The 55,734-nt window shown below is 62.4% G+C and carries 59 protein-coding genes and 3 tRNA genes (1 of these 62 only partly in view); 36 read left to right on the forward strand and 26 right to left on the reverse strand.

Features of this window, described 5'->3' with window-relative positions; genetic code table 11:
- Window positions 1–87: 87 nt before the first annotated feature.
- The 4 genes from BSP239C_RS11240 to BSP239C_RS11260 form a co-directional block, all read right to left on the reverse strand.
- Complete coding sequence (locus tag BSP239C_RS11240) at window positions 88–537, reverse strand: hypothetical protein (protein ID WP_101572890.1); 450 nt, start codon at window positions 535–537, stop codon at window positions 88–90.
- 148 nt (window positions 538–685) lie between these two features.
- Window positions 686–1,396 (reverse strand): hypothetical protein, encoded by a 711-nt coding sequence (locus tag BSP239C_RS11245; protein ID WP_101572891.1) that lies wholly within the window; start codon window positions 1,394–1,396, stop codon window positions 686–688.
- A gap of 207 nt (window positions 1,397–1,603) precedes the next feature.
- Entirely contained in the window at window positions 1,604–2,020 is a 417-nt protein-coding gene (locus BSP239C_RS20475; protein WP_145997439.1) for a DUF6653 family protein, read from the reverse strand.
- A 370-nt stretch (window positions 2,021–2,390) separates the two neighbouring features.
- Window positions 2,391–2,660: a hypothetical protein gene (locus BSP239C_RS11260; RefSeq protein ID WP_101572896.1), complete on the reverse strand. Its 270-nt coding sequence runs from the start codon at window positions 2,658–2,660 to the stop codon at window positions 2,391–2,393.
- Between the two features lie 62 nt (window positions 2,661–2,722).
- On the opposite strand from BSP239C_RS11260, the gene BSP239C_RS11265 reads away from it, so the two are divergent.
- Window positions 2,723–3,325 (forward strand): HIRAN domain-containing protein, encoded by a 603-nt coding sequence (locus BSP239C_RS11265; protein WP_101572898.1) that lies wholly within the window; start codon window positions 2,723–2,725, stop codon window positions 3,323–3,325.
- A 310-nt stretch (window positions 3,326–3,635) separates the two neighbouring features.
- Here the strand turns inward: BSP239C_RS11265 and BSP239C_RS11275 are convergent, their stop codons facing one another.
- The 3 genes from BSP239C_RS11275 to BSP239C_RS20730 all read right to left on the reverse strand — a co-directional run bounded on the left by BSP239C_RS11275 (window position 3,636) and on the right by BSP239C_RS20730 (window position 4,507).
- Window positions 3,636–4,013: a hypothetical protein gene (locus tag BSP239C_RS11275; RefSeq protein WP_101572902.1), complete on the reverse strand. Its 378-nt coding sequence runs from the start codon at window positions 4,011–4,013 to the stop codon at window positions 3,636–3,638.
- Window positions 4,010–4,186, reverse strand: coding sequence for a hypothetical protein (locus tag BSP239C_RS20725; protein ID WP_180958988.1), 177 nt, complete (start codon window positions 4,184–4,186; stop codon window positions 4,010–4,012). The genes BSP239C_RS11275 and BSP239C_RS20725 overlap by 4 nt, the downstream gene beginning before the upstream one ends.
- Window positions 4,187–4,318: 132 nt before the next feature.
- Complete coding sequence (locus BSP239C_RS20730; RefSeq protein ID WP_180958989.1) at window positions 4,319–4,507, reverse strand: hypothetical protein; 189 nt, start codon at window positions 4,505–4,507, stop codon at window positions 4,319–4,321.
- Between the two features lie 48 nt (window positions 4,508–4,555).
- Here BSP239C_RS20730 and BSP239C_RS11285 point away from each other — a divergent pair, with 48 nt between their 5' ends.
- Entirely contained in the window at window positions 4,556–5,728 is a 1,173-nt protein-coding gene (locus BSP239C_RS11285) for a site-specific integrase (RefSeq protein WP_101572906.1), read from the forward strand.
- Here BSP239C_RS11285 and BSP239C_RS11290 read toward each other — a convergent pair.
- Window positions 5,710–5,782, reverse strand: a tRNA-His gene (locus BSP239C_RS11290). The two genes, BSP239C_RS11285 and BSP239C_RS11290, sit on opposite strands and share 19 nt — an antisense overlap.
- A gap of 224 nt (window positions 5,783–6,006) precedes the next feature.
- On the opposite strand from BSP239C_RS11290, the gene BSP239C_RS11295 reads away from it, so the two are divergent.
- The 6 genes from BSP239C_RS11295 (at window position 6,007) to BSP239C_RS11320 (ending at window position 11,130) form a co-directional block, all read left to right on the forward strand.
- A complete protein-coding gene (locus tag BSP239C_RS11295) occupies window positions 6,007–7,686 on the forward strand; it encodes a hypothetical protein (RefSeq protein ID WP_101572908.1) in 1,680 nt (559 codons plus the stop codon).
- A gap of 109 nt (window positions 7,687–7,795) precedes the next feature.
- Entirely contained in the window at window positions 7,796–9,451 is a 1,656-nt protein-coding gene (locus BSP239C_RS11300; RefSeq protein WP_101572910.1) for a hypothetical protein, read from the forward strand.
- A 70-nt stretch (window positions 9,452–9,521) separates the two neighbouring features.
- Complete coding sequence (locus tag BSP239C_RS11305) at window positions 9,522–10,247, forward strand: ASCH domain-containing protein (protein ID WP_101572912.1); 726 nt, start codon at window positions 9,522–9,524, stop codon at window positions 10,245–10,247.
- A gap of 93 nt (window positions 10,248–10,340) precedes the next feature.
- Entirely contained in the window at window positions 10,341–10,631 is a 291-nt protein-coding gene (locus tag BSP239C_RS11310) for a DUF3618 domain-containing protein (RefSeq protein ID WP_101572914.1), read from the forward strand.
- Complete coding sequence (locus BSP239C_RS11315) at window positions 10,624–10,944, forward strand: co-chaperone GroES (protein WP_101572915.1); 321 nt, start codon at window positions 10,624–10,626, stop codon at window positions 10,942–10,944. Before BSP239C_RS11310 ends, BSP239C_RS11315 begins: the two co-directional genes overlap by 8 nt.
- Before the next feature lie 110 nt (window positions 10,945–11,054).
- A tRNA-Lys gene (locus BSP239C_RS11320) sits at window positions 11,055–11,130 on the forward strand.
- A 467-nt stretch (window positions 11,131–11,597) separates the two neighbouring features.
- Here BSP239C_RS11320 and BSP239C_RS11325 read toward each other — a convergent pair.
- The gene (locus BSP239C_RS11325; RefSeq protein ID WP_101572916.1) at window positions 11,598–12,236 is read right to left on the reverse strand and encodes a GntR family transcriptional regulator; all 639 of its coding nucleotides are present in this window, start codon (window positions 12,234–12,236) and stop codon (window positions 11,598–11,600) included.
- A gap of 202 nt (window positions 12,237–12,438) precedes the next feature.
- Between BSP239C_RS11325 and BSP239C_RS11330 the strand changes: the two genes are divergently transcribed.
- The 8 genes from BSP239C_RS11330 to BSP239C_RS11365 all read left to right on the forward strand — a co-directional run bounded on the left by BSP239C_RS11330 (window position 12,439) and on the right by BSP239C_RS11365 (window position 20,080).
- A complete protein-coding gene (locus BSP239C_RS11330) occupies window positions 12,439–13,719 on the forward strand; it encodes an NRAMP family divalent metal transporter (protein ID WP_101572917.1) in 1,281 nt (426 codons plus the stop codon).
- Between the two features lie 2 nt (window positions 13,720–13,721).
- Window positions 13,722–14,519 carry a LamB/YcsF family protein gene (locus tag BSP239C_RS11335; RefSeq protein WP_101572919.1) on the forward strand — a complete coding sequence of 266 codons (798 nt, stop codon included), beginning with the start codon at window positions 13,722–13,724 and terminating at the stop codon, window positions 14,517–14,519.
- Complete coding sequence (locus BSP239C_RS11340; protein WP_374701027.1) at window positions 14,516–15,337, forward strand: putative hydro-lyase; 822 nt, start codon at window positions 14,516–14,518, stop codon at window positions 15,335–15,337. Before BSP239C_RS11335 ends, BSP239C_RS11340 begins: the two co-directional genes overlap by 4 nt.
- A complete protein-coding gene (locus tag BSP239C_RS11345; RefSeq protein WP_101572922.1) occupies window positions 15,334–17,013 on the forward strand; it encodes a carboxyltransferase domain-containing protein in 1,680 nt (559 codons plus the stop codon). The genes BSP239C_RS11340 and BSP239C_RS11345 overlap by 4 nt, the downstream gene beginning before the upstream one ends.
- Before the next feature lie 3 nt (window positions 17,014–17,016).
- Window positions 17,017–18,777 (forward strand): biotin carboxylase N-terminal domain-containing protein, encoded by a 1,761-nt coding sequence (locus tag BSP239C_RS11350; protein WP_101572923.1) that lies wholly within the window; start codon window positions 17,017–17,019, stop codon window positions 18,775–18,777.
- Window positions 18,778–18,861: 84 nt separating this feature from the next.
- A complete protein-coding gene (bcp, locus tag BSP239C_RS11355) occupies window positions 18,862–19,335 on the forward strand; it encodes a thioredoxin-dependent thiol peroxidase (protein WP_101572925.1) in 474 nt (157 codons plus the stop codon).
- A gap of 64 nt (window positions 19,336–19,399) precedes the next feature.
- A tRNA-Leu gene (locus BSP239C_RS11360) sits at window positions 19,400–19,481 on the forward strand.
- A 134-nt stretch (window positions 19,482–19,615) separates the two neighbouring features.
- Complete coding sequence (locus tag BSP239C_RS11365; protein ID WP_101572926.1) at window positions 19,616–20,080, forward strand: GNAT family N-acetyltransferase; 465 nt, start codon at window positions 19,616–19,618, stop codon at window positions 20,078–20,080.
- Here BSP239C_RS11365 and BSP239C_RS11370 read toward each other — a convergent pair.
- Complete coding sequence (locus BSP239C_RS11370; protein ID WP_219618887.1) at window positions 20,049–20,726, reverse strand: MerR family transcriptional regulator; 678 nt, start codon at window positions 20,724–20,726, stop codon at window positions 20,049–20,051. The two genes, BSP239C_RS11365 and BSP239C_RS11370, sit on opposite strands and share 32 nt — an antisense overlap.
- 86 nt (window positions 20,727–20,812) lie before the next feature.
- On the opposite strand from BSP239C_RS11370, the gene BSP239C_RS11375 reads away from it, so the two are divergent.
- The gene (locus BSP239C_RS11375) at window positions 20,813–21,253 is read left to right on the forward strand and encodes an anthrone oxygenase family protein (RefSeq protein ID WP_101572927.1); all 441 of its coding nucleotides are present in this window, start codon (window positions 20,813–20,815) and stop codon (window positions 21,251–21,253) included.
- Between the two features lie 19 nt (window positions 21,254–21,272).
- Here BSP239C_RS11375 and BSP239C_RS11380 read toward each other — a convergent pair whose 3' ends face one another.
- Complete coding sequence (locus BSP239C_RS11380) at window positions 21,273–21,668, reverse strand: hypothetical protein (protein ID WP_101572929.1); 396 nt, start codon at window positions 21,666–21,668, stop codon at window positions 21,273–21,275.
- A gap of 148 nt (window positions 21,669–21,816) precedes the next feature.
- Window positions 21,817–22,572: a FadR/GntR family transcriptional regulator gene (locus tag BSP239C_RS11385; RefSeq protein ID WP_101572931.1), complete on the reverse strand. Its 756-nt coding sequence runs from the start codon at window positions 22,570–22,572 to the stop codon at window positions 21,817–21,819.
- 71 nt (window positions 22,573–22,643) lie between these two features.
- Between BSP239C_RS11385 and BSP239C_RS11390 the strand changes: the two genes are divergently transcribed.
- Complete coding sequence (locus tag BSP239C_RS11390; protein WP_219618888.1) at window positions 22,644–23,528, forward strand: carbon-nitrogen hydrolase family protein; 885 nt, start codon at window positions 22,644–22,646, stop codon at window positions 23,526–23,528.
- Between the two features lie 88 nt (window positions 23,529–23,616).
- Complete coding sequence (locus tag BSP239C_RS11395; protein WP_101572933.1) at window positions 23,617–24,972, forward strand: APC family permease; 1,356 nt, start codon at window positions 23,617–23,619, stop codon at window positions 24,970–24,972.
- A 419-nt stretch (window positions 24,973–25,391) separates the two neighbouring features.
- Here BSP239C_RS11395 and BSP239C_RS11405 read toward each other — a convergent pair whose 3' ends face one another.
- The gene (locus BSP239C_RS11405) at window positions 25,392–25,862 is read right to left on the reverse strand and encodes an ASCH domain-containing protein (RefSeq protein ID WP_101572937.1); all 471 of its coding nucleotides are present in this window, start codon (window positions 25,860–25,862) and stop codon (window positions 25,392–25,394) included.
- Window positions 25,859–26,485 (reverse strand): HAD-IA family hydrolase, encoded by a 627-nt coding sequence (locus BSP239C_RS11410; RefSeq protein WP_226830895.1) that lies wholly within the window; start codon window positions 26,483–26,485, stop codon window positions 25,859–25,861. The genes BSP239C_RS11405 and BSP239C_RS11410 overlap by 4 nt, the downstream gene beginning before the upstream one ends.
- Window positions 26,486–26,606: 121 nt before the next feature.
- Between BSP239C_RS11410 and BSP239C_RS11415 the strand changes: the two genes are divergently transcribed.
- The 4 genes from BSP239C_RS11415 to BSP239C_RS11430 all read left to right on the forward strand — a co-directional run bounded on the left by BSP239C_RS11415 (window position 26,607) and on the right by BSP239C_RS11430 (window position 30,899).
- Window positions 26,607–26,954 (forward strand): PadR family transcriptional regulator, encoded by a 348-nt coding sequence (locus BSP239C_RS11415; protein WP_101572939.1) that lies wholly within the window; start codon window positions 26,607–26,609, stop codon window positions 26,952–26,954.
- Entirely contained in the window at window positions 26,951–27,919 is a 969-nt protein-coding gene (locus tag BSP239C_RS11420) for an HAAS signaling domain-containing protein (RefSeq protein WP_101572941.1), read from the forward strand. Before BSP239C_RS11415 ends, BSP239C_RS11420 begins: the two co-directional genes overlap by 4 nt.
- A gap of 63 nt (window positions 27,920–27,982) precedes the next feature.
- The gene (locus tag BSP239C_RS11425) at window positions 27,983–30,487 is read left to right on the forward strand and encodes an ATP-binding cassette domain-containing protein (RefSeq protein WP_101572942.1); all 2,505 of its coding nucleotides are present in this window, start codon (window positions 27,983–27,985) and stop codon (window positions 30,485–30,487) included.
- A 70-nt stretch (window positions 30,488–30,557) separates the two neighbouring features.
- Complete coding sequence (locus BSP239C_RS11430) at window positions 30,558–30,899, forward strand: hypothetical protein (protein WP_101572944.1); 342 nt, start codon at window positions 30,558–30,560, stop codon at window positions 30,897–30,899.
- Here the strand turns inward: BSP239C_RS11430 and BSP239C_RS11435 are convergent.
- Together BSP239C_RS11435 and BSP239C_RS11440 are read right to left on the reverse strand one after the other, a co-directional pair.
- Window positions 30,877–32,100 carry a class I SAM-dependent methyltransferase gene (locus BSP239C_RS11435; protein WP_101572946.1) on the reverse strand — a complete coding sequence of 408 codons (1,224 nt, stop codon included), beginning with the start codon at window positions 32,098–32,100 and terminating at the stop codon, window positions 30,877–30,879. The two genes, BSP239C_RS11430 and BSP239C_RS11435, sit on opposite strands and share 23 nt — an antisense overlap.
- A 31-nt stretch (window positions 32,101–32,131) precedes the next feature.
- Window positions 32,132–33,505 carry an MFS transporter gene (locus BSP239C_RS11440; RefSeq protein WP_101572948.1) on the reverse strand — a complete coding sequence of 458 codons (1,374 nt, stop codon included), beginning with the start codon at window positions 33,503–33,505 and terminating at the stop codon, window positions 32,132–32,134.
- 293 nt (window positions 33,506–33,798) lie between these two features.
- Here BSP239C_RS11440 and BSP239C_RS11445 point away from each other — a divergent pair, with 293 nt between their 5' ends.
- Both BSP239C_RS11445 and BSP239C_RS11450 read left to right on the forward strand, forming a co-directional pair.
- Complete coding sequence (locus BSP239C_RS11445; protein ID WP_101572950.1) at window positions 33,799–34,203, forward strand: universal stress protein; 405 nt, start codon at window positions 33,799–33,801, stop codon at window positions 34,201–34,203.
- Window positions 34,204–34,992: 789 nt separating this feature from the next.
- A complete protein-coding gene (locus tag BSP239C_RS11450; protein ID WP_101572952.1) occupies window positions 34,993–36,162 on the forward strand; it encodes an RtcB family protein in 1,170 nt (389 codons plus the stop codon).
- A 73-nt stretch (window positions 36,163–36,235) separates the two neighbouring features.
- Here the strand turns inward: BSP239C_RS11450 and BSP239C_RS11455 are convergent, their stop codons facing one another.
- The 3 genes from BSP239C_RS11455 to sucC all read right to left on the reverse strand — a co-directional run bounded on the left by BSP239C_RS11455 (window position 36,236) and on the right by sucC (window position 39,743).
- Window positions 36,236–37,363 carry a low specificity L-threonine aldolase gene (locus BSP239C_RS11455; protein ID WP_101572954.1) on the reverse strand — a complete coding sequence of 376 codons (1,128 nt, stop codon included), beginning with the start codon at window positions 37,361–37,363 and terminating at the stop codon, window positions 36,236–36,238.
- A gap of 295 nt (window positions 37,364–37,658) precedes the next feature.
- Window positions 37,659–38,555 (reverse strand): succinate--CoA ligase subunit alpha, encoded by an 897-nt coding sequence (gene sucD, locus BSP239C_RS11460; protein WP_101572956.1) that lies wholly within the window; start codon window positions 38,553–38,555, stop codon window positions 37,659–37,661.
- A gap of 18 nt (window positions 38,556–38,573) precedes the next feature.
- Window positions 38,574–39,743, reverse strand: a complete 1,170-nt coding sequence (sucC, locus tag BSP239C_RS11465; RefSeq protein ID WP_101572958.1) for an ADP-forming succinate--CoA ligase subunit beta — start codon at window positions 39,741–39,743, stop codon at window positions 38,574–38,576.
- 195 nt (window positions 39,744–39,938) lie between these two features.
- Between sucC and BSP239C_RS11470 the strand changes: the two genes are divergently transcribed.
- The 4 genes from BSP239C_RS11470 (at window position 39,939) to BSP239C_RS11485 (ending at window position 43,335) form a co-directional block, all read left to right on the forward strand.
- Window positions 39,939–40,433: a MarR family winged helix-turn-helix transcriptional regulator gene (locus BSP239C_RS11470; protein WP_101572960.1), complete on the forward strand. Its 495-nt coding sequence runs from the start codon at window positions 39,939–39,941 to the stop codon at window positions 40,431–40,433.
- Window positions 40,434–40,528: 95 nt separating this feature from the next.
- Window positions 40,529–41,215 (forward strand): GNAT family N-acetyltransferase, encoded by a 687-nt coding sequence (locus BSP239C_RS11475; protein WP_101573113.1) that lies wholly within the window; start codon window positions 40,529–40,531, stop codon window positions 41,213–41,215.
- Window positions 41,216–41,349: 134 nt separating this feature from the next.
- Window positions 41,350–42,063 carry a hypothetical protein gene (locus BSP239C_RS11480; protein ID WP_101572962.1) on the forward strand — a complete coding sequence of 238 codons (714 nt, stop codon included), beginning with the start codon at window positions 41,350–41,352 and terminating at the stop codon, window positions 42,061–42,063.
- Between the two features lie 39 nt (window positions 42,064–42,102).
- Window positions 42,103–43,335, forward strand: a complete 1,233-nt coding sequence (locus BSP239C_RS11485) for an FAD-dependent monooxygenase (RefSeq protein ID WP_101572964.1) — start codon at window positions 42,103–42,105, stop codon at window positions 43,333–43,335.
- Between the two features lie 50 nt (window positions 43,336–43,385).
- Here BSP239C_RS11485 and BSP239C_RS11490 read toward each other — a convergent pair whose 3' ends face one another.
- Both BSP239C_RS11490 and BSP239C_RS11495 read right to left on the reverse strand, forming a co-directional pair.
- Window positions 43,386–44,003, reverse strand: coding sequence for a histidine phosphatase family protein (locus tag BSP239C_RS11490; protein WP_101573115.1), 618 nt, complete (start codon window positions 44,001–44,003; stop codon window positions 43,386–43,388).
- 89 nt (window positions 44,004–44,092) lie between these two features.
- Window positions 44,093–45,289, reverse strand: coding sequence for a PEP/pyruvate-binding domain-containing protein (locus tag BSP239C_RS11495; RefSeq protein WP_101572966.1), 1,197 nt, complete (start codon window positions 45,287–45,289; stop codon window positions 44,093–44,095).
- Window positions 45,290–45,347: 58 nt separating this feature from the next.
- On the opposite strand from BSP239C_RS11495, the gene BSP239C_RS11500 reads away from it, so the two are divergent.
- Entirely contained in the window at window positions 45,348–45,758 is a 411-nt protein-coding gene (locus BSP239C_RS11500; RefSeq protein ID WP_101572968.1) for a DNA-binding protein, read from the forward strand.
- Entirely contained in the window at window positions 45,755–46,390 is a 636-nt protein-coding gene (locus BSP239C_RS11505) for a transcriptional regulator (RefSeq protein WP_101572970.1), read from the forward strand. The genes BSP239C_RS11500 and BSP239C_RS11505 overlap by 4 nt, the downstream gene beginning before the upstream one ends.
- Before the next feature lie 4 nt (window positions 46,391–46,394).
- Here BSP239C_RS11505 and BSP239C_RS11510 read toward each other — a convergent pair whose 3' ends face one another.
- The 5 genes from BSP239C_RS11510 to BSP239C_RS11530 all read right to left on the reverse strand — a co-directional run bounded on the left by BSP239C_RS11510 (window position 46,395) and on the right by BSP239C_RS11530 (window position 51,648).
- Entirely contained in the window at window positions 46,395–46,853 is a 459-nt protein-coding gene (locus BSP239C_RS11510; RefSeq protein ID WP_226841804.1) for a hypothetical protein, read from the reverse strand.
- The gene (locus BSP239C_RS11515) at window positions 46,850–47,956 is read right to left on the reverse strand and encodes an adenosine deaminase (protein ID WP_101573117.1); all 1,107 of its coding nucleotides are present in this window, start codon (window positions 47,954–47,956) and stop codon (window positions 46,850–46,852) included. Before BSP239C_RS11515 ends, BSP239C_RS11510 begins: the two co-directional genes overlap by 4 nt.
- Window positions 47,957–47,985: 29 nt before the next feature.
- Complete coding sequence (locus BSP239C_RS11520; RefSeq protein ID WP_226841802.1) at window positions 47,986–49,131, reverse strand: BMP family protein; 1,146 nt, start codon at window positions 49,129–49,131, stop codon at window positions 47,986–47,988.
- A 73-nt stretch (window positions 49,132–49,204) separates the two neighbouring features.
- Window positions 49,205–50,431: an amidohydrolase gene (locus BSP239C_RS11525; RefSeq protein ID WP_257930179.1), complete on the reverse strand. Its 1,227-nt coding sequence runs from the start codon at window positions 50,429–50,431 to the stop codon at window positions 49,205–49,207.
- A 101-nt stretch (window positions 50,432–50,532) separates the two neighbouring features.
- Window positions 50,533–51,648 (reverse strand): mannose-1-phosphate guanylyltransferase, encoded by a 1,116-nt coding sequence (locus BSP239C_RS11530; RefSeq protein ID WP_101572974.1) that lies wholly within the window; start codon window positions 51,646–51,648, stop codon window positions 50,533–50,535.
- A gap of 316 nt (window positions 51,649–51,964) precedes the next feature.
- Between BSP239C_RS11530 and sdhC the strand changes: the two genes are divergently transcribed.
- The 5 genes from sdhC to BSP239C_RS11555 all read left to right on the forward strand — a co-directional run.
- On the forward strand, window positions 51,965–52,342 hold the full coding sequence (gene sdhC, locus BSP239C_RS11535; RefSeq protein ID WP_101572978.1) for a succinate dehydrogenase, cytochrome b556 subunit: 378 nt from the start codon (window positions 51,965–51,967) through the stop codon (window positions 52,340–52,342).
- A gap of 1 nt (window position 52,343) precedes the next feature.
- On the forward strand, window positions 52,344–52,796 hold the full coding sequence (locus tag BSP239C_RS11540; RefSeq protein WP_101572980.1) for a succinate dehydrogenase hydrophobic membrane anchor subunit: 453 nt from the start codon (window positions 52,344–52,346) through the stop codon (window positions 52,794–52,796).
- A 10-nt stretch (window positions 52,797–52,806) separates the two neighbouring features.
- Entirely contained in the window at window positions 52,807–54,567 is a 1,761-nt protein-coding gene (gene sdhA, locus BSP239C_RS11545; RefSeq protein WP_101572982.1) for a succinate dehydrogenase flavoprotein subunit, read from the forward strand.
- Window positions 54,567–55,364, forward strand: a complete 798-nt coding sequence (locus BSP239C_RS11550; protein WP_101572984.1) for a succinate dehydrogenase iron-sulfur subunit — start codon at window positions 54,567–54,569, stop codon at window positions 55,362–55,364. Before sdhA ends, BSP239C_RS11550 begins: the two co-directional genes overlap by 1 nt.
- A gap of 274 nt (window positions 55,365–55,638) precedes the next feature.
- Window positions 55,639–55,734 carry the beginning of a D-alanyl-D-alanine carboxypeptidase family protein gene (locus BSP239C_RS11555; protein ID WP_101572986.1) on the forward strand. 1,161 nt of this gene lie beyond the right edge of the window, so the window shows 96 of its 1,257 coding nt (coding positions 1–96); it begins with the start codon at window positions 55,639–55,641; the stop codon falls past the right edge of the window.

Raw genomic sequence — 55,734 nt, forward strand, 5'->3', positions numbered from 1 at the left:
TCTATAATCATGAACGGCCCCACGGATCCCTCGACGGATTAACACCGTCGAGATGCTGGGAACGCTGGAGTGCAGAGAACCAATTAGCTATCGCATAGCCGCTGGACTGCTAACAGGGGCCCAATCAAGCCCGTACGGATGGTTGTTCTTAATCTCTTCATTTCGCCTCTTCGACTCTTCAATGTGATCATCGCTCAAGTACTTCTGCTCAATAATGCGCCCTTGCTCGACGACAGCACACAACCCAGATGTGTATGCAAGGATCGACTGGTCCAATGCAATGATCAGCTGGTCTTGCACCGACAGATCTCCGACATTTCTCGCTAGCTCTGAAGAAGCTTGATCGTCAGATTCACAATGATCTAAAAGTGCTAGGAATTGTATTGCGAATCCATGCCAGGATCTAAGAATCCTTCCATAGCTTGAGACCCGGATCGAAAACTTCTTCCCGGCGCAATTCTTGATGTCTTCGTCGGCATTCTTGAGGTGTTCTCGCCTCTCGTCGTCGGTAGCACCCTCTACTGGATCGCTGCTCATGAGTTCGGCTCCTTGCGACAGTGTCGTGGCACGACTGCCACTTTGGATATCGGATCAGTGCCGCGACCACTGCGCTTCCTACTCTTCCACCTCGCCTGAACTACTACGCTCCCAATAGTCACACGGTGCCTCCTACGGGAGCCGTGCCCTAACTCGAAAGACTGTTGGCGACACTCTTCAAGTGGTTCGCGAACTTCCGGGCGTCTGTTTCCTTCTTCGCTGGCGCTTCGATGAGGCCGGTAGATCCGTCGGTGAAGGAGATTACGATATAGACCTTATTTCGGTTCTTTCGCAACAGTCCACCAGCAACAGCTCCGATAGGGCCGAACAGTACACCGCCTGTCACGACTCGGGCAGCTGTGATCCGACTGCCGGCGTTTGCGCCAGCTTCAAATTCGACCTTTGCTCCTATGAGGTCGAACTCTTGACCCTCTCCGCGGAGTTTCCGTCCGTCGACTTTCCAGCCGTTGAAAGCTACTGGCCCGTCTGGAATCCGGACTGAAGTGAATGAGACTGGAGCCGACGAACCTGAAGCGGCTACTTCGTCATTGCCTGCTGCCCCTCTAGCGGTGATTAGCTTGGACAGGCGCTGGATCTCCTTCTGCTGCCTGCTGGTGTACCAGATCTCATGTGGCCGGCCAGCGCCGGTGGGAGCGTACCCGCGGGTGATGATCTCGTATGTTCCGGGTTTGCCGCCTTTAGGCTTCTCGTCGCTAACTTGAATGATCTGATCGAACGCGATCGTGACACCTGGTGTTGATCCGCCGAGCCTTCGCATCCGCCCGTGCGTGATGACGATAGCTTCGGGGGTGGTTGTTACTGTGGATCCACGGAATTTCGCGTCTTGCAGTTCGTCCATACCCGGGACCTTACTACAGACGTTACGACTACTAACGGCCTGGGTCTTTCGGGTGGACGATACTTAGGTTCACCAGTTCCGGCCCAGCCTCCCAGATGACCTTCCACCCGTATTTGGGTCCTGCGTCGGGCCGCTGGTCTTGGGGACTGATGCAGGGTTTAGTGACGAAAGGTCGATCACCAATCACCTGAGTCCTGAAAGGCAGTCTCAGCTCTGACGGTCGAATATCGCCGCATATCGTTGCCACGAGACAAGTGTCATCACCATCGATGAAGCGATCGCGATCGCAGCGGGTACAGGACGGCGCTTCCACGCCGCGATCATCGCAGTCCCCAAAACGATCGTGCCCACGGCGTTGATACCGATGAGTGTGCGATCGCTGGCAGGCTCAGCTGACCATAGTTCCTCTCCAAGCATCGCTCGTGTTGCAAAGGCACGGTGATGTTTTGGCGCGGGAGTCATAACAGGGTTCACAGCGAACCACGCTGCCACCCCTGCGGTCTGCAAAGGGTCACGTTTCCACGCGGGCACTAGGAGCAATGGGGTCGTAATTAGCCGGCTCCAGGCACTGATCGGATGACAGTGTTTTGAGAAAATATATTGTCGTATATTCGCCAGACGCATACCCGAATTCTATCTCTCGCGGAGGACGATCGGGATGCTGTCGTCCTCCGCCGGGTTGCCAATGTGACCGCCATTGGCGTGCTTCTGCTTGAACAAGCGACGCAGTAGGCGTTTCATTCGCACCCGCGTCCTGGCCAGTGCTGGTCTCCCATGCCGATCGCGGAGCCACGATGGTGGGGTCGAAAGTTGACCAGTTCGGGGCCATGTTCACCGATCATCCTGAATCCTGCCGGCATCCCTGCTCGTGCGCTGCGTTGTTCCCCTGACCGCACGTATCGTCCACTGTTGAGCAGCCAGCGTCGGTGCGCGATGCCCCACCAGTGGCGGTTCGTGCCGGGCCCGTAGCGGCGGGTGTTGTAGTCGTTTATGGTCACCATTTCCCCTGGTTCAGTGCGGCAATTACTGCACGGGCGTCTTCTCGCCATAATTCCCGAATTTCTTCGAGCGTCGTTTCCCAGGTGACGGGCTTCTCTGCGGGCCCGTGGTTGCGTTCCCAGATCGCTTCAGCCGCTCTGTCTACTGATTCTGGCGTTTCCAGGGCGGATCGTTGCCATGCCGCCCCTTCCTCGAACCAACTTCCTTGCTCGTCGCTTACGGCGCGTTCGTAAGCTCTCGCTGCTGCCTTCTCGTCCCAGTTCATTGCTTCTGCTCCCGAGACTCTTCGGTTAAAGTTCTGGAAACGGTAGACACGGAGGTCTCCTCATGTGGGTAGTAGTCGGCATCCTTCTGGGCATTGCCCTCATATGCTGGTTGGCGGCGAAATTCCTCGCGCCATCGAGTCCTCAACAGCCCGTCGACACCGACACCGTTGCACCGGACATCTCCGATCAGACCAATAGCAGCACTTCGATCAGCGAAACGTGGCTCTCGAAAGAAGAAGCTGATTCCGAACTGGTTCGTGACCCCACTGGAACACTCGCCTTCCGAATTGAGCGCCGCGAGGGTGAGTTCCGATTCGTGAGTGAAGAGTCTGGTAAGCAGCCCTCCCCCGGCAACCTGGCGCTGGCAAGACTCGGAATCTTCTACCTGAACGTTCGAGGGTGGAAAAACTACCCCGCCGCACGGCTGAAAGTTGGCGATCATATTGACCTTCGCAGGGAGCCTAAGAACAAGTACGATCCCAACGCGATTGCTGTCGCCCGCCCCAGTTCGAAACACATCTACGGTTACGTCAACCGGGGGTTTGCTCGGCGTCTCGCGAAGCCCATCGACGCCGGCGAAAAGTTCGTCGGGGTCGTCATGGGCATAGCGGGCATTACGATCGTAGTCATGCCCGCCGAGGTCGCCGAGGAACTGAACCTCTAACGACTGTCGACGCCGCAGGGCCATCACGTCTTGGCTGCGGTCACATGTCTTTCTCATGGTCGTAGCTTGTCCTCACCTTCGGGACTTTTCCCAGTCCTGACACGCGGTTGGTGAGGTTCGGTTTCGGCTCCAACGTTTGGTGAGGTTGCGTGAGGTTCGGGTTTGGGATTGTCGGTGTTTGAGGTTCCACCGGAGGCCCTGTGCGCCTCTTCCAGCCATCTTCGTGTCGCCCATGACTCCACGTGTGGTTCGAGGGCTACGGCGGCCCAGACGGCGGCGGGGATGATCGTGGCGGTGATGATGAGCGGGATCATGATTCGACCGCCAATGCTCGGGCAGCGTCCATGGCTTCGGGGAGGGTGCGGTGGAAGTCTCCGGCCCGGCAATATCCGTGGGGCGGGATCGCGAAGAACTCTACGCCGTCACCGAGTCCCCACCCTTCGTTGGCGAGGACACGTGGCACTGGATGGTCGGGGCAACTGACCATCCCCCGGCATTCGCCCCTGTGCATGTCGCGTTCGATCAACAGGCGCATCTCTGCATGATCGATGATTCGGTCATCCCCGCCTGGCAGGCCGGACACCCAATAGCGTGGTTCGCCGGGCGGCTTGTCCCACGGCGTCCACCATTCCCGTCCGCGCCTGCCCGTGTACCGACCCGATGCGAGAATCTCGTCGATGATGCTCATGCCGCGTTCCTCCTGCGTGCGTCGGCCTCTCGGGTTCGTCTGGCGTTCTCCTTGAGGATGTCTTCGTTCGTGGGGTCGATGCCCTGGGCGCGCAGGTCGTGGGCGATCTTCTCGAACGCTTTGACCATCTGGTCGTAGTTCGTGGGCTTCGGAACCTTGTCGTGCCAGTTCATGAGTGCACTCTGCTCGCGTCACAGTACACAGTTCGAACAAAAAAATACGGTCGGCTGGTACCTTGAGAGCTTTTGCGATCTTCCGCGCCGTCTTCGATGAGCACGTGGTGCGCTTCGTAGCCGGGTTGTCGGTCAGGGCACACGAACTGTGACGACCCAAAAGAAGAGGCCGCGGCACGCCGACTGACCGCCAGGAAACTCATCGACTGGGATGCTCTCGTCGACGTCTTCCGGTGGGCACACACAGCCCATGAAACTGCCGACGAGCTCAATGTCATACCCGAGGTGCTCGAAGACCGGCTGCGGTTCTTGCATCCTCACGAGAAGGTGCTGCTCCGACTGATCGGACAAGCGCGGAACGGATAGACCATGGCCAGTATTGAACACTACGAGACCAAAAAAGGTCGCAGGTACCGGGTCAGGTACGTCAAGCCAGACCGGAAGCACACGGACCGACGTGGATTCAAGACAAAGCGGGAGGCTCAGATCTTTCTCAACACGGTCGAGGTCTCCAAACTCGAAGGCACCTACATTGACCCGACCCAGGGGAAGGTAACAGTCGGCGAGCTTGCAGAACCATGGCGGGCACGACAGTCCCACCTCAAGATCACCACAAGCACCGGACTCGAGCAGGCGCTGCGGATTCACGTGCTTCCCGTGTGGCAGAACGTGCGAGTTGCAGATGTGAAACGCACCGCCGTCGCTGACTGGGTGGCAGCCATGTCGAAGACCCGCTCCCCGACAGTCGTGCTTCGTGCCCATGGTGCCCTGCTCGGGATCCTGGGTGACGCAATGCGCGACCGCCTCATACCTGTCAATCCTGCCGCTGACCTCGACAACCTCCCGAAGCGCCGGAGGACCGAGCATATCTATATGACGCATGAGCAGGTGGCGAAGTTCGCCGAGGGGTCGAACGGGCGCGACTGCCTGGTCTACACGGCCTGCTACACGGGCCTGCGCTGGGGCGAGATGGCCGGATCAACGATCGCCCGAACCGACACTGGACGCCGGCGCCTACGCATCGTCGAGAACGCCGTATACGTGAAGGGAAAGCACCACGTGCAAACCCCGAAGACGCACGAGTTGCGAGAGGTCGAATACCCGGCCTTCCTCGATGATCTCATGGCTGATCAGGTCGAGGGCAAGGGGCCGGATGACCTTCTGTTCCCGGCGCCACGGGGAGGGTTCCTGCGACACGCCCGATCGCGCGAACGGTGGTTCAAGCGAGGGAAAGAATCGGCCGGCGTGCCCGCCTCGATCACGCCTCACGACTTCCGGCACACGGCGGCATCCTTAGCCGTGCAGTCCGGGGCGAACGTGAAGGCGATCCAACGGATGCTGGGCCACGCCTCAGCCGCGATGACCTTGGACACGTATGCAGATTTGTGGGACGAGGATCTGACCGTCGTTGCCGAGGCGCTGAACCGTGCCCGCGAAATGAAACTTGGGCAGAAGCAATGTCGGGGAATAAGAAAAGCCCCGCGATCCGCTATTTCTAGAGGATCGCGGGGCAATTTCATCGGGGTGAGTAACGGGACTTGAACCCGCGACATCCGCGACCACAACGCGGCGCTCTACCAGCTGAGCTATACCCACCACACGCGCTGCACCGAGGCGCAGACAGCAAGATACATCCTAACCTCACTGAGGCACCCGGGCAAACTCACAGCGCATATGGTGCACAATGAGACACAGATCTCCTGACGTGCAACGATTCAGTAGCGATGTATAACGGTTTCGGAAAAACGGTAGGAGCACCCGTTCGGATTCATTAGTATTGTCACGGTCCCACCCTCAATATCGTTCAAGGAACCCTGTACATGGCTCGTGCGCTGATCTCCGTCTCTCAAGACGGGTTCACCTATCTCACCCTCAACGGGGCGACGAGTCGCTACTCTGACACAGGACAGGCCATGACCTACCTTGGCGACTACGCCAGGGAAACTGCGACCCAAGTGCCTGTGACCATCGACGATGGCAAGCAGGAAGTCGACGTCCTCTTAGACGAGACCGGCAAGATCACCCCCGCTGCGTCCGCATCACCGACCTCGCCTCCCGAGTCCCCTCCGGAATCTTCTGCCTCCGCGGCACCTGCCGCGATGAACGGGGACACATCAGCAGATGAGGCCACGACCACCTCGGCGATGGACACCACCTCTGCCGACTCGCAGACGTCACTTCAGAACCAGCCCGATGCCGAGGCAGACGACGGGGACGACTATCCCCTGGGCACCCCCTTCTCCGGGCCGGCCGCTCCCAACGCTCCGAGAGTCAAGCGCACACGGGTGCGTAAGCATGCCCCGCACCACAAGCGCTCTCAGCACAGTCGACCGCAGCGGCTGAAGAAGATCACCGTGCCCGGCCTCGTGCTCATCGGCATCGTGATCCTGATGATCGGGGCGTTCGTGATCCCGAACATCGTCCCCGCCGGCTCCCAGGATTCACCGCAGACGATCGAATCGGAAGAGCAGATCAACCCGGCCTCCGAACTCTCGGTCGACAAAACCGAAGACGTCGTCCCCGGCTTCGACAACTCCCCGAAGTGGGAAACGAAGATCCCCAAGGACGCCTCGGTGACCGCCTCCGATCGTGGTGTGCTCGTCGTCGACGGCGGCAAGCTCGAAGTACTCGACTCCGCGACGGGCAAGACCCGCTACTCGGGAAAGACCAGCCAAGCCCCGACCTTCGCCGTCGACACGACCATCGACGGCAAACCCGCACTGCTGTGGCAAGCCGGCAACACGGCTGAGGCACTCATCGACGGCGAGAAGAAGACCAAGACCTACCAGCTGCCGGAGAAAGCTCGAATCACATCGGCGGGCAAGAGTGTCCTCATCAAGTCGGGCAATCGCCTGTCCACGTTCGGCGTCGATGGACTCGTGAATGTTCCGACTCCCGAATCAGGATCAACGCCGATGGCGATCGAGAACGACGAGCTCATCAGTTCCGACTGGAACGGGCCGGTGAAGGCGAAGAACATCAAGTCCGGTGACGAACGGTCCGTCAAGCTCGAAACACCCTCTGATGAACTCCAAATCATCAAATGGGTCTCCGCCGGCCACGGCAAAGCGGTCACACTGTGGGGCGAGCAGGGAGCATCGACAAACTCCGGTCACCGCATTCAGCTCGTCGTCCATTCCCTGGAAGACGGTTCGATCCTGTCGACCGTGACCACGACGACCGACATCGTCGGCGAGATGTCATGGGTGCGCGGCCAGGGCGGGAAACGTGCCTACATCGGCCCGTACCTCTTCGACCTGGAAAGCGGACTGCTGCTCATGGACACCTCCAGCAAAGACATCCACCTGTCGGAACCGCGCGGCACAATCGTCCCCTGCACCGTCGACAACGACGACTCCTGCCTGCTGGCAGGCAAGCACGCCTATCGCACAGATACGAACCTGTTGGCGCTGACCGACAACGGCGGCACGGCCATCGTCGACGGGAAAGATTCGACGATTCGCGCTTATGAGAAGACGTCCGACACGAGCGAAAAATAGGCTATGACTTTCTCACCCTTGGCGTAGCCATTAGGATGGACAGCGACGTGCCTGTCTGCCATGTCCCCTTGTACGTTTGATGCCGGAGTCCCCACCGCGAAGGAACACAGTGCCAGCTACACACGAGTTCAGCCGCACAGCGGCCGCCCTCGGCACTGCGCTTGCCCTGATATTCCTCCCCTTCGCCGGCACAATTGCTCCTGCGCACGCGAGCCTCACGAATTCTGCCGAGGCGGAAACAAGTACTTCCACGCCTGGGAACGACGGCACGGAGGCTGGAGACTCAACCGGCGGTAAGAATGCTGAACCTGCAGCGGATGATGGCAACGTCAACGGCCCCAAGGAGTCCGACGAGCCCGACGACAACGACGACGAGGCCAAAGATGAGGCCTGCGACCCCCCAAAAGAATTCACCGACGGTGACCCTCCATGTAAGACTGCTGAGTCGTTGGTAGCGACCTGGGGTGACGGCAAGCAGGACCCCAAACAAGAAAAGAAGACTCTTAAGCTAAAGACGCCGGATAATAATTCCGGAAGCATGCCGAAGAGCTGGGTGGGCGCGGAATTCGATGGTCCTCCCAAGGATGAAAGCGCCATACGCTGGCCTACCCAAAACGGTAGTGGCTCGAACGGTTCTTCCGATTCGACGGCTACTGGCGCCGAGTCAAACGCCGGTACGGACGACAGCGGAAATCCTCTTCCGGATGCTACTGCCGCTGCCGCACCCGATAAGTACTCGTTTAACGATGAGGGATATGTAATAGACGCCGAGGATCCGAGCAAAGCGCCGATGAAGTTCGAGGAATTCGAAGACGCTCCCGAACCGGCGTGGACCTTCACTTCAGATGGAGAGGACATCACCGTAGAAGACGGCGAGACGTATCCTCCAGATCCCGATGATGATGCTGGAAGCAACGGAACCGATGACAACACTGGCGGCATGGCTAGTGACAATGCCGGGGCCTCTGAAGACACAGACAACACGGCCAGCTCCGATACCGGCGCTGACGGCGCGAACTCCGACGCAGACTCGAAGGACGCCACAGCCTCGAAGAATGGCAATAAGGCGAATTCGTCCAGCTCCGCAGACGGCAACACCCCATCTGACTCGGACAGCAATTCCTCGTCGAAGGCCTCCTCTGACTCCAAATCCTCGGACTCCGCGAAAGCTGATTCGAAAGACGCCGACGCTTCGTCATCGTCAGACGCTGACTCTTCCAAGAAGAACTCTGATTCGAACTCCTCGTCATCCTCGGACGGATCCGACTCCGACTCTGATTCCGGCAAGTCCGACAGCGTAGGAGATGCCGATAACGACGGCAGCTCGAACAAAGACGGCGGCAAGGACGACAAAGACTCAGCCGACAAGAACGGCTCCGGAACAACCTCGGGCGGCAGAGGACCAGACGGTAAGGACACCACCCCTGATCCTGAGACCGGCAACGGTTCCTCCGATACACGCGATGAGATCCCTGGAGACGTCGGCGACGATTGGATGCCAGGGAACGGCGAGTCCCCTCCTCCTGACTATTCGGATCCCGTCCCACAGAACCCCGATACACCGGCGCCCGATGATGACACTGACCTCATCACCGGAGGCGACACACCGGAGCCGCGCAGCGACAAACCGCCATCTACCTCCTTCGGTGAGTCGATTGTGTCAACGATCGCGAGCTCGTGGCCGGTCTTCATCCTGGCAGCCTCCGGCATGGCCGCAGTCGGCTTCATCATCTGGCTCGTCGGACGCCGCAACAAGCAGAACTGAGCCGTCTCAGACCCGAACCGTCTTCACCGAAGACCGGTTCTCAGGCCTGTTGCTGCCCTAAGATCGCAGCATGGACCTCTACGATTCTGAATTCCAGGTCGTCGCCGTCGCCGAATCTCTGGCAGCCAGGCTGGGCACCAATGAGAACCACACGGTGGCCGCGGCCGTCATGGACACCCACGGTCGCATCCATACCGGCGTCAACGTCCACCACTTCACCGGTGGTCCCTGCGCCGAGCTCGTCGCCATCGGCACTGCGGCAGCGGCCGAAGCAGGACCCCTCGTCACAATCGCGGCGGCCGGCGATGGCGGTCGGGGACTCCTGTCACCCTGTGGCCGGTGCCGTCAGGTCATTCTCGACCTGCACCCCGACGCCCTCGTCGCCATCCCCGGATCGGGCTCTACGGCGTCTGCCGATATCGCTCCGATCTCCGCGCTCCTCCCCCATTACTACCGTCAACCGGATTCGGCGCCCCAGCGCCTCCTGAGGTTTCATCCTCGGTATTACGAAGCGACCACCTCGGCGAAGAAGACCCTGACTGTGCGCTGGGGCGAATCCCACACAACAGGTCCCGCCCTGGCCTACTTCGAGCACACCGACCACGGCCCACTGCCCATCGACATCACCGCGGTGCACACTCATCGATTGAGCGAGCTGACACCACAGATCCTCCAGCTGAAGACCGGGTCGAGCGTCGCCGGCTATATCGCCAATCTGCGCGATCACTATCCGACCATGCCCGAGGACGCGAAGGTTGAAGTGGTGACTTTCAGGCTCTCCGCGGTCAATATCTGACACTGGGAGAATCAAGCGGTTAAGCTTGACACGAGGCACGCTGGCACCCCGTCACGTGCATGAATGTATTCTCGACCCGGAGGACCTGCCCCGATGACTGACAATGTCTACACCTCAGATGTGACCGTCGACTCAGCGTCACCCAGCCAGCTGGCGGAATCGATTCGCCTGCGCGAAGAGCGCATCGCGGACAACATCGATGAACTTGTGGGCCGTGTCCACCCGAAGGTGCTGGCCACTCGCGCCACGAACAAGGCAAAGTACACCGTCGTCGACGAGGACTCAGGCTCGGTCAAGCCCGAAGCAGTTGCACTCGGCGTCGGCGTCGTCCTCGGCGTGGCCGCACTGATCGTGGGCGTCTCCGGCCGCAGCAAGCGTGGCTGAAGCCAGCCTGCCCATCCGCATGCTGCACGACCGGCTCCTTCTGGATCCGGGCGAAGAGGCCGGGGAGCGCAAATCCTCGGCCGGGATCGTCATCCCAGCAACCGCCAGCATGGGGAAGCGTCTCGTGTGGGGCAAGGTCGTCGCGGCCGGCCCACACGTTCGGCAGGCCAACCTCGGCGATACCGTCCTCTACGATCCTGAGGAGCTCGCCGAGGTGGAGCTCGAGGGGAACGCGTACGTGCTCCTGCGTGAGCGCGACATTCACGCGATCTCGGAGCCACCGGAACAATCGAGATCCGGGATGTACCTCTGACCTGCAGGTATGCGAGCTACCTCACAAAACCTCAAATGAGTGGTTCTCAGTTTGCAAGAACCCTGGCAACCTGAGTAATATTAATTCTCGTTGCGCGACAAGCGCAGCTCGCACCTCTAGCTCAATTGGTAGAGCAACTGACTCTTAATCAGTGGGTTCCGGGTTCAAGTCCCGGGGGGTGCACCACAGCCAAGAAGCCGCCGTTCGGAACATCCGAACGGCGGTTTCTTGTTTGTCTCCTGTGGCACGCAGCCGCTCGAGTGTAGCCGCTAGCGCTGGCGCCGAGCCGGTATCTTAGCTGCAGGTCGGACCGGTGCCCTGCCTGCTGCTCGGGCCCTGCCATTCATTCGGGTTCTATACGGCTTCAGAGCATTCTCCGAAACGCCGCAGCCGTCTGCGCACTCAAGCATGGGGTTCAAGTTGGCTCCGTCACCGGGTTCCGCAGCAGCGGCTGTGTCGATGAGACGGCCGTAGCAGTCGGGACAGAGATATGGTGCATACTTCATTGCGCACTCCTTGCAGATCGACCACTGTCTGATCTGCCGTTAGACATGCAGGCTCTGGGCCGACATGGGCGTATGCAATTTGCACAAACACGTCGCTCTCAGTCTAGCAGTCGGGCCTCAACGGCCCCTGTGCCGAGATCCGCGCGCTCAGGCCTGGCCTGCGCGCGCATATGCGCCGAGGACCTGACGTTCGGAGTCACCGAGGTAGGCACCGAGCTTCGCCGCCGCCGCCCTCGGGCTCTCATTGAGGTAGGCGTCGAGGACCTCTTGATTGCGTTCGACGAACGGCGCATGAAGAAAGTCGAGGACCTCGACTTTGAGGAAGGCCAGGCGCAGCTCGGCCAGCACATTCCCGAATGAGCGCATCAGGCGCGAGCTGTCCGACAATGAGACCACGGCATTGTGGAAGGACATATTCAGTGTCCCCACCTGCAACCAATCATCGGCGGCCGCAGCCGTGTGCGCAGCCTCGACGGCCCGGCGCATCTCCTCGGCGCCCGGGTGGTTCTTCGGAGCGTTCTCGAGCACAGAGCATTCGATGTGTCGCCGCACCCGGTAGATATCGATGACGTCCGAAGTGTTCGGCGAGGCCACCGAGACTCCGCGATGCGGAATGTGATTGACCAGCCCCTGCTCCCCCAACACACGGAAGGCCTCACGCAATGTGTTCCGGGAGACGTCGAATTCCTTCGCCAAGGCGGCTTCGGACAGGCGGGCGCCGGGACGCAGCTCGCCGGCAATGAGACGGTCGGTGAGCCGATTGACCAGGGACGATTCGTGATTCACAGTTCCATCCTAGTGATCGCGGCAACAAATAGCCCAGATTTGCGAGAACAGCTTCAGTCCTGAAATGTGACCTAGCTCTATTCTTGTTGAACAATCCATGCTAGATTGTCTAACGCTTCTTCGATAGTGATGCGGACCACCACCGTGGCTGGCCCCTATCGCATCGGCAGGCGGACCACATTCCAGGCAACTTGGAGACCCCATGTCACAGCCACAAGAACAGACGCCGCACAACCAGGCGCCCGATGACCAGGCGGCGAAGTCCTCGGTCAAGGTCAGCCGCAGTGCGATCCTGGGCGCGATCTTCCTCATGGCCACTTCGGCCATCGGCCCCGGGTTCATCACCCAGACGGCAACGTTCACCGCCCAGATGGGCGCGGCCTTCGCCTTCGCCATCTTCATCTCGATCCTCATCGACATCGCTATTCAGCTCAACGTCTGGCGCATGATCACCTCCTCGGGCAAGCGTGCGGCTCAACTCGCTTCGAGCGCCATCCCGGGCACGGGCATCCTCCTGTCGATCCTCATCGTCATCGGCGGTCTGGCCTTCAACATCGGCAACATCGCCGGCGGAGGTCTGGGACTCAATGCCCTCCTCGGCATCGACCCGAAGCTCGGCGGTCTGCTCACCGGTGTGCTGGCCATCGGAATCTTCCTGTTCAAACGCGCGGGCAAGGTCGTCGACACCGTCGTTATGATCCTCGGCGTCGGAATGATCATCCTCACCGTCATCGTCGCGATCGCCTCCGACCCGCCGGTCGGCGAGGCGATCAAGCAGAGCTTCCTGCCCGACACCATCAACTTCGCCACCATCACGACCATCGTCGGAGGCAGCGTCGGCGGCTACATCACCTACTCGGGAGCCCACCGTTACCTCGACTCGGGCAAGACCGGACCGGAGCATGCTCCCTCCGTGATGCGCTCGGCGCTCACAGGCATCCTCGTCACCGGCGTCATGCGCTATATCCTGTTTCTGGCCATCCTCGGCGTCGTGGCCTCGGGAGTCGCCCTCGACCTCAGCGGTCAGGCCGCCAACCCTGCAGGTCAGGCGTTCTCCGCCGTCCTCGGCGATGCCGGAATGCGCATCTTTGGTGCCATCTTCTGGGCCGCGGCACTGAGCTCGGTGATCGGGGCCGCCTACACCTCGGCGACATTCCTGTCCGCGTTCTCCACACGCCTCGGGAAGGGATGGCCGCTGCAGCTGGCCACGGTCGCCTTCATCACCGTCTCCCTCATCATCTACCTCATCGTCGGAACAGCACCGGCGACCCTGCTCGTCTTCGTCGGCGGATTCAACGGACTCATCCTGCCGATCGGCCTGACGATCTTCATGTACATCGGCTGGTTCAGGCCACGCCTGCTGCGAGTCGACAAATATCCCACGTGGTTGCTGATCATCGGCACCGCGGCAACACTGGTGATGTGGTACACGGCCGTCGGATCGGTCGGCCCCATCTTCGCAATGATCGGAATCGGAGGGTGACAATGACCGCCACAGATACGAACGCCACCAGCTCGGTGAGCATCGACCTCAACTCGGACCTGGGTGAGAACGTCCCCGACCGCATCGTCAGCGACGACGCGGCGATGCTGGACCTGGTCTCCAGCGCCAACGTCTCATGCGGTTTCCACGCCGGCAGCCCCCAAGGAATCCGAGAGACCCTTGCCGCAGCCACGAAGGGCGGCGTCGTCATCGGCGCCCACCCCGGCTACGACGACTACGAAGGATTCGGCCGCCGGCCCCTCGACGTTCCCGCCGCGACCCTGCAGGCGCAGGTCGAATACCAGATCGGTGCCCTGTTGGGCCTGACCAGCGCAGTCGGCGGCTCGGTCTCCTACGTCAAACCTCACGGCGGTCTCTACAACGCCATCGTCCGCGACGAGGCGCAGGCCAAGGTCGTCGTCGATGCGGTCAAGGCCGTCGATGACTCCCTGGTCTTCCTCGGCCTGGCCGGGAGCGTGGCCAACCGGGTCGCTGCCGAGGCGGGACTGAGTGTCGCGGCCGAGGCCTTCGCCGATCGCTCCTACAACCCCGATGGCTCTCTGGTCGCCCGTACCGAACCCAATGCAGTGCTGCACGACCCGCAAGCCGTGGCCGCACGCGTGCTCAGGCTCGTCCAAACCGGACAGGTCGAAGCCATCGACGGCAGCCTCGTCGACGTCGACGCCCAGTCCATCTGCTTCCACGGAGACTCTCAGGGCTCGATCGACATGGCTCGGGCCGCACGAGAGCTCCTCGAATCCTCGGGTGTGACGATCGCTGCGTTCGCCGGAATGAAATGATGAGCACGCAACCTACCGCAGCAACCACTGCACTGGAGACGATGCGCGCGGCTGGTACCAAATCTCGCACCCGCATCCGAGACGGATTCTCCGGCCCTACCTCGGGGATGGCGCCGGGTCTCGTGCAGGCGAATCTCATCTCCGTGCCCGCCGAGTGGGCCTTCGACGTCCTGCTGTTCACCCAACGCAACTCGAAGCCGTGCCCGGTCATCGACGTCCTCGAACCCGGTCAGGTCGAATCCGTGCTGGCCCCGGGCAGCGACATCCGAAGCGACATCCCCGGGTACCGGATCTGGGAGGACGGTCAGCTCACTGGTGAAGTCGCCGACGCCACACAGGCATGGGCGGACCACCCGGATCTCGTGTCCTTCCTCATCGGCTGCTCGTTCACCTTCGAAAACGGGCTCACCGAGGCGGGAATCCCGATCCGCCACCAGGATGCCGACCGCAATGTGCCGATGTATCGCACCTCCACCGCATGCGCCCCGGCCGGTCGCGTCAAGGGGAACCTGGTCGTGTCCATGCGTCCGATCCCGGCCAGCCAGGTCGCCGAGGCGGTGCGCATCACCGACCGCTTCCCCGCCGTCCACGGTGCCCCCGTCCACATCGGCGAACCCGCACAGCTGGGCATCACCGACTTGAGCGCCCCCGATTTCGGTGACGCCCCGGTCATCGAAGACGGTGACATTCCCGTGTTCTGGGCGTGCGGAGTCACCCCGCAGGCGGCCATCCAGGCCTCGGGCGTGCCGTTCGCGATCACGCACTCACCAGGGAAGATGTTCATCACCGACGAACCGGAAGACACCTTTCGCCAATGACCACCGAGCTGACCTTCCACACCGCCTCCCGACGCCACCTCCTCGTCGAATGCGCGGACCTGGCCGCGACGATGGCCGTGCACCACAGCCTGGAAGCTGCCGATCTTCCCGGAGTCGTCGAGCTCATCCCGGCCGCCCGGACCGTGCTCATCGGCTTCGATCCGCGCCGAACCGGGGCAGGTGCCCTTGAGCAGGCGATCCGCGGTCTCGATCACGCCGAGTCCGCGACTGCCGCGGCGCGGGAGGTCAGCATTCCCGTGACCTACGACGGGGAAGACCTCACCGAGGTGGCCGACCTCCTCTCCGTCTCCCCCGCCGAGGTGATCGCCCGCCACCAGGCCGCGACTTGGGAGGTCGCATTCGCCGGGTTCGCCCCAGGCTTCGGCTACCTCGCCGGTGATGACGAACTCTTCAACGTTCCTCGTCGATCCTCACCGCGCACCCGTGTGCCCGTGGGCGCGGTGGCCCTGGCCGGCGAATTCACCGGCGTCTACCCGCGCGCCTCCCCCGGTGGGTGGCAGCTCATCGGACGCACTGAGGCGACTCTGTGGGATCTCGACCGGCAACCCCCTGCTCTGTTCGTGCCCGGCACGATCGTGAAGTTCACCGACGCCGAGCGGGAGACCGTGAGCGCAGAAGAGGCGACTGTGAGTGCGGACTCTGCTGCGTCCGTCCCGGAGGTGAGTGCCGAATCGGCACGTACCCTCGAGGTGCTCCAGCCCGGCCTGCAGCTGCTTATCCAGGACCTCGGGCGTCCCGGCTTCGCGTCGATGGGCGTCTCCGGTGCCGGTGCCGCAGACCGCACAGCTCTGCGGACCGCCAACCGGCTCGTCGGCAATACCGAGACCGCGGCCGGGCTTGAGAGCTTCGGCGGCGGGGCCCGACTGCGGTTCACCGGCGACGGGGTCGCCACGGTCACTGGAGCCGATGGGACGATCACCGTCACCGCCGGCGATGGGACGGTTCTTAAGCCCCAACTCGGCGAGGCCTTCGCTGTGGCTGACGGGGACGAACTCGAGATCGGCACAGCCACCCGCGGCATCCGGCGCTATCTCGCCATCCGCGGCGGTTTTGATGTCGCAACGGCGCTCGACAGTGCCTCGGCGGACACGCTTGCGGGACTCGGCCCGGCCGTCTTGGAGGCGGGCACCACACTCACTCTGCACCCGCAGCTGGCCGCGCCCCACCTCGTCGAGGTGAACCCAGCACCTGCCCGGGATCTGCCGCAGCCTGGGGAGACGCTCACGCTGAGCGTGACCTTGGGCCCACGCGATGACTGGTTCACCTCAAGCGGCGTCGAGACTCTGCTGTCCCAGGAGTGGACGGTCACCCACGAGTCCGACCGAGTCGGTCTGAGATTGAGCGGCGAGGTCCCACTCGAACGCGCCCGCACCGGGGAACTGCCCAGTGAGGGCGCAGTGACCGGGGCACTCCAGGTCCCACCGAACGGGCAGCCTGTGCTCTTCGGGCCCGACCATCCGCTCACCGGCGGCTACCCGATCATCGCCAGCATCGATGACACCGACCTCGCCGCGCAGCTGGCACCGGGTGTGAAGCTGCGGTTCGTGACCGGTGATGACACCGGTGAGAACAGCACTGACCGCGGCGATACGAACACCGGCCGCGACGTCACCAGCACCGCCCCCTCACCCCATTCCTCTGAGAACGGACACTGAATCATGTCGACCATCCTCATCGCCAACCGCGGCGAGATCGCTGTCCGCGTCATCCGTGCCTGCGCCGAGCACCGGCACACCTCGGTGGCCGTCTACGCCGACCAAGATGCCGATGCTCTGCACACTCAGCTGGCGGATGAAGCCTACGGGCTGCCGGGAACCACAGCGGGCGAAACCTACCTCAACATCGACGCGATCATCGCCGCAGCCAAGGCATCCGGGGCCGAAGCCGTCCACCCCGGCTACGGATTCCTGTCCGAAAACGCGGACTTCGCCGCCGCCGTCGAGGCCGCCGGCCTGATCTGGATCGGGCCCACTGCGGAGACGATCACGGCGCTGGGTGACAAGGTCACCGCACGACAACTGGCACAGAAAGTCGGCGCTCCCCTGGCCCCGGGCATCGACCGTCCCCTCGAGGACGCGAGCGAGGTCGAGGACTTCGCCGCCGAACATGGTCTGCCGATCATCATCAAGGCCGCGCATGGCGGCGGCGGTCGTGGAATGAAGATCGTCCATGACCTGACCGAAGTAGCCGATGCCTTCGAATCGGCCACCCGCGAGGCCGTGGAGGCTTTCGGTCGGCCCGAGTGCTTCGTCGAGAAGTACCTCGAACGTCCCCGCCACCTCGAAGTTCAGATCGTCGGCGACGGAGTAGGCCACGTGGTGGCCGTGGGTGATCGTGACTGCTCGGCCCAGCGCCGCAACCAGAAGCTCATCGAGGAGGCACCCGCCCCGGGGCTGACCGCTGACCAGCGTGAACGTCTGCACCGTTCGGCCGAGGCGATCTGCGCCGAGGTGAGCTACCGCAGTGCCGGCACCGTCGAGTTCCTGCTCGCCGCCGATGGCACGATGACATTCCTCGAGGTCAACACCCGACTGCAGGTCGAACACCCTGTCACCGAGGCGGTGTCCGGGGTCGATCTCGTCGCCGAACAGTTTGGCATCGCCTTCGGCCAGGGACTCTCGCTGGACGTGACCCCGCAGCCGCGCGGGCATGCGATCGAGCTGCGCATCAACGCCGAGGACCCGGGACGTGGATTCCTGCCCACACCGGGACGCATCGATGTCCTCACCGTGCCCGGCGGTCCCGGTGTGCGCTGGGATTCCGGAGTCCGCGCCGGTGACACCGTGCAGCCGGCGTTTGACTCCCTCTTCGCCAAGCTCATCGTCCATGGCCCCGATCGGGCCGGCGCCATCGCCCGCACCATGGTCGCGGCGAAGGAACTCACGGTCCAGGGACCGGCGACGGTTCTGCCGTGTTCGCTGGCGATCCTGACCGATGAGGCGTTCACCGGTCTCGGCGACGACGGTGTGGCCGGCATTCACACACAATGGATCGAATCCGAGCTGCTGCCGCGCTTCGAGACCCAGGATCGTCCCGCACCCGTGGCCGGCGCTGATTTGCAGCGCATGGATATCGAAATCGACGGGAAGCTCACCACCATCGGTCTGCCTGCCGGACTGCTGGTCGCCCTCGGTTCGGCCGGTGGGACCGGTCAGGGCACATCCGCGGCCAACGGTACAGCCACCTCGGCGACGGGAGACGAAGGAAGCGCGGGCGCTGTAACCGCGCCGGTGCCCGGCAGCCTCGTGGACTATCTGGTCGACGACGGCGCCGAGGTGGCCGAGGGTGACGATGTCGCAGTGCTATCGGCGATGAAGATGGAGACCCGAGTCCAGGCTCCCGTGGCAGGATCACTCAAGCAGGTCGCGAAGGTCAGCGACGTGGTTGCTGTCGGCGAGGTCATCGCGCGCATCGAGTGAGCATGATCTGTGTCGGGGTCTCGGACTAGAGTAGTCACTGAACTGAGAACCTCGGAGATGTTCCGAACGAGAAGAGGAGACCCTATGCCACGTCTGTCAGTCGGCGACACCGCCCCGGATTTCACCCTGAGCAACCAGGACGGCAAGTCCGTGACCTTGAGCAAATTCAAGGGACAGCGAGTTGTCGTCTACTTCTACCCCGCCGCCATGACCCCCGGCTGCACCACCGAGGCCTGCGACTTCCGTGATTCGCTCTCGGCACTATCGGCCGCTGGCCTCGTCGTCCTGGGCATTTCCCCGGACAAGCCGGAGAAGCTGAAGAAGTTCGCTGAGAAGGAAAGCCTGAACTTCGATCTCCTCTCCGATCCCGACAAGACCATGATGGAAGAGTGGGGTGCCTTCGGCGAGAAGAAGAACTACGGCAAGGTCGTCCAGGGCGTCATCCGCTCGACGCTCGTCATCGACGCCGAAGGCAATGTGGAACTGGCCCAGTACAACGTCAAGGCCACTGGTCACGTTGCCCGTGTGCGCAAAGCACTGGGAATCGACGCTGCCTGATCTCCAGCGCCGCGTGATCGTTTTCAGCAACTCGCCCTCGCCCTGCTAATCTTGGGAACGACGCGCGCGAGTGGCGGAATTGGTAGACGCGCTGGATTTAGGTTCCAGTGTCTGCGGACGTGGGGGTTCAAGTCCCCCCTCGCGTACACAGCGGAAAACGGCCTCTGGTTCGGGAGACATCCTCCCGGCCAGGGGCTTTTTCACATACTCTTGCAGTACATGTCGCCTTTCAGCGCTCACATGTCACCCCGCAGAACTATGAGGAAAGGTACGGACAGTCATGGCAGATTCGTCGACCACTTCCGTTCGCCCTGTTGAACCGACAGACGAGGCTCACTGGCGTGAGCTCTTCCGCGGCTACCGCGAGTTCTATCACCTGCCGGAATCCGAGGACATCGTCTCCCGGGTGTGGGGCTGGCTCATGGACACAGCACACGAGTGCCAAGGCCTGGTCGCCGAGGCGGATGGCCGTATCGTCGCAATCGCGGACTTCCGGAGATTCTCGCGTCCGTCGACCGGCACGGTCGGTCTCTGGCTCGATGACCTCTTCACCGATCCCGAGGCTCGCGGAACGGGATCCGGACGCGCGCTCATCGCCCGTCTCAAGGAGATCGCCGCGGACGAGGGTCGTTCGGTCGTCCGCTGGATCACTGCCGACGACAATGCTCAAGCTCAGGTCCTCTATGACAAGGTGGCGACGAAGACCAACTGGCTCACCTACGACGCGAAGCCGAAGGGTCTGTGACGTCCTGGGCGAAGTGCTCTTGAGCGAAATGCTGCTGAGCCAGGAGAACCAGCGCCTCGAGAAGCGGACGTCGCAGGACGCTGCCCAGCACAACGCCGCGCACCTTCTCCTCCAGCCCTTCCACCTCATCGATGGTCTCGAGATCGATTCGCCCCACACGTTCCGCTGACTCTGCGTAGTCACCGAGGCGATCGAGGATGACAGCGAGCCCTTCTTGGTCAAGCTCATCGACGGCATTCACCGCCGCACGATAGGCCGGCGAGGTCCGTTCGCAACGCCATCCCCGTTCGGCGATTACGCGATCGAGCACTTCTGAGATCTTAACATCTGCCTGTGTGGCTCCCTCTTGCGCACCATCGCCGAGGAGAACGTCCTGAGCCACGGCCATGGCGTCGATGACCGTCGGCTCTCCGCTCACTGCTGCCACCACCTCACCAACCTTTGACAGCGGCAGTCCGGCCACCGCGGTCAGGGCACGGACCAAGCGAAGTCTTTCCAGATGAGCATCGCTGTAGACCGCCTGATTCACACTGGTGCGTCTGCCCTGCTGCAACAGCCCCTCCCTCAGGTAGTACTTGATCGTGGGCACGCTCAGCTCCGAACGTCGCGCCAGTTCGGCCATGCGCATCTCGCTCGCTTCCGCCATACGAATCTCCTTCGGGGTATTGCACTTCCAGTGCAGATACTACTACTATCCATTATAGATAGTTCCACTACCCATTAGGAGATATCGTGGACATCCTCGAAATCGCGGCCATCCTGGTCATCGGATTCGTCGGTTCGGCAGAATTCGGCTCAGCAACCCTCGTCCACCCGGTCATTCGCAGACTGGAAACCGAAGACCAGCTGACGTTCGAAAAGGGGCTACTCAAGACCTTCGGACGCGTCATGCCCATCGGGATGACAATTGCAACCGCCCTCGGAATCGTCGTCGCGATCAACGACCCCTCGGCATGGCTTGCCTTCGCGGCCATCAGCCTCAGCATCGCGCTCATCGTCACGATCATCGGCAATTTTCCGATCAACCTGCGCACCGGTCGCATCACCGAGAAGACGGCACCGAAGGGTTTCGTCGCCATGCGCCGTCGCTGGGACGCCTTCCAGATCGCGCGAGCATCACTGCAGCTCATCGGGTTCATTCTCGCCACAATCGGCATCGTCGGTGGGCCGTGATTGGAAAGCGGCCTAGTGCTCAGCTCATGCAATGACGCAGCTCCTCGGCGGCCTCGGCCTCGAGCAACAGACCATTGACAAGTGTTCTGCTGTTGACCGCGAAATCTTTTTGCGCGAAGTAGCGAGCGACCTCCAGAAGCGCCGCCCGCTCAGGGACGAGAGCCAACCCTCGCGGCTCAGCGATGTCCTGGCCGTGGACTATCACCTCGCCGAGGCATGCCGGATAGTCCTTTGTCGGAGCAATCGTGATAGTGGTCGAGTCGCGGAAGTTCGCGAGAGTCTCTTCAGGGGTGCGCCCCTGGTATCGCGACAGCAGGCGAGCATTGTGCTCAGCTGGGTTGAATCCGGCGGCGACGATGCTGCGAATCCATGCCCACCTGCCGGTATTCGCAGCGGCACTGAGATGAGCAACCACCTGCTCGACACTCCAATCAGATCACAGCGACTGCACCTGCAACTGGTCTGCGGCGAGGCCGTCAAGGAGACTCACGAGGCGAGCGCGTTCGGCATGGATGAGCGTCCAATAATCTGATTGCCTCACAGCGGGCGCCTCAGTGTCATGATCAGTGGCCGAGGCCGACGAACATCTCTCGACGCAGTGCGTCGACGTGAACGCGTGCGATATCGACGGCCGCCATCGGATCGTGGGCGCGAAAGGCTGCAACGAGCCGGGCATGATGGTCGCGTCCCTCATCGAGCTGTTCCTGCGGATAGGGGACGAAGTACTTGGTCAGCGCCTCATAGCAGGCGAGATAGGTGGGCACTTCCGGAAGGTCGCTGATCTCGGCACACAGGCGGTGGAAGCGAGTATCGGGGATGTGGTGCTCGTGCCAATCGGCGGCGTTCTTCGACTGCAGAATGAGGTCGTCGAGTTCATCGCACTGCGTCGCTGTCGCTCGCTGTGCGGCTGCAACGACGATCGCGCTCTCCATCAGGCTGCGTTGATCGATGAGCCGAAGAATCGCCTGCTCGTCGGCCCGATAGGCCGTGACCGAGGAATCATTGAGCGCCGGCGGATCGTCGGCGACGAAGGTTCCACCCCCGCGTCCGCGGCGGCGCACCAGGACTCCGTCGTCGACCAGGCTCTCCAGGGCACGGCGAGCAGTGATGTGGCTGACTTCGAGGCCCCCTGCGATGTGTTCGGTCCGAGGCAGCTTGCTTCCCGGCGCCAGCAGCGCGTGCTCGATGGACAGGAGAACTCGAGCCCGGACGGTGTCAACGGCTGAGAGCCGTGTGACCGCAGCAGACCCCGGAGCCGTGAACAGAGCCTGGTCGACCTCGTGAGTCTTCCGGTTCGCACGTGAGTTTTTTCCCGCCATGTGTTGAGTCTATCGGCTCACAAGTTTATAGTGTTCAAAATGAACAGTTATGTTGAGCGAAGGAGCTGCCAGTGCCACAGAGAGAACTGAGTGTCGGACTTGCTCAGCGCGCCCCGCTCCACGGCTCGAACGCGCTGGCCGAGCTGCACGCGGACGTCGAACGCACGCTCGCACTCCATCCTGAGCTCGACATGCTCGTCTATCCGGAGCTCCACCTCCAGGGAGTCGATCACCTTCCGAATGATGAACAGCCGGCCGCGCTGTCACTGATGGCAACGCCCCTCGATGACCCCTTTGTGGCGAGGATCGGTGAAGTCGCCGCAGAGTTCGGCATCTGGCTGTGCCCGGGAAGCATCGGCGAGGACGACGGCCCCGATGGGCAGTACAACACTCAGCTGCTCTTCTCCCCCCACGGCAGACTGACCGCCAGCTATCGCAAGATGTTTCCGTGGCGGCCCTTCGAACCACACCGGCCCGGCACGGAATTCGTCGTCGCCCCGATCGATGGTCACGGCGTCCTCGGTCTGTCGAACTGCTATGACGCCTGGTTCCCCGAACACTCTCGCCACCTGGCGTGGATGGGCGCCGACGCGATCATCAACATCGTCAAGACGACCAGCCAAGACCGCAACCAGGAACTCGTCCTCGCCCGCGCCAATGCGATCGTCAATCAGGTCTACATGCTCAGCGTCAACTGTGCCGAACCTGTTGGTCGTGGCCACAGCATCGCCGTCGACCCCGAAGGGCATGTCCTCGCCGAGGCTGGACCGGGTGAAGACACCCTCATCGTTGACATGGATCCAGGCCACATCCAACGGGTACGAGCTCGGGGAACGGCTGGCACCAACCGAATCTGGTCGCAGTTCACCCCAGAAGACGCACCGATCCCACTGCCGCTCTATGCCGGTCACATCGAACCCAAGCGGTGGTCGCCCCACTATCGCGGCCACGACTGACCCAAAGTTCAGCCTCAGCGCAGAATCCCGATCAACCGGCGGACCGCCTCGGCGGCTCTATGTCATCACTGAGAACAATGGAGTAATCATGTCAGACACGCTCACGCTCAAACGGACCCTCAAGCTGCCCTCGCTCGTCATCTTCGGCCTCGCGTATCTCACGCCGCTGATCGTGCTGGGGATCTTCGGCGTCATCGCCTCCGAGACCGGCGGCGCAAGTGCCAGCGCCTACCTGCTCGCCCTTGTCGCCATGCTCTTCACCGCCAACAGCTATGGGCGCATGGCCGCGGCCTTTCCTGTCGCCGGGTCCGCGTACACCTATGTTCGCAAGACCATCGATGGAAGGGTCGGATTCCTCGTCGGGTGGGCCACCATGCTCGACTACCTGTTCCTGCCGATGGTCATCTGGCTCATCGGAGGTTCGTACCTGCAGGCGCAGTTCCCCGGGGTGCCGATGGCCGTGTGGATCATTGGGTTCATCATCCTCACCACTGTGCTGAATATCGTGGGGATCAAGGTCGCCGACCGTGTCAATCTCATCCTCATGTCATTCCAGATCCTCATCATCGCATTCTTCGTGGTTCTGTCGCTGGCCGACGTCTTCGGCACGCACGGTGCGACCGGGCTCTTCAGCGCCACACCATTCACCGGCGTCAATTCGAGCCTCGTTGCGATCGGCGGCGGTGCTGCGATCGCCGCGTATTCATTCCTCGGCTTCGACGCGGTGACCACGTTCACCGAGGAGACAATCGACCCCCGGCGCACCGTTCCCAAGGCGATCATGCTCATCGCGGTCATCGGCGGCGGCATCTTCGTCGTCGTCGCCTACGCTGTGCAGCTGGTCCATCCCGGTGGAGTGTTCGAGAACTCCGACGCCGCGGCATTCGAGATCGCGCGCAGGATCGGCGGTCACCTCTTCGGTGCCATCTTCCTTGCCGCCCTCGTCATCGCTCAGTTCACCTCGGGAATCGCGGCTCAGGCGGCTGGCAGCCGTCTCCTCTATGCGATGGGGCGTGACGGTGTGCTGCCGCGACGCTTCTTCGGCAAGCTCAGCCCGCGCTTCCACACCCCGGTGCTCTCCCTGCTGGCGATTGCCGTCATCGGCCTCATCGCCATCTTCATGAACGTCGCCACCTCGACGTCGTTCATCAACTTCGGCGCATTCCTCGCCTTCATCATGGTCAACGTCTCTGTCATCGTCCACTGGGCCAAAGAGCGTCAGGCTGGTCGCCGCCACGGAATCCTGCTCAATCTGATCTGCCCTATCATCGGCGTCATCGTCATCGCCTTCCTGCTCACCCAGCTCGATGTCCACGCGGTCACCTTGGGTGGCAGCTGGCTTGTCATCGGAGCCGTGATTCTCGCCTTCACCACGAAGGGATTCCGAACTCAGCCCTCCGAGCTCGCCCTCGATGAGGTGGAGTTGGCCGAATCTGAGCAGTGATGCCTTCGCCCCGCCGAGGTCACCTGGACCGGCGCCGAGTCAGCAGCGCACCTGCACCGCAGGCAACGGCAATACCGAAAAACACCCAGCTGGACCAGATATGCCTGGGAGAGGCCATGTCGAACAGGCCAGGTATCAAGAGGATGAAAATCCCGGCGGAGACCGCAAGACCGATGATGAATCCAACCACTGCATACTGCTTAGACATATTGCCCTCTTCTCGAGTTGAAGCAACGGCTGACGATCATTTTACTCACGAACACCCAAAGAGTTCTTTACCCTTCGTGATCGCCGACGCGTTGTCTATGGGCAGAACTCCACGGAATACGACTGCGGATGCGAAGGGGCGCCGAACCGAGCTCTCGGAGCCAGCCATCGACGAGGTGGCGGCAGTCGAATCCTTTCAGTGATCTCTGCGCCTATGTGTGTGGCCACTGTGCGTACATCAGCCGAAACCGTTCGCACACAACGAGCATGTCCTCGCTGAACCCATCGGCACCCCGACCGTGCTCGCGCCAGAATTCCTCGTTGATCTCGTGCCAGGCTGCGAGAGTTCGATCTCCTTCACCTTCGGAGCGCGCATGCTCGGCGCTGACCTCGGTGAACGGCACGATTTCAACCGCCGTGGTGACGATGACGGCTCGTGGCTGATCTCTGCCATCGAGAATCACGCTGGCCTGACCGACCTTCGGAACCGCCTCACCATCAGCCAGCAAATCCTGCATTGCGGCTGCGGTTCCCGTCTTCACCCCTTCTAGGACAAGCGCCAACAGTTCGTCGGCCTGTGATTCAGTCGCACCGATCGCCCACGCTTCCGGTACAGCTTCGGGAAGGGTCGGCACCGCACGTCGCGCATTCGTCCAGAATCGTTCGAGAATTGCGTCAGTCATGGTCGCCCTAGGAAGTCTTCGATCTTCTCGATCGTCGCGGCATTGCCCACATGAAGAGTTCCGCGAATTCCGACGGCGGCCGCACCCGCTACCGCCTCGGAATGGTCATCAATGAAGAACACCTGATCAGGCTCCGCGTCCATCGCCTGCAGCGCAGACCGATATGCCGCAGCTTCTGGTTTCGCCACTCCGATTTCGTGGCTGTAGATGATCGGAGCGAATACGCGAGAGAAGGCGTAGCGTCGTTCTTCTTCCTCACGCGCCCCGTCAACCGAGTTCGAAAGGATCGCGACTCCCGCATTCGGGTGCAAACCACGCGCAAAATCCATGAGTTCGACGTTGAGAATGCCACAGTACTGATCCCACATCTCAGCTCGCATCTCTGCAACTGTCGCCTGATCCATGTCGAGAGCCCGGCCGACTCCTTCCCAATACGCGGATTCTGTTTGAGGCGAGAGATCGATGAAAGGGAGCGCAGCTCGATCGATGCGCTCCTTGTACTCCTCGGGATCGAAGCCCAATCGTGCCTGCCACCTACGTTGAAACTTCTGCGGCCAGGCGTCATCGTCGACGACCTCAAGCACCCCACCGATGTCGAATAGGATCCACTTTTTGCACTCCATAACGGGCAGTCTAGTGAAGCACTGCGGCCATCCGCTCAGTTCCACCCCCAGGGCCTGCGCGTCCGAAAACCCCATACCCTGCCTATTGCAATAGTGTGTGACACACACTATTGTGTGAAGCATGAACGAGGATGAAGAACAGGCACTGGCGACCCACGAACAAGAGCTGAGACGAGGCACCGTCGTCTTCGCCAGCCTCGTCGCCTGTCGTCAGCCGCAGTACGGGTACTCGCTGTTGACCACACTCACCGAGGCCGGCATCGCGACAGAGGCGAACACTCTCTACCCACTGTTGCGAAGACTTGAGAAGCAGGGGCTGCTCAGCGCCGAGTGGAACACCGAGCAGGCTCGTCCGCGCAAGTACTACAACGTCACCACCAGCGGCGCCGATGTCGCCGCAGCACTCCACTCCCAATGGCTGGAACTCAACACCAGCATTACGAAACTCTGGAAGGAAGGCACACCATGAGTGCGCTCACTGACATCTATGTCGACACAGTGATCGGCCATCTGCCCGAGAAGTCGCGCGACGACATCGCCGCAGAGATCAAGGCGACGATCAATGACATGGTTGAGGACCGACTGGGTGACGGCAGCCCGTCGACCGATTCGCAGACCGCTGCTGCCGAACGCGAGGTACTCGAAGAGCTCGGCGACCCGGTTCTGCTCTCGCGGGAGTACACGAACTCACCGCAGCATCTCATCGGACCGAATTCGTATCCGCTCTTCATCTGGTCGCTACGGTGGGTGCTGCCGGCCGTAGCTGCGCTGTCCGTGCTCACCAATGTCATCGTGCATATCGGCTCGACGCCGCAGGTCCAACTCGGTGCACTGCTGGGTCAGACGATCGGCAGCACCATCACGGCCCTGCTGACCGCCTTCGCCGCCATCACCATCCTCATCGGGCTCGGTGATCGCAACAAAGACGGAGGAGCCGCAGAGAAGCTGCCCGGGTCCAAGTCAGAGCCGTGGAGAGTCGATGATCTGCACCGAAAGGACGTCAGAGGTTCGCAGATCCGCGCCGAGGCGATCCTGAACCTGATCTTCCTCGTCCTTCTGGCGCTGATCCCGCTCATCCCGACGTCGCTTGTATACGTCGGGCATCTCAACAACGGCGAGACATTCATCAACCCCGACCTGGGGTCAGGATGGCTGCTCGGCTATTGGGGCTTCCTGGCCCTCATGGCCGTCATCGAAGTCATCAAGCTGGCCCGTTCTTCGACCAGTGCCGTGCTGATCATCACCGGCGTGGTCCTCGACGTGGCGATGGCCGTCTTCCTCACGATCGCCCTGCTGACACAGCAGGTGCTGCACCCGGACCTCACATCCGCTTCGAGCGCCGAGGTGCAGCAGATCATCACTGTCATCGCAATCTGGGCGATCGTCATCTGGGATCAGATCAGCACGTGGCGCGCCCACCGAGCGAACCGCTGACCGCGTAGCCTGGTCCGGGTGCAGCTTCATCGCTGCACCCGGACGAGAGGAAGTGGCCATTTCATGACCGAAGAGATCGGCGTCGTCGGCGCTCGCGAGCACAACCTGTCCGGTTTCTCCGTCTCTCTGCCGCACAGGCAGCTCATCGGCATCTGTGGCGTGTCGGGCTCGGGCAAGTCGTCGTTGGCCTTCGACACCATCTACGCCGAAGCCCAGCGCCGCTACCTCGAATCGGTCTCCCCGTTCACCCGTCACCTCCTCGGCGCGGTCTCTGCGCCCCAGGTCGACCGAATTACGGGCCTCCCTGCCGCAATCGCGGTAAAGCAGCTCGTGTCGACGCCCCCGGAGAATTCGAGCGTGGGCACCCTGTCGCAGGTATCTGATCTGCTGCGGGTGCTCTTCTCCCGCTTCGGTGACTACCCTGCGAACCAGGGGCGTCTCCTCGCTTCGGCCTTCTCCCCCAACACCGTCGAGGGTGCCTGCCCGACGTGTGCGGCGAAGGGAAGCATCCATGATCTCGACCTCAGCACGGCCGTACCCGACGAGTCACTGACAATTCGCGAGGGCGCCATCGCCGCGTGGCCAGGAGGCTGGCTGGGTCGGAACTTCAAGCACCTTGTCGAGGCACTGGGAATCGACGTCGACATACCCTGGAAGCGCCTGCCCGCTGACACCCGCACCTGGCTGCTGACCACGGAGGACACACCATCGGTGACCGTCAAACCGGAGAAGATGCTCGACCACGTGGCCCGCGAATACACAGGAAAGTTCCGCAGCGCCCGCAGGTACCTGCTCGACACCATGGTCACGACCGGCAGCGAGACGGTGAGGGCACGCACGGAAGAGTACCTCAGCCACGAACTCTGCCCCGACTGCCACGGCAGCCGCATCAACCCGGCAGCCCTGTCGGTGACGATCGATGGTGCGAACATCGCCGAGGTGGCCACCCGCAGTCTCACGGAGCTGGCAGTCTCAATCCACGCGGCCATCACGACCGACCTCGACCGGGGCCACACTCAGGCGAAGCGATTCGCCAACGCCACCGATGACGCCGCCCAGGTCCTCCTCGACGAACTCGACAAACGAACGGCAGTCATCGAGCGCCTCGGCGTCGGCTATCTTCCACCTCACCGCTCGGCTGCTACCCTCTCCCCCGGCGAGCTGCAGCGACTGCGCTTGGCAGCCCATCTGCACAGCGGCCTGCACGGCATGGTCTACGTCTTTGACGAACTCTCCACCGGACTGCACCCCAAGGACACCGACCACCTCTTCACCCATATTGAGGCTCTGCGCGATGCCGGCAATACGGTCATCCTCGTCGAACACGATATGGAGCTGGTGCGCCGCTGCAATTGGGTCGTCGAGCTCGGTCCCGGCGGCGGCGACCGGGGAGGTCAGCTGATGTTCTCTGGCCCCGTCACCGAGGCGCTCGATGGGGAGAGCTCAACCGCCGTCCGCCTTCGCAATGAAGCACCCAGCGAACCCTGGCGCGCACCCCAGGAGTTCGGGGACTGGGCCCAGTGCACAGGACTGTCGACGAACAATCTTCGCGGTCTGGCACTGTCCTTTCCCATCGGTGGTCTCACGACTCTGACAGGAGTCTCCGGGGCGGGTAAGAGCTCGGCGCTGCGATCGGTCGCAACACTGGCCAGGAGCGCTGGAGCTTCCCTGTTCGACGGTGAGGAGGAGCCGCCGACGATGCCCCGCAGTGGTGGCGGTCATGGTGAGCGAGGAGATATTACCGGGGCAGACGCCTCCGGGCTCGAAGTCTTCGACCGGGTGGTCAGCTTCGATCAGTCCACCATCGGCCGGTCCCCGCGATCGGTCATCGGCACCTACCTGGGCATCTTCGATAAGATCCGCAGCCTGTTCGCGAAGACCACTTTGGCGCGCAGCCGAGGTTTCACCGCCTCACAGTTCTCCTTCAACACGGCCCGCGGACGATGCCCCCGCTGCGAAGGGCTGGGCATCATCACCATCGATCTCGTCCACCTGCCGGCCTCCAGCGGCACCTGCCCCGAATGCGAGGGCCGCCGATTCATAGAGGAGACACTCGAGGTCACTGTCGAGGAGCTGACCATCGCGGATGTCCTCGATCTGTCGATCGATGCGGCGGCGACGGTGTTCGCCGAACGCCTCGGTCTCGTCGCCCATTTCGAGGTTCTGCAGAGGGTCGGTCTGGGCGGCCTGCTGCTCGGCCAGTCCTCGGCGACACTCTCCGGTGGTGAGGCGCAGCGTCTGCGCCTGGCCGCGGTGATGCGGGCCAGGAAACGACGTGAGCGCACACTGTTCATCCTCGACGAACCCGCCAACGGCCTCCACCCCAGTGATGCACGGACCCTCGGTCAGCTCTTCCGCCAGATCGTCGACGAGGGAGATACGATCCTCATCGCCGATCACAACATGGAACTCGCCGCCGGTTCCGACTGGCTCATCGATATGGGCCCAGGCCCTGGCCCCGACGGTGGTCAGATCGTCGCCGAGGGGCCTCCCCGTCAGGTGGCTGCGGCCCGCGTCGGGGCCACGGCCGAAGTGCTGTCGGCGCGGTTCGGTGCTGTCGGCGGCTAGCACCGGCTACGATCAGAGCGCGTTCCCAGACCTGTGCAGACAATCGCCGCAAAGGAAGAGGCAGCAATAGATGTCACCGTTCTCAAAGGCCGCCAAAGTTACCTTCTTCATTGTTCTCACGCTCACGGGGATTTTCGTGATCCTGAGCGTCGGAGTATCGGTCTGGTCGCAGATCGGGGAAGAAGGCTGGGTGGCCAAGGCGGCGCTGGCCGTCATGTGTTGGATAGTGACCTTGCCGTTCATCCTCACGACGGTAATTTGGGAAGCGATTCTGCTCCTGACCAGAAATAGCCGAGCCCGCAGCCAGCATCATTCGTCGGCGCAGGTGCAAGCGCAAGCCTCACAGCAGAATCAGGGACAGACGCAGGCCTCACCCCAGGAAACGTCCGTCAACGAGAGTGGCAGCGGATGACCGTGAACTTGCTGGTGCGCGCAACCTGCTCGCTGGGTCCGATGACACGTTCTAAGGTGTCGCGGTAGTCCAGGTGCGAGTTGTAGACGGTGAAGACCTGACCACCCGGAGCCAATAATTCTCCCGCTGCGCGCATGAGCCCAGCAGCGGTGTCGGTTTCTATGGTCGTGCCCTGGTGGAAGGGCGGATTGAGCAGAATCAGATCGTGCCCGCCGGCTAGAGCCTGCGCATCTGTGGCATCGGCGAGGATAGTCTCCACCTCAAGTCCGTTCGCCTCCGCCGTCTCCTTCGCCGAGGCGGCCGCCGCCTTCGACACGTCCACGCCGACGCCTGTCGCCGCCGGCATCAGCTTCAAGGCAGCCGAGAGCAGCCATCCGTTGCCGCACCCCAGATCAAGGACGGATTTCGAGGGACCGGCGATCGCCTCGACGGCCTGAGGTTCACCAGAGTTAGTCTCGGCGGCCAGCGCTGTGAGCAAGGCGGTCGAGCCTTCATCACTCTTGATCCCGGAGAAGCACGCCCCGTGCGCTCTGACTTGGAGCACACCTGTGGCCGGATGGTCGATGGTGCTGCGCCTGGGGTAGGTCGGCAGGCTGGGTGAGGACAACGGTCGGCTGCCGATGATCATTCGATGTTTGCCCACACCCGGTGAAACATCGACGCGAGCATAGCCGCGGGCAAGTTCTTTGTTCACGGCTCGGCTCATCGAGTCACTGCGACCGATGACGATGATCGTGGACACGTGCGCCTGGATGGCCGCGATGGTTTCGGCCAAGGCGTGGGTGGCCTTGGGTGCGTTGACGACCGCCCAGACTTCATCCCGTTCGGGGGTGAAGGCAGCAAGATCGTCGATGGGGCTGGTCCGATCTGCCACCTCGGCGACGGTGTGCGCCTCATCGATCCGGTCGTTGTACGTGCGCACGGGTGCGATCTGACTCAGCAGACGCGACTGCAGCCCCTGGGCGTCATCGACGACGAGCATCTCGTGCGGAAGTCCGGCGACCACCTCGGCGGCTACGAACGTTCCGTCCGTGGCTCGCCCCGAGGCATCGAGCTCACCGCTGCGTCGACCCAGCACATACTCGGTGAGGATCCTGGCCTGAGGGAATCCCGGAACTTCAGCGAGTTCGGGAAACTGTTCCAGCAGATCATGACTGCGTTGGCGGGCAGAAGAATCCGGAGACAGCAGGGATGAAGGCATTCGAACAGTCTAGTCGGACTCGACCCCGGCCTCAGTTACCGATGCGCTGGTAGGCCGAGGATCCGGCGTTGTCGATCGTCGAGTGTTTGCGGTTGTCGTGCATGTACAGGACCGCGACGAGCCCGACGATGGCAATGACGACGACGTAGACCCCGAACCAGAAGCCGATGCCCACGTTGGTGAACCACAGGGCGACGTATTCGGCGGATCCGCCGAAGATCGCGTTGCCGATTGCGTAGGTGAAGCCGACGCCGATTCCACGGATGTGGGCGGGGAACATCTCGGCCTTCACGATGCCTGAGATCGAGGTGTACATGGAGATGAATGCCATCGTGACGACGATGAGGATGCCGGCGACAAGGACGGACTTCGCGCTGCCGATGAGGCTGAGCATCGGGATCGGGAGGATGACCATGCCGATGACAAAGATGAGCATGTTGTTCTTGCGCCCGATCTTGTCGGAGATCTTTCCCGCAATGGGCTGCATGAAGATGAAGACCAGCAGGCAGAGAGTCATCATGTCAGCGATCGTGCCCTTGTTGAAGGTCTCCGCGCCGGGGGTGCCTTCATTGGTCAGCAGCAGGTACTTCTGCATGTAGGTGGTGAAGACGTAGAAGACGAGGGAGCCGACGCTGGTGATGCCGAGGACGACGAGGAAGGCACGTGGATGGCGCAGGACTTCGAGGAAGCTGCCGGAGTGCTCGTTCTTGCGAGTCTCCTCGTTGGTGGTCTCCTCGAGTCCGCGGCGCAGCCACAGTGAGACGACGGCGGCCACGGCACCGATGACGAAGGGCAGGCGCCACCAGCCGGCTTCGATCTGCTCCGTCCCCATGGTGTGGGTCATGATGACGGCAAGCAAGCTGGCCAGCAGCTGTCCGCCGATGAGGGTGACGTACTGGAAGGACGAATAGAATCCGCGTTTGCCCTCGGTGGCGACCTCGGACATGTAGGTCGCGGTGGCCCCGTATTCGCCGCCGACAGCCAGTCCTTGGATCATGCGCACGACAAGTAGGAGGAGCGGGGCCAGCACGGGCCCTGCCGTTGCCGCTGTGGGCAGGATCGCCAGGCAGAGGGAGCCGGCGCACATGAGCAGGATCGAGATGAGCATCGAGTTCTTCCGGCCCACCTTGTCAGCTGCGCGGCCGAAGATGTAGCCGCCGATGGGTCGCATGAGGAAGCCGATGAAGAAGACACCGGCCGACTGCATGAGTGAGACGACTTCACTGTCGGAGACGAAGAACTGGCTGGCGAAATAGACGCTGAAGAACGCGTAGATGTAGAAGTCGAACCATTCGACCAGATTTCCCGACGACGCGGCCAGGATAGACTTGATCGTCTTCCATTCCGACTTCTGCTCGCCCTTGGTGCCCGCAGTCGGGGCTTGTGCACTCTTGTTCTCTGCCACTGACGATTCTCTTCTCTCACAACAAGTTCAGTTACTGCTCTGGTACTGCCCGGGGCAACTTTACTATCTGCGCAGAGCGGTAACTAATCAGCTGCAAAGGGGCTGATCAGGAGGGACGAACCCCGGTTTTGGCTGGGCTGGAGGCAGTCGAGGACGGCCGAGGTGCGCGGCCGATTCGCACGGCAGGTCTGCGCCGTTCTCCTGTCCAGGTTGGGGCGGACTGAGGAGCGTCGCGGCACGTAGATGTGCTACTAATTGAGGGAGCTTCGTCCAATGTTGCACCAGGAGAGACCATGACAATTCTCGTTGGCTATTCCCCCTCACCCGAAGGCAAAGCTGCCGTCACGTTCGGCATCGATCAGGCGAAGGCCTTCGATGACACAGTGCTCGTGCTCAATGCCGGCATCGGAGAAACTCCCGACGAACGCGGTGTGGCGACGAATCAGGACATGGAGGAACTCCAAGAGGCGCTGCGTTCGTCCGGGGTCTCCCATGAGATTCTGCAGTTCCTGCGCGGCAATGACCCCGTTGAGGAACTCCTCGCCCTCGCCGAGGCGACCGAGGACACCCGCATGATCGTGATCGGGTCGCGTCGCCGCTCCCCCGTCGGCAAGCTCATCATGGGCTCGACGGCCCAGCGCATCATCCTCGACTCCGATGTCCCCGTCGTCTCCGTGAAGTCTGACAAGAAGAACTGACACCGGTGCCCGTACCGGCAACGGCACTGGCTCCGGGGGCATCTAATCGACGGTGATGCCCCGACGAATAGAGAATCCGTCCACCGCATCAATGGTGTGCGGGTTTTCCGTCATGCATTCGTGTGACTGGCCCTAATCTGGTGAAGGCTGGGCCTGCTCTGGTGACGGCTGGGCTTGCAATGGTGCCTGCCGGCCGTGGTCCAGTGAAGATGCAGCACGCCTTTTGAGCAAAGCGTTGACCCGCAGAAGCACCACGAGCCCTGTGCAGAGTATTGCAAATATAAGCACACCGAAACACACGTAGACCAAAGCGATCAGAATCCCAACAGCTCCCATTGGCATATATCCGATCCTTAAAATCAGAGAAATATTTCATTCGTACCGAATGACACCCTACCTTGTAATTTGAACTCTCATTCAGTAACGCAACATGTCATCTCCTGCCGCGGTCTTCGTCCTCTCCGCGAAGTCTGACAAGTAAACGCACCCCTCCTGCCGGAGTCAGCGAAGAGTCGTGTATAGTCGGTCTTCCGCGCTATTTCGGCGCGGTGAACACCCGAAGGAAACCATTGATGAACGTTTTCGCCCCGTCGCGCGAACTCAGCGGATCGAATCAATTCGAATCCGCTCATCAGTCGACCCTTCGGTGGCGCGACATCTGACTCAGCACAAGTCAGCATGCCCCGCACCGATCACCGGTTCGGGGCTTTTTTCATTTCGCAGCCATGGCTTTCCAGATCTAGGCGATGTGGGTCTCGAACCTCACAGCAAAGAAATCAGGAAAGGACCATGGAAAAACTCAGCAAACGCCTGATCTCCTGGGCATCGCTTCTCGATGAGAAGACCCTTGAGCAGGCGCACACAACTGCACGAATGCCGTTCATCTACCCACACCTGGCGCTCATGCCCGATGCCCACCTGGGCAAGGGCGCGACCGTCGGATCTGTCATCCCCACACTAGGGGCGATCATTCCGGCAGCGGTGGGAGTCGACATCGGCTGCGGCATGATCGCGGTTCGCACGCAATTCACCAAGCGGGATCTCGAAGCCCGCGACCTGACCGGCCTGCGGAGGGCCATCGAGCGGGCCGTGCCGACCTCGGCCGGTGCCGATAACCGAAAGATCGTCGCCACGGCTCAGCCTCGCATCGCCGAGCTTGAGGAACTCGCGTCGGAGGCAGGATTCGACCCCGCTGGCTATGCTGGCCGCTGGCGTCACCAGTTGGGATCGCTGGGTTCAGGCAACCACTTCATCGAGGTCTCCGTCGACGAGGCCGACAGGGTGTGGATGTTCCTGCACTCAGGATCGAGAGGAGTCGGCAACAAGATCGCCACTGCCCACATCAAGGTCGCGGCGCGACTGAACAACCAGTGGTGGATCGATCTTCCCGACCCGGACCTCGCGTACCTCGTCGAGGATACGCCGGAGTTCTCCGCCTACATCAGTCAGCTGCGGTGGGCGCAGCACTTCGCTCTGCTCAACCGTGAGGAGATGATGGATCGCGTGGCCAGGCAGCTGTCGGAGACGATGGATGAAACCGTCCTGGAGGCAGAACGGATCAACTGTCACCACAACTTCACACAGTCGGAGAAGCACTTCAACAAGACGGTGTGGGTGTCGCGAAAGGGTGCGATCGAGGCCGATGCCGGACGCCCGGGACTCATTCCCGGTTCGATGGGCACCGCGTCCTACGTCGTTGAGGGCAAGGGCGACCCGGTGTCGCTGAACTCCTCACCGCACGGCGCGGGACGGCAGTACTCGCGCAACGCTGCTCGCAAGACCTTCAGCCACGAGCAGCTGCGTGATGCGATGGTCGGGATCGAATATCGGGACACGGACGCGTTCATCGACGAGATCCCACAGGCCTATAAGCCGATCGATCAGGTGATGGCCGATGCAGCGCCACTCGTCGAGATCAGGCACACGCTGCGCCAGCTCGTCAACGTCAAGGGTGATTGACCACGGCGTGCCGACGGCCGACCGACCTACGATCTGGGCAGGTCGGCCGGTCGGCTCCGCGGGCGGTGATTGTCTAGGCCTCGACGATGGCCGCGATGAGGGCATCGACATCTTCGGCGGTGGTGTCGAAGGCGCACATCAGGCGCACGACATTCTTGGCCATAGGCCAGTTGGCGAAAGCGAAGCTCTGCCGTGCCCGTGCCGCGACCTCATCGAGCATATGCACGAAGACGACGTTGGATTCGGTCTTGGCCACGATCGAAATATCGGGTGCACGTCCGGTGGCGGTCGCCTCGGCGAGACCATCTGCCAAACGTGTGGCCATGGTGTTGGCGTGATTCGCCGAGGTGCGCCACAGGTCGCCGCCGTAGAGGGCATTGAGCTGAGCTGAGAGGAACCGCATCTTCGAAGACAGCTGCAGGTTCATCTTCCGCAGGAACTTCATCCCCTGCCCGATTTCGGGGTTGAGGACGACGATCGCTTCGGCGCCGAGAAGTCCGTTCTTCGTCCCGCCGAGGCTGATGATGTCGACGCCGACGTCAGTGGTCAGGGCGCCGAGGCTGGTGTCGAGGTAGGCGGCGGCGTTGCCCAGTCGGGAGCCGTCCACGTGGAGGATCATGTCGAGACCGTGCGCGGTGTCGGCGATCGCTCGGATCTCCTCAGCCGTGTACGTGGTGCCCCATTCGGTCGACTGGGAGATGCTCACAGCCAGTGGCTGAGCATTGTGTTCGTTGCCGCGGCCAAGCACCGCGTTGTAGATGATCTCGGGCGTCAGTTTTCCATCCGGAGTTGCGGCGCCGATGATTTTGAGGCCGCCGACCTTTTCCGGGGCACCTGTTTCGTCGTAGTTGATGTGGGCTGAGGCGGCAGTGATGACGGCCGCCCAGCGGGGCAGAGCCGATTGCAGCGCGAGGACGTTGGCGCCGGTGCCGTTGAAAACCGGGAACGCCTGGGCGGACGGGCCGAAGTGGCCCTTCATGACCTCACCGAGGCGCGCCGTCCATGGATCACCACCGTAGCCGGGAGTATGTCCGACATTGGCTTCGATGATGGCAGTGATGACTTCCGGGTGGGCACCAGCCCAATTGTCGGAGCCGAAGTTGCGCGGATGGGCCGACGGGGAGGCGTCAACAGCCGGCGGGCTGAACGTCGTGGTGTGGCCGGCGGGTGGGTTCTGGGACAGCGGTGTCTGGTCATTCACATGTTCAGATTAGCGTCCCGCAACCATCGAGCACAGTCCGTTCCACAACCACTCGTTGCACAGGGGTGGTTTGATGCCGACGGGAGTCCTCGTCGAACGGAGTGGTGGGCAAACGAAGCCGAGTGCGAATTGCTGCTCCCGGTGGGCAGCGCGTGATGCTTTCGCGCGCCCTGCGGACACGCAACAGCGCGGCCACGGTGCAGTTGCCCAGCGTGTGTGCTGAGCGGACGCACTGTGACCGCGCTGTTGTGATTTCAGGCCCTGTCGCCAGGACCCTTCATCGGATGAAGACAACTCAGGCGAGAAGTTCGCGCATGAGGTCAGCGGTTTCGGTCGGAGTCTTGCCGACCTTCACACCTGCAGCCTCAAGAGCTTCCTTCTTCGCCGCAGCGGTTCCTGAGGAGCCGGAGACGATGGCGCCGGCGTGGCCCATGGTCTTGCCCTCGGGAGCGGTGAAGCCAGCGACGTAGCCGACGACCGGCTTCGTCACATGATCCTTGATGTATGCGGCGGCACGCTCTTCAGCGTCGCCACCGATTTCGCCGATCATGACGATGGCTTCGGTCTCGGGATCATTCTCGAAGGCTTCGAGCGCATCGATGTGCGTGGTGCCGATGACTGGGTCACCACCGATTCCGATGGCGGTGGAGAAGCCGAGGTCACGCAGTTCGTACATCATCTGGTAGGTCAGCGTGCCGGACTTGGAGACCAGTCCGAGCTTGCCCTTCTTCGTGATGTTGGCTGGGATGATGCCGGCCAGTGCAGCGTCGGGAGAGATGATGCCCGGGCAGTTGGGTCCGATGATGCGGGTCGCATTGTCTGCGGCCTGCGCGCGAGCCCAAACCTCGGCTGCGTCCTGGACCGGGATGCCCTCGGTGATGATGACGAGCAGACCGATCTTGGCGTCGATGGCTTCAATGGCCGCATCCTTGGAGAATGCAGGCGGCACGAAGGCCACGGACACGTCAGCACCGGTGGCTTCCATCGCCTCGGAGACGGAGCCGAAGACGGGCAGCTCAACTTCGTTGCCGTCCTTGTCATTGTGCTTGACAGCGGTGCCGGCCTTGCGGGCGTTGACACCGCCGACGACGTTGGATCCTGCTGCGAGCATGCGCGCAGTGTGCTTGGTTCCTTCGCCGCCAGTGATGCCCTGGACGATGATCTTCGAATCGGAATTCAGGAAGATAGACATTTATGTAAAGACCTTTCCTTACTTGGCAGCAGCCAGTTCGGCGGCCTTGTCGGCTCCACCGTCCATGGTGTCAGTCAGAGTGACGAGTGGGTTCGCGGCTTCCCTGAGGATCGCACGTCCCTCTTCGACGTTGTTTCCGTCGAGGCGGACGACGAGCGGCTTGGTGGCTTGGTCGCCGAGGATTTCGAGAGCCTTGACGATGCCGTCTGCCACAGCGTCACAGGCGGTGATTCCGCCGAAGACGTTGACGAAGACCGACTTGACCTGCTCGTCACCGAGGATGACGTCGAGTCCGTTGGCCATCACCTCTGCAGAGGCTCCGCCTCCGATGTCGAGGAAGTTGGCTGGCTTGACGTTGTTGTGCTTCTCACCGGCGTAGGCGACGACGTCGAGTGTCGACATGACGAGTCCAGCACCGTTTCCGATGATTCCGACTTCGCCGTCGAGCTTGACGTAGTTGAGGTCGAGCTTCTTGGCCTTGAGCTCGAGGGGGTTCTCTGCACTGTCGTCGCGCAGTTCCTCGTGGTCAGGGTGGCGGAAGTCGGCGTTCTCATCGAGAGACACCTTTCCGTCAAGTGCGACGATGTCACCGGCACCGGTCTTGACCAGTGGGTTGACCTCAACGAGGGAAGCGTCTTCCTTCTCGAAGACGGTCCACAGCGACATCAGCACAGGGGCGATCTTGGCTGCGGTCTCCGCGTCGAAGCCTGCTTCCTTGGCGATCTCTTCGGCCTTGGCGGCATCGATTCCGTCGATGGCGGAGACTGGGATCTTGGCGAGCGCTTCGGGACGTTCCTCGGCGAGCTGCTCGATCTCCATTCCGCCTTCCTTGGAGCACATGGCCAAGTAGGTGCGGTTGGACCGGTCGAGGAGAACCGAGAAGTAGTACTCTTCAGCGATGTCTGCGCCCTCGGCGATCATCACGGTTTCGGTGATGTGGCCCTTGATGTCGAGGCCCAGGATGTCCTTGGCACGAGCTTCGGCTTCTTCAGGGTCCTTCGCAACCTTGACGCCGCCGGCCTTGCCGCGGCCGCCCATCTTGACCTGAGACTTGACGACGACGACTCCGCCACCAAGTTCCTCGGCTGCCTTCTTAGCTGCTTCTGGTGTCGTCGCGACCTGAGCCTTGAGCACGGGCACTCCGTGCTTCTCAAACAGGTCACGTGCTTGATACTCGAAAAGATCCACGTGTATTCCTTCGTTTCTACTGCCGGGTCGTTTGGCCCCGCAGGTCCGTTGACGGATGCAACAACCATGACCACTTTATTCCCAAGTGACCCCGTCCATCCAAACGTGCAGGCCAAATCAACCAATGAGTAAGAAATATCTCGATAAAAAGTATCTTTGGCCCAAAGAATCTTGATCTGGACGTAAAATCGGAACATGGACGAGGTTGATCGGATTGTCGCGGCATGGCGCCACGAGCGCCCGGACCTAGACGTGTCCCCCATGGAGGTACTCTCCCGTGTCTCTCGCCTGGCCCGCCAACTGGATTTGGCCCGAAAGTCGAGCTTCAGCGCCTACGGCATCGAAGGGTGGGCCTTCGACGTGCTTTCGGCCCTGCGTCGATCGGCTGAACCCTACCAACTCTCCCCCTCCACACTGTTGCAGGAGACATTGGTCACAAGCGGCACGATGACCAACCGCATCGACCGCCTGGTCACAGCCGGTTGGGTCGAACGTCTGCCCGATCCTGGAGATCGCCGAGGTGTGCTCGTGCGGTTGACCAAAGACGGCCGCGCCACCGTCGACTCCGCTCTGGCCGACCTGCTGGTGAAGGAGCGTGAGATCCTCAGCGACCTGACTCCGGCAGGGCGGCGTAAGCTCGCGTCGCTGCTGAGACAGCTCTCGACCGGATTCGACAGCGACGAGGCCTGAACCGAGCAGCAAGACATGCCTGGACCGCCGGGCGCACCCGCCCTCACGGGGACTGACCGATGGAGGAGTTCGATGAAGAACGAGAAGGAAAAGTCATGACCGACGCGAACCTCAACGATTGGGTCGGGGCCCAGCCGCCTCGGCAGAAGACGATCCATGGTCGCTATGTCGACCTCGAGCCCCTCGATCTCCAGCAGCACTCGGACTCACTCTTCGCGGCAGCCTCGGCGGAGGGCTCGGATGAGCGTTTCCGATACCTGCCACAGACGCCGCAGACAACGCGGGCAGACTTCGATGAGTGGATGTCCACAGCTTCACAGTCTCCAGATCCTCTGTTCTTCGCCGTGGTCGACCGCAGCACTGGACGAGCTGAAGGTCGGCAGGCACTGATGCGCATCGATGCGAACAACGGAGTCATCGAGATCGGCAACATCCTGTGGGGACCGGCACTCTCACGCACCCGCGGAGCCACCGAGGCGCTCTTCCTCTTCGCCGATCTGGCCTTCGCCAGCGGCTACAGGCGCTTCGAATGGAAGTGCGACAACGACAACGCACCGTCGAAGAAGGCGGCGACACGTTTCGGGTTCACCTTTGAGGGACTGTTCCGACAGCACCTGGTCGTGAAGGGCCGCAACCGCGATACCGCGTGGTTCTCCATCATCGACACCGAATGGCCCAGCCTGCGCGCAGCCTATCTGCAGTGGCTCGATGAGGACAACTTCGACGAAGCCGGAGTGCAGAAGGCCAGCCTGAGTGCACTCATGCCGGCCCGCGCAGAGTAGACGGGCTGCGAACCGAGCAATCGGGATCGGGCCAGCGCGTCCACCGGGGTGACCGCGGCCCCTCGGATTAGGCTGGAAGGCGAGACTGGACCCCAAGCCCGGCACCGCCACGACGACCACCCCTTCGAGGAACCATGCGAATTCGCTCCCTTGCCCTCCTGACCTCCGCCGCAGTGCTGGCCACGATGACGGCCTGCGTTCCCACCTCAGAGGAGACCCGACCGGCCCCGCGCCCCTCCGTCAGCGAAGAGGAGGTCACTCCGGTCGAGACCCCCGATGACGCTCCGAAGGTGTCCATCGTCGATTCCTCCCCCGGCGGGGCGAAGGATGCCGACCCCCTGTGGCAGGGCCTCGCCGAGGCTGCCGCGAACAAATCCGAGGCATACCTCAAGGTCTACGTCCACACCGGCAACCCCGACGTTCCCGATTCGGGCGAGGCCACCGTCACCGCCGATACCCCGGACAGTGTCAGTGTCACCGTCGACGCCGAGAACGTCGATACGAAGAAATCACCCTTCCTGCTCATCCACGGGACCTTCACCGTTGAGGAGATCGGCGGGTCCGCGTACACGCTGAAGGCCAAAGACTCCGATGACATTCCGGAGCTCGCCCCGAAGGGCCCCGACGATGAGGCTCGGTGCACGGCCGATGACGCCCAGGACCGGATCTCGCTGGCCGCTCAAGACCTGGCCGATGATCCCGATAAGCGCGAGGACTTCCGGCAGCAGTGGGGCGCCTCACCCCAGGTCTGGTGGGGCATCCAGAAGACCGCGGACAGCCTCAACCAAGAGGGTGGTGTCGCCGGTGACTTCCTCACCGAGGCCTGCGGGGAGTACCTTCAGCAGTAAGGCAGACACCGCACAGCTCGCATGAGAGGCCCACACCCCATGAGGATAGCGATCGTTGGAGCCGGCATCGGCGGACTCTCGGCCGCCGTGGGCCTGCAGAAGGCGGGCGCGCAGGTGACCGTGTTCGAAAGGGCCGCCGAGGTGCGCGCCGGGGGTTCGGGTCTGTCCGTCTTCGCCAATGGGCTGCGGGCACTCGAAGCACTGGGGCTCGGCCCTCAGTTCGCAACGATCACAGACAAGCAAGCCGGGTCATTCGCTGCGGGCCAACGCCGACCCGACGGACGCTGGATCGCGCGCCTTCCCGCTGAGAGCGTCGGCGAGCTGCGGATCGTCGACCGAGCCGAGCTCCATCGGGTTCTGCTCGATGCCCTCGATGAGGGTACGGTGCGTACTCTCGCTGAGGTCACCTCGGCGAGCATTGAGGGCACGGTGACGATCCGGCCGGAGGCGGACGTGGAGTCTGACGAAACACGAAAGATGCCGGAGGACTCACAGCCGGCCACTCCAGAACGCTTCGATCTGGTCATCGGCGCTGATGGTCTCAACAGTCAGGTGCGGGAAACCGTCGACCCCGGAATCGGACCACGCTATTCCGGCTACTCCTGTTGGCGCGGAATCACCGAACGCCCCGTCGATCTGGATGGAGCCGCCGGTGAGACCGTGGGGCGGGGGCTGCGCTTCGGCATCGCCCCACTCAGGGATGGTCGCGTGTACTGGTTCGCGGTTGCCAACATGGCCCAACACGCGTCCTTCGCCGATGAGAAGGCGACGGTGCGGGATCTGTTCTCCGGCTGGCACTCCCCGATCGCGGAACTCATTGCAACGACACCGAGTGACCGAATCCGGCGGACCGCGATTTCAGACCTCGCTACTGCCCTGTCGACCTATCACCGGGGACGCGTCGTCCTCCTCGGCGATGCGGCTCATGCGATGACTCCGAACCTAGGACAGGGCGGCGGGCAGGCTCTTGAAGACGCGGCCACTCTGACGGCGCTGCTGGCGCCGGTGATCGCAGAGTCGGCTGGTTCGGCAAAGTCGGACGGGCGAACGGACTCGGCGTCAGGCGTCGACGTTCAGCTGCGTGACTATGACCGGTTGCGGATGAAGCGCAGTCAGTCGATTGCGGCGAAGTCCAGAGTCCTCGGCGCCGTCTTCCAGATTCAGTCGCCGCTGTTGGCCGGGATTCGCGATGCGATCTTCACCGCTGTGCCTTCGAAGTTCACGGCCGCTCAGGCCGCCAGCGTGCAGCGGTGGGAGCCGCCGAGAACCTAGGTGCGGACTGCCGGCTGAGCTTGTGCATCTGATCCCTCTGATCCGTCTGTTCACGGGCGAGGCACCTCAGGGAATCCCGTCCACTGCAGCCACGACGGCAGATGCCCCATGTCGTTGAACATGATGATCGTCGGCGGAAGCTGGGGGCGGTGCTCGATGACCGTCAGTGCTGTGTTGGCGCTGTTGAGTCCCAGCCACCGCTGTGGCGGTGCATCCAAGGCGTCGCGTACGAGCCAGGCGATCGGATACGCATGGGTGATGAGGACCTCGTGCATGTCCTCATCGCGACTGGTCATGGCCTGGCCGCCGACAGTGCCGAAGCGCCCGGTGAGACTTTCAGCGATCGCGTGGCCAGCGTCGGCCTCTTCGCGCTCGTACCCGTCGAAAAAGGGCACCCATGCCCGCGGGGTCTCAGCTGGTGTCGGCACGTAAGGGACGTGGTCGATCAGCTCCGGAGCCTCACCCACCGTGACCTTGCCGGTGAGGAAGATGTTGAGTTCCCGGGCACTATCGGCGGCGCGAGGCAGCGGAGAGTGCCAGATGGCCCCGATCGGCAGATGAGCCAAACGTCGTCCCAAGAGCCGCGCCTGCTCTCTGCCTCTGACGGTGAGGTTCCCGAAGGCGTCAGCATCGCCGTGTCGTGCGATGTAGAGATTTCGTGTTGCCATCATGCCTACCGGGGCAGTTCCAGACGGTTGGCTCCCCGTGTCCTTCCTTGTGAATGCCGGATCGTTCCTTGTCGGTGCCGAATTGTGAGTCAGTGCATCGTGATCGTTCCGGCCGTGCCGTCAATTGTGATGAGGTCACCGTTCGCGATGCGCACCCTCGCCGAGGTGACGCCGAGGACCGCGGGGATGCCGTACTCCCGCGCGACGATCGCTGCATGCGAAAGCGCTCCTCCCACCTCAGTTATGACGCCGGCGGCGATGGAGAACAGCGGCGTCCAAGAGGGATCAGTGAAGGAGCAGATCACCACTTCACCGGGCTTGACGTCGGAGAATGCGGACAGTCCGGAGACGATGCGGGCAGGGGCAGTCACGACCCCGTGGGACCCCGGGGTCCCGTCTAAGGTCGCTGCAGGCAGCAGAACGGAATTGACGACGGGGCCGGAATCCATGACTGGTCCGGTACCAGGCAGGGGCGGCAGCACGGCGGTCACAGGACGCGATTGCACGATCCAGATCGTGCCGTCTGCGATGGCCCATTCGATATCCTGGGGACCACCGAAGACAGCAGACACGCGTGCGCCCAGCGACTCAAGGCCGAGGAGCGCCTCGTCGCTGAGTGTTCGCACGGTCTGCAGCTCGTTTGCGACCGAGGTGGTCGTCGTCCCGTTCTGCGCGTCGACAGCATCGGTTCGAACTTTCTTGATTCCGAGAGTGGCGGTGATGGCACCCGCGGGCCCGACTTCGTAGGAGTCGGGGGTGAGGCCGCCGTTGACGACGGACAGCCCCAGTCCCCACGATGATTCGATCCGGGTCGGCTCGTTCACACGGCGGGGTGTGAACATCACGCCCGAGACCTCAGCCTCAATGAGGACCTGCACGAGAACAGACATGACTGTCGCAGGATCCTCCGCGCCACCGCCTCGGCGTCGGTAGTCCCGGATTCGCACAGAGTCGGCTGAGCGCGCGCAGGAGACGATCGCGGCACACACCTCGTCAGTGCCGCGGACGCCCAGGAAGGTGTCATACATTCCTGCTGCGGATGCGTCGGCCTTATCTTCATCGGCGGCCGAGGAGCGGACCGCCACCGCTGGATCACCCAGTCTCGAGAGTTCCAGGTCAATCCGGTCTCGCACCGTGTCATCGAACTGAGAGGCAAAGGAACGGTCGGCATCGACATAGACGACGAAGCCGTCAGGCACCGGAAATCCAGCGCGCAGAAGCCTGGCCAGTGACCTTGCCTTTCCTCCTGACCGACCATCGTGGGAGTCGGAAAGTGTTCTCACCATCGCCCTCCCTTCAACATTCTGTTGACAATATAATGTTGATGATAGCAGGATGTGGCCTATGGATGGCAAGCACGAGACAGACCACACCAGCCTTGGGGACAGAGCGGTCGGAGACCATGCAGAGGCGCAGCGCGAACGTGATGCGCAGGCTCGACTCATGGCCCTCGGCGCGGATCAGCTGGAGGCCCGTGAGTGGCGCCCCGCACCGGCACCGCCCACTGCGGTCGACCTCACCCAGTTCGCACTGTGGAGATCGACAGATCTCGGTTCTGACGATCTCTGCGCGGCCTTGACCCTGCTTCCCGCAGCTCGCGCGGAGGTCGAGGGAGTCGAGATCGGGCTCATCTTCGCTGCGCGAAACGCGGGACTGACATGGTCGCAGATCGCGGCAAGAATGGGCTTCCGATCTCCACAGGCCTGCCAACAACATGTGGCCCGTCTGAGCTCTCGCCAGGATGGTCAGCGTTGAGCCACCGCTCAGAGCCTCAGCTCCTGGTCCTGCATGCGGTGCGACTGCTCGGCTTCGCAGGCGAAGACGCCGTTGCACGCCGTGCGGGGGTCGGCGCTGAGGAGACCCTGGTCCGACTCCACCAGGCCGAACGAAGCAGCTGGGTGCAGCACCTCGAGCTCTTCGGCGTCAACGGCTGGTCGCTGACCGACTTCGGCAGATGGGAGAATGAACGACAGCTCGCACATGAACGTCGCATCGCCGACCCTGGCAATGAGATCGCTGCGATCTACCGCGAGTTCCTTCCGCTCAATGCTCGGATGTTGAGCGCGACCACCGACTGGCAGATCAGGCCGAGGCCGGATGACGCCTTCGCGAGCAATGATCATTCCGACACTGACTGGGACGCACGAGTTCTCGATGAGGTCGAGGCGCTGGGCGTCGAACTCGCGCCGGTGGTCGAGAGACTGACGAACATCCTGACACGGTTCGAGGGGATCCTGAATCGCTACGAGGCAGCGTTGAGCAGGGCCGAGGACGGCCAGACTGAGTGGATCGATCGGACCGATGTCGATTCATGCCATCTCGTCTGGTTCCAACTCCACGAGGATCTCATCGCCACTCTGGGCATTGATCGCGGCACCGAGGTCTGAGGCTTCAGCCTTCGAGCGCCCTGTTGTAGGCCTCGACGACCGGGGGCAGGAAATAGCCCAGGAGCACGGCAAGCGCGGTGACCAGGCAGGCCAGCCCGAGCCAGAGCGACCCGCCGATGACGCTGAAGGCGAAGACGATGACGAGCAGCTCGAAGGCGATCGCTGCGGGGCGGGCCCAGCGATGAAGTTTCCACGATCCGCGCGCTGCTGCGGCCACGCCGGCAGCGAAGATGAGGAACATGACAGCCAGGCCCAGCAGCGATCCGGCGAGTGGGCCGGCGGTGATTGCGGTGAGGATGAACGACAGAGCGGACCCCAGGAGGGCCAGCACCTGAATCCCGAGCACCACAACGACCACCAGCATTGCTCGTGGGGTGGGAACACCGTGACCGGCAGGAGTCGACGAACCACCCGACGGCGAGGAGCCGCCGGGTGTGTTCGAGCGTTTGTCTCGTGAACTCAAATATTCACCCGGGCGAACCCTGGAATCAGGATCTCGTCGAGCATGCGCTCGCGCACGTCGAGGGGCAGGAATGCTGCGGTGACAGCGTTGACGGTCGCCCATTCCAGGTCGACCTGAGTCCAACCGGCCTCATCGACGAGCAGACGCATCTCCCGCGTGACCGACGTCGCTGACATCAGCCGGTTGTCCGGATTGATGGTCACAGCGAAGCCCAGATCCTTAAGCCCGGTGATGGGGTGGGAGGCAATGGTGCCGCCGATGTCGGTCTGCAGGTTCGAGCTGGGGCACAGCTCGAGCGGGATCTGCTGGTCGAGGACCCAGGCGGCCAGGCTGCCCAGCTGTCCCTCGCCTTCGACGATGTCCATATCCTCGACGATGCGAGCACCGTGGCCGATGCGCTGAGCATGGCAGATAGTCAGTGCCTCGTGGATCGAGTCCTTGCCGGCGGCCTCTCCGGCGTGGATCGTAACAGGCACATAAGCCTGGTGGAGAGCGTTGAACGCCGACAGGTGCGCAGAGGGCGGGAAGCCGTTCTCAGGACCGGCGATGTCGAAGCCGACTACTCCGGATTCGGATCCCTTCTCGCGGTGCCTGATGGCCAGTTCCGCAATCGCCATGGAATTGTCTGCCTGGCGCATGGCTGTGATGATCTGGCCGACACGGATGAACTTGCCATCCGCGGAGGCTTCGATCACTCCGGCTTCGAGCCCTTCCTGAACGGCTTCAACGACCTCGTCGAGTTCGAGCCCACCTTCCAGGTGCTGCTCTGGAGCCCAGCGGGCCTCGGCGTAGAAGACACCGTCGGCAACCTGGTCGAGGACCCACTCCTTGGCCACGCGCATCAGGCCCTCACGGCTCTGCATCACGGCGACCGTGTGCGAGAAGGTCTCGAGGTAGCGGACCAGATCACCGGAGCTCGCGGAATCGTTGTACCACTTCGCCAGCTCATCGGGTTCGGTAGCGGGCAGTTCGTGGCCGATCGAGGCGGCCAGTTCGATCAGAGTGGCGGGGCGCAGGCCACCGTCGAGGTGATCATGGAGGGATACTTTGGGCAGCTGCAGGATGGGGTCGTCTGCTGCGACTCCGGCGGGATTATTCAACACCCGCACAGCTTATCGGATCAGGGTCACGTTCAGGGCTTCTTCGGATCTATGTCACCGCTCTTGATCCGCTCTCGCAGATCGGCGATGCTGCGGCCCGCATCGGAGACGCGGCTGAGGAACCCGTCTTCGGCGGCGATTCCCACTCCACCGTTGTCGATCGTGCCCTTGTAGTGACGGTCTGTGACCATGAAACCACCCATGTCCACGGGCTCGTCCTTCGACGCCTCGGCGACCTCATCGGGGTTCTTGCTCTGTGGCCATTCGGCAAACATGCTCCGCAGTCCGCGCCGGATATTCGGCTCGATCGTCGCAATGATCGTGTCGCTGAAGGCCCCGGAGGCTCCGTACCAGATCACCTTCGGCAAGACCGGCTTCTCATCGCCTTCAGCCTCCGGCTCTTGAGTGCGCAGCGATGTCAGCGTATCGGTCGCAGCGGTGACGACACCCATCGCCGCCGCCGATCCGAAGGGCACGAGCACATCGACGTCGGAGTCGTGCGCCGTTTCGAAGAAGGCCTCTCCCTCATCGCTGGTGTCTGCCACGGTGCGGACGTCGACGGCGGACTCGCGGTAGGACTTCACCTTCTCCACGTCCTCGTCGGCTTCGTCATTGTAGAGGTCGACTCCGGCGTCGAAGGCGGTGAGTATCTTCTCCGCCTGCGGGAATCCCTGGGACACGAGCGCGCCGACCTCGCCGGTCTCACTCGCGGTCGCTGCGATGTAGCCGGCGATGAAGGCCGGCGGCACGAGGTCGAAGTCGATGCTGAGCACATTGTCCGGGAAGTCCTTGCGACCGCTTGCCACGCCCAGGAAGATCTCATCCGGGTTGGATTTGGCATGGTCTCCGAGCTCGTCTGCCCCGCCGGGGCCCAGCACCGTGGTCAGTGCGCAGTCCTGGTCGCTCATCCTCTTCAATGCCGCCGAGGTGGCCGATGAGTTTGAGACTCGCTGACTCGAGGTCGCGGAGAAGAGTCCTGCCGACCGTGCCAGTTCCGTCTCTGCTAAGGTCAGTGCCCCCGCCGAGTGATCGTCGAATCCCGCGGGAGCCGAGATCATGCAGCCGAGCGTGGCGTCTTCGACGGGTTCGGGTGCCGTCACCGAGCAGGCGCTCAGCGCCACCAGGCTCAATGCGCTGAAGCCGGCGCCCAGCACCAAGCTCATGACCTTCACTCTCATGTCTCCAAGATTATCGGTTCTGTCTGAGTCCGCGGTGCAACGACGAGGCTAGACCCCCGAGGCAGTAGCGAGGCTAGTCACGCTGGAGAACCTTCAGTGCGGTCGCGGTGAAGATGCGGGCGGCGATCTCGACGCAGTCTTCATCGATGAGCAGATCACCCTGGTGGATGTCGTAGGTCGTCCCTCCCGGGGTGCGGGTGCCCATACGGATGAGGGCTCCGGGACAGTGCGTGAGGTACCAGGCGAAGTCCTCTCCGCCCATGGACTGCGGAGTCAGCTGGACGGAGTTCTCTCCGAGTTCACCACGAACCGCGGATTCGATGAGCGCGACCTGGTCTTCGGTGTTGACCACCGGCGGGACACCTCGGCGGGGGTCGAGGTCGACGGTGACCCCGTACGGGCCGGCGATCCGCTCGACCAACTCCGGCAGCACCTCGGCAACCTGGTTCCAGCCGTCGACGTCGAGGCAGCGCAAGGTCCCGCGCAGAATCCCCTCACTGGGCACCACATTGGCCGCATGGCCGGCACTGATCTCGCCCCACACGAGGGAGATCGCGTGACGCGGATCGATGAGTCGGCCCAGCGTCGAGGGCAGATCGGTGGCGAGTTTGCCCAGCGCGTAGACGAGGTCTTCGGTCAGGTGGGGCCGCGAGGTGTGCCCGCCATGACCGGAGAGGCGAATGATGACGGTATCGCCCGCTGCGGTGATGGCACCGATGCGCGAGCCGATCCGACCGACGTCGACATTGGGGTCGCAGTGGAGTGCGTAGACCTCGGGGACATCGTCGAGGACGCCCTGCGAGATGACGCGCAGTGCTCCGCCCGGGGTGACTTCCTCCCCAGGCTGGAAGATGAGTCGCACCCGTCCCCCGAGACCGCCGGGAGCGGATTCGTGGAGTCGTTGCAGGGCGATGGCTGCGCCGACAAGCCCGGTCAGGTGCACATCGTGACCGCAGGCGTGTGCCACACCGGGCATTGTTGAGGCGAAGTCCTCATCGATGAGGTCATCGATGGGCAGAGCATCGATGTCGGCTCGCAGGCCCAGTGCGATCGGACCCTCGCCGACTTCGCAGACGATGCCGGTGGCCTCGAGGCGCCGAGGTGTCAGACCGGCGGCCTCCAGACGGGCGAAGATCTTGTCCGTGGTGTCGTACTCCTGGAAGGACAGTTCCGGGTGTGCGTGGACGTCACGGCGGAAATCGATGAGCTCTGCACCGATCTCAGCGACTATAGAGCTGATCACGTCTGGTCCTTCTGGGAGCGCGACGCCCTCGGGGCGCGGTTCGGATTTCTGAGACATTGACTGCAATGCTAAGCACTCCGCGTCACATTTGGGCGCACTGCGACCAAATTCGACACACTCCGCTTCCAGCTGCCGCCTGTTCTGCCTGCAGCGCCTGCCTACAGCAGGTCGTCGAGTCCGCGTTCACCGGCGGCAGAGACGGCCTTCTTCACATCCTGGGCGTGGGAGCGGGAGGTGATGAGCAGGACGTCTTCGGTGTCGACGACGACGAGGTCGTCGAGGCCGACGATCGCTACCGTGCGCGGCTTCTGGGATTCGGAGAAGACGACCCCTGAGGCATCGATTTCGAGGAGGTCGCAGTTCTGACCGATCGAGATGACCCCAGCGGGCTCTCCGGGCACCGGCTGGCGCAGACGTGCCACCGAGTCGAAATCGCCCACGTCATCCCAGCCGAAGTCGCCGGGGATGACGATGACACGGCCGGCTGCGGCAGCGGGCTCGGCCACGACGTAATCGATGGCGCGCTTCTCCAGCCCGGGCCACACCTCGGCGAGCACCTGCGACTGGGTATCGGTCCCCCAGGCCTCGGCGATCCGCGACAGTCCCGCATGCAGGGTCGGGTCCTCGGCTTCAAGGACCTCGAGGAGTGAGGCGGCGCGGGCGATGAACATGCCGGCGTTCCAGCGGTAGCGACCGGAATTCACGTAGGCGCGGGCGGTGCTCGCGGCGGGCTTCTCGGCGAAGGCCATGGCGCGCCTGGCGGTCGGTGCGCCGTCGATGCCCAGCAGTTCACCGGTCTCGATGTAGCCGTAGGCGGTGGCAGGATTGCGGGGCATGATGCCGACCGTGACGATGTCGCCGGTCTGCGCGGCAACGCAAGCCTGATCAATGACGAGCCGGAATTCGTCGACGTTGGTGATCGAATGGTCCGCGGAGAACGATCCGACGATCGCATCCGGGTCCTCCTTGGCGATGAGCATGGTCGCGAGACCGATCGCGGCCGCCGAGTCCTTCGGAGACGGTTCGGCGAGGATCTTGTGCACCGGCATCTCGGGAAGCTGCTCGACGACCTGCTCGCGGTGGCTCTCGCCCGTCACGACCCACACGCTCTCAGGGCCGACGAGCGGTGCGACACGATCCCAGGTGGACTGGATCAGGCTCCGGCCCGTACCCAGCACATCGTGGAGGAACTTCGGCGATGCCTTGCGTGAAAGCGGCCAGAGCCGAGTTCCGGATCCGCCGGCGGGGATGATGGCGTGGAAGTGTGTGTTCACATCATCAGTGTCTCAAAGTTCGGGCACTGACTGACCGATGTTGTCCGCCGTGTCGGGGTGAGGAGAACCGGAAGCCGAACGGCTCAACCTCGGCGATGGTTCCGACTCACCAGGTCAGCCCGGCGGGCGCATTAGTTAGCGCACACACGTATGCTGTAATTGAATTTCGTCGTATCCGAGAATGACGACTGTGAGGGAACTGCCAGGAACTTAATGTGATCCACCACGCTCAGGCGTGGCCCGACTGGCAACCAGGCGGCGTTCGGCGTAGTTTCTTGATGTACACAGTCGATTAATCCAAGATGGAGGATGCTCCGTGGCCAAAGCGTCTACGGGCACTCTGTACCGAGGAAACGAAGGAATGTGGTCCTGGGTCGCGCATCGCGTCACAGGCGTCGGAATCTTCTTCTTTCTATTGGTCCACGTGCTCGATACTGCACTCGTTCGCGTCTCACCCGAGGCCTACAACGCCGTGATCGGAACCTACAAGACACCGTTCATGGCTATCGGCGAGATCGCACTCGTTGCCGCAATCGCATTCCATGCGTTCAACGGCCTTCGCGTCATTCTCGTCGACTTCTCGAAGAGCGGACCGAAGAATCAGAAGAAGCTGTTCTGGGGAGTCATCATCGTATGGCTCATCATCATGATCGCCTTCATCCCCCGCCAGCTGATGCACACGTTCGGAGGATGACATGAGCACAACATCGATCCCGGCTCCGCGCACCGGCTACTCGCGCCACAAATCAACACGTTCGAAGTTCGAGATGTTTGCATGGCTGTTCATGCGCATCTCGGGCGTCGTCCTCGTCATCCTCATCTTCGGCCACCTCTTCGTGAACCTGTGGGCCGGAGAAGGCGTCCAGGCCATCGACTTCGGATTCGTGGCCGGCAAATGGGCCAGCCCGTTCTGGCAGATCTGGGATCTGCTGATGCTGTGGCTGGCAATGTTGCACGGCACCAACGGCCTGCGCACCATCATCATGGACTATGCCGAGAAGCCCGGCACCAGGATGGCGCTCCAAGTGATTCTCTACATCGCCTCGGTCATCGTCATCGTGCTCGGCACGCTCGTCATCTTCACATTCGATCCCTGCCCGGCCGGAGCCGACCCCGCACTGCTGGCGTCATTCTGCTCGGCCGCATAGAAGGAGAAACATGCAGGTACATCAATACGACGTTGTCATCGTCGGTGCCGGTGGCGCCGGAATGCGCGCAGCGATCGAATCGGGCCAGAACGCCCGCACCGCGGTCCTGACCAAGCTCTACCCCACCCGCTCGCACACAGGTGCAGCTCAGGGTGGAATGTGCGCCGCTTTGGCGAACGTGGAAGAGGACAACTGGGAATGGCACACCTTCGACACCGTCAAGGGCGGTGACTACCTGGTCGACCAGGACGCCGCCGAGGTGATGGCCAAGGAAGCCATCGATGCTGTCCTCGATCTGGAGAAGATGGGGCTGCCCTTCAACAGGACCCCTGAAGGCAAGATCGATCAGCGCCGCTTCGGTGGTCACACTCGTGACCACGGCAAGTCCGCCGTCCGCCGGTCCTGCTATGCAGCAGACCGCACCGGCCACATGATCCTTCAGACTCTCTACCAACAGTGCGTCAAGCACGGTGTGGAGTTCTACAACGAGTTCTACGTCCTCGACCTCGCCATGACCGAGGTCGACGGAGTCCGCCGTCCGGCGGGCGTCGTCGCCTACGAACTGGCTACCGGCGAGATCCACCTGTTCCAGGCCAAGTCGGTCGTCTTCGCAACCGGCGGCGTGGGCAAGGTCTTCAAGACCACCTCGAACGCCCACACCCTGACCGGCGACGGCATGGCCGTGGCCTACAACCGGGGCATCCCGCTTGAGGACATGGAGTTCTTCCAGTTCCACCCGACCGGACTTGCCGGTTTGGGCATTCTGCTCTCCGAGGCCGCTCGCGGCGAAGGCGCGATCCTGCGCAACTCGGAGGGTGAGCGCTTCATGGAACGCTACGCACCGACGATCAAGGACCTCGCTCCTCGTGACATCGTGGCCCGTTCCATGGCCAACGAAGTGCGTGAAGGCCGTGGCTGTGGACCGAACAAGGACTACGTCCTGCTCGACCTCACGCACCTCGAGCCTGCGCACATCGATGCGAAGCTGCCCGACATCACCGAGTTCGCCCGCACCTACCTCGGTGTGGAGCCCTACACGGAGCCGGTGCCGGTCTTCCCGACCGCGCACTACGCCATGGGCGGCATCCCGACCAACATCCAGGCCGAGGTGCTCGCGGACAACGACAACGTCATCCCCGGCCTCTACGCCGCCGGTGAGGTCGCCTGCGTGTCTGTCCACGGATCGAACCGTCTGGGCACGAACTCGCTGCTCGACATCAACGTCTTCGGGAAGCGCGCCGGCATCGCCGCAGCGGAGTACGCGAAAACCGCAGACTTCGTCGAACTGCCCGAGGGTGCCGAGAACGACACCGTCGCATTGCTCGAGAAGATGCGGACCTCCGATGGCACCGAACGCATCGGCGCCATCCGCAAGGATCTCCAGGAACTCATGGACGCCAACGTCCAGGTCTTCCGCACTGACGAGACTCTGCGCGAAGCGCTCGACGAGATCGCGAAACTGCGTGAACGTTACAACAACGTCGGCATTCAGGATCGCGGCAAGCGCTTCAACCTCGACCTCCTCGAGGCTGTCGAGCTGAACTTCCTGCTCGAACTCGCCGAGGTCATCTCCGTCGCCGCCATCCACCGTAAGGAATCACGCGGTGGACACTTCCGAGAGGACTTCCCGGATCGTGACGACGAAGGATTCATGCATCACACGATGACCTACCTCGATCCTGATTCCGAGACCGACGGCATCAAGGGCATGCGTCTGGAGACGAAGCCCGTCATCGTCACCCGTTACCAGCCGATGGAGCGTAAGTACTGATGAGCACCGATACCTCAACCGAGACACCGGAACCAGCCTCAAAGATCGACCTGCCCGACCACGTGGCAGGCGATGCCGGCTCGATTCCGTCATTTGACTGCACCTTCAAGATCGCACGCTTCGATCCCGAACAGGACGAAGAGGCGCACTGGGAGGAATACAAGGTCACGATGTACGGCACCGACCGTGTCCTCGACGCCCTGCACAAGATCAAGTGGGAGATGGACGGTTCGCTGTCCTTCCGCCGCTCCTGTGCTCACGGCGTGTGCGGCTCCGATGCCATGCGCATCAACGGCCGCAACCGTCTGGCCTGCAAGACCCTGCTGAAGGATCTTGACACCAACAAGACGATCACCATCGAAGCGATCAAGGGTCTGCCTCTGGAGAAGGACCTCATCGTCGACATGGAGCCGTTCTTCCAGTCCTACCGCGAGGTCATGCCGTTCCTCATCACCTCCGGCCACGAGCCGACGCGTGAGCGTCTGCAGTCGGCCGAACAGCGTGAGGCCTTCGACGACACCACCAAGTGCATCCTCTGCGCCGCGTGCACCTCGTCGTGCCCCGTGTTCTGGACCGATGGCCAGTACTTCGGTCCGGCAGCCATCGTCAACGCGCACCGTTTCATCTTCGATTCGCGTGACGAAGGCGGAGACATGCGCCTGGAGATCCTCAACGACAAAGAAGGAGTGTGGCGTTGCCGCACCACCTTCAACTGCACCGAGGCCTGCCCTCGTGGCATCGAAATCACCAAGGCCATTGCAGAGGTGAAGCAGGCAGTCCTGCAGCGCGCATTCTGATCTGATCAAACGCGCATCATCTGGATCGCCGAGGCGGCCGTGCACTTTACGTGCACGGCCGCCTTTTGCGTTGCCCATGTTGGAGTGAGTGTGCAGCCTGAGATCCCCGAGCGTGCGTGTCGTCTGCGTGGGCGTGTGTGGGAGTTCGACAGTCTGAGTCAGAGTGGACAGGTTTGAAACCAGCTCAGTCTGACTTCGACTGTCGAAGTGCTGTGCGATATCGCACGAGACTGCCTGAGGACTGCTGGTCCTTTGCCGTCGTAGACTGGTGCGCATGCTTTCGACCCGCACTTCCTCTGCGTCACTGACGACATCTGCTCCGCATTCGTTCGGGGCGGGAGTGCGCCTCATCGTCGGTGCCGCTCTCGCC

This window comes from Brevibacterium sp. 239c (genome assembly GCF_900169365.1).
GTDB lineage: Bacteria > Actinomycetota > Actinomycetes > Actinomycetales > Brevibacteriaceae > Brevibacterium.

Bases quoted from the DNA above. Each gene is read 5' to 3' on its own strand.
- BSP239C_RS11240 (WP_101572890.1), bottom strand. From the start codon at position 537: ATGAGCAGCGATCCAGTAGAGGGTGCTACCGACGACGAGAGGCGAGAA.
- BSP239C_RS11245 (WP_101572891.1), bottom strand. From the start codon at position 1,396: ATGGACGAACTGCAAGACGCGAAATTCCGTGGATCCACAGTAACAACC.
- BSP239C_RS20475 (WP_145997439.1), bottom strand. From the start codon at position 2,020: ATGCGTCTGGCGAATATACGACAATATATTTTCTCAAAACACTGTCAT.
- BSP239C_RS11260 (WP_101572896.1), bottom strand. From the start codon at position 2,660: ATGAACTGGGACGAGAAGGCAGCAGCGAGAGCTTACGAACGCGCCGTA.
- BSP239C_RS11265 (WP_101572898.1), top strand. From the start codon at position 2,723: ATGTGGGTAGTAGTCGGCATCCTTCTGGGCATTGCCCTCATATGCTGG.
- BSP239C_RS11275 (WP_101572902.1), bottom strand. From the start codon at position 4,013: ATGAGCATCATCGACGAGATTCTCGCATCGGGTCGGTACACGGGCAGG.
- BSP239C_RS20725 (WP_180958988.1), bottom strand. From the start codon at position 4,186: ATGAACTGGCACGACAAGGTTCCGAAGCCCACGAACTACGACCAGATG.
- BSP239C_RS11285 (WP_101572906.1), top strand. From the start codon at position 4,556: ATGGCCAGTATTGAACACTACGAGACCAAAAAAGGTCGCAGGTACCGG.
- BSP239C_RS11295 (WP_101572908.1), top strand. From the start codon at position 6,007: ATGGCTCGTGCGCTGATCTCCGTCTCTCAAGACGGGTTCACCTATCTC.
- BSP239C_RS11305 (WP_101572912.1), top strand. From the start codon at position 9,522: ATGGACCTCTACGATTCTGAATTCCAGGTCGTCGCCGTCGCCGAATCT.
- BSP239C_RS11310 (WP_101572914.1), top strand. From the start codon at position 10,341: ATGACTGACAATGTCTACACCTCAGATGTGACCGTCGACTCAGCGTCA.
- BSP239C_RS11330 (WP_101572917.1), top strand. From the start codon at position 12,439: ATGTCACAGCCACAAGAACAGACGCCGCACAACCAGGCGCCCGATGAC.
- BSP239C_RS11335 (WP_101572919.1), top strand. From the start codon at position 13,722: ATGACCGCCACAGATACGAACGCCACCAGCTCGGTGAGCATCGACCTC.
- BSP239C_RS11340 (WP_374701027.1), top strand. From the start codon at position 14,516: ATGATGAGCACGCAACCTACCGCAGCAACCACTGCACTGGAGACGATG.
- BSP239C_RS11345 (WP_101572922.1), top strand. From the start codon at position 15,334: ATGACCACCGAGCTGACCTTCCACACCGCCTCCCGACGCCACCTCCTC.
- BSP239C_RS11350 (WP_101572923.1), top strand. From the start codon at position 17,017: ATGTCGACCATCCTCATCGCCAACCGCGGCGAGATCGCTGTCCGCGTC.
- bcp (WP_101572925.1), top strand. From the start codon at position 18,862: ATGCCACGTCTGTCAGTCGGCGACACCGCCCCGGATTTCACCCTGAGC.
- BSP239C_RS11365 (WP_101572926.1), top strand. From the start codon at position 19,616: ATGGCAGATTCGTCGACCACTTCCGTTCGCCCTGTTGAACCGACAGAC.
- BSP239C_RS11370 (WP_219618887.1), bottom strand. From the start codon at position 20,726: ATGGCGGAAGCGAGCGAGATGCGCATGGCCGAACTGGCGCGACGTTCG.
- BSP239C_RS11385 (WP_101572931.1), bottom strand. From the start codon at position 22,572: ATGGCGGGAAAAAACTCACGTGCGAACCGGAAGACTCACGAGGTCGAC.
- BSP239C_RS11395 (WP_101572933.1), top strand. From the start codon at position 23,617: ATGTCAGACACGCTCACGCTCAAACGGACCCTCAAGCTGCCCTCGCTC.
- BSP239C_RS11405 (WP_101572937.1), bottom strand. From the start codon at position 25,862: ATGACTGACGCAATTCTCGAACGATTCTGGACGAATGCGCGACGTGCG.
- BSP239C_RS11410 (WP_226830895.1), bottom strand. From the start codon at position 26,485: ATGGAGTGCAAAAAGTGGATCCTATTCGACATCGGTGGGGTGCTTGAG.
- BSP239C_RS11415 (WP_101572939.1), top strand. From the start codon at position 26,607: ATGAACGAGGATGAAGAACAGGCACTGGCGACCCACGAACAAGAGCTG.
- BSP239C_RS11420 (WP_101572941.1), top strand. From the start codon at position 26,951: ATGAGTGCGCTCACTGACATCTATGTCGACACAGTGATCGGCCATCTG.
- BSP239C_RS11425 (WP_101572942.1), top strand. From the start codon at position 27,983: ATGACCGAAGAGATCGGCGTCGTCGGCGCTCGCGAGCACAACCTGTCC.
- BSP239C_RS11430 (WP_101572944.1), top strand. From the start codon at position 30,558: ATGTCACCGTTCTCAAAGGCCGCCAAAGTTACCTTCTTCATTGTTCTC.
- BSP239C_RS11435 (WP_101572946.1), bottom strand. From the start codon at position 32,100: ATGCCTTCATCCCTGCTGTCTCCGGATTCTTCTGCCCGCCAACGCAGT.
- BSP239C_RS11445 (WP_101572950.1), top strand. From the start codon at position 33,799: ATGACAATTCTCGTTGGCTATTCCCCCTCACCCGAAGGCAAAGCTGCC.
- BSP239C_RS11450 (WP_101572952.1), top strand. From the start codon at position 34,993: ATGGAAAAACTCAGCAAACGCCTGATCTCCTGGGCATCGCTTCTCGAT.
- sucD (WP_101572956.1), bottom strand. From the start codon at position 38,555: ATGTCTATCTTCCTGAATTCCGATTCGAAGATCATCGTCCAGGGCATC.
- BSP239C_RS11470 (WP_101572960.1), top strand. From the start codon at position 39,939: ATGGACGAGGTTGATCGGATTGTCGCGGCATGGCGCCACGAGCGCCCG.
- BSP239C_RS11475 (WP_101573113.1), top strand. From the start codon at position 40,529: ATGACCGACGCGAACCTCAACGATTGGGTCGGGGCCCAGCCGCCTCGG.
- BSP239C_RS11480 (WP_101572962.1), top strand. From the start codon at position 41,350: ATGCGAATTCGCTCCCTTGCCCTCCTGACCTCCGCCGCAGTGCTGGCC.
- BSP239C_RS11485 (WP_101572964.1), top strand. From the start codon at position 42,103: ATGAGGATAGCGATCGTTGGAGCCGGCATCGGCGGACTCTCGGCCGCC.
- BSP239C_RS11490 (WP_101573115.1), bottom strand. From the start codon at position 44,003: ATGGCAACACGAAATCTCTACATCGCACGACACGGCGATGCTGACGCC.
- BSP239C_RS11495 (WP_101572966.1), bottom strand. From the start codon at position 45,289: ATGGTGAGAACACTTTCCGACTCCCACGATGGTCGGTCAGGAGGAAAG.
- BSP239C_RS11500 (WP_101572968.1), top strand. From the start codon at position 45,348: ATGGATGGCAAGCACGAGACAGACCACACCAGCCTTGGGGACAGAGCG.
- BSP239C_RS11520 (WP_226841802.1), bottom strand. From the start codon at position 49,131: ATGAGAGTGAAGGTCATGAGCTTGGTGCTGGGCGCCGGCTTCAGCGCA.
- BSP239C_RS11525 (WP_257930179.1), bottom strand. From the start codon at position 50,431: ATGTCTCAGAAATCCGAACCGCGCCCCGAGGGCGTCGCGCTCCCAGAA.
- BSP239C_RS11540 (WP_101572980.1), top strand. From the start codon at position 52,344: ATGAGCACAACATCGATCCCGGCTCCGCGCACCGGCTACTCGCGCCAC.
- sdhA (WP_101572982.1), top strand. From the start codon at position 52,807: ATGCAGGTACATCAATACGACGTTGTCATCGTCGGTGCCGGTGGCGCC.
- BSP239C_RS11550 (WP_101572984.1), top strand. From the start codon at position 54,567: ATGAGCACCGATACCTCAACCGAGACACCGGAACCAGCCTCAAAGATC.